Below are 57671 nucleotides of genomic sequence, written 5' to 3'. Positions count from 1 at the left end.
TTTCCCCGATTCCGCCCACTTGATATCCTGGGCCGGATTGTGCCCACGCAATGACGAAAGCGCAGGCAAACGCCGCAGCACTCGTGTACGCAAGAGCGGTACATGGTTAAAGACTGCGCTGGTGACGGCTGCATGGGCAGCAGTGCGCACGAAAAACACCTATCTGCACGCCCAGTTCTTGCGGATCAAGGCTCGGCGCGGTGCCAAAAAGGCCATCGTTGCGGTCGCTGCATCCATGCTCACCGCCGCGTGGCACATGCTTCGCAACGGTGTGGAATACACGGACCTGGGCTCTGAGTACTTCAATCGACACGACATGCAAGGGACCGTTAAGCGACTGCTCAAAAGACTGACCGACCTCGGGTACTCTGTTCAACCAGCATCTTCACCGTAAGGGCTTCTTACCAGAATGGAGCCTCCACCAATCCCGGGGTGGATCTCGAGAAATCTGGTCGTACAGGCTCTCTTTCGCGCGGTCGCGCGCCGACGGCCGTCGCCAGATTGTGCCTCTCAAAGGCAGTTCCGCTACTGCCCCCGAAAGCTACTCGGTGATTGACCAGTCCAACGCATGAAGGCTTGACGAAGGTTTGCTGATTCCCTGAAACCAACCTCTTCCGCAATTCGGTAGATTGGAAGATTCGATTGAAGAAGCATCTGCTTGGCACGGTCGAAGCGAAGCTCATCAAGAAGTTGCTGGTAGCTTGTTTTATGCTGTGCCAAATGCCTGCGGAGGCTGCGAGAAGAGCAGTTCAATTGGCGGGCTAACTCTTCCTGCCCAGGTGGCTGCCGGAGGCATGACGCAAGCAAGGCACGTACATGCTCTAGCCAAACTCTGCTTGAGGCGAGTTCACTATTTTGCCTGTGACACTGCGCAAGCATTTCCGTGTGAGTTAAGATTTCAGCGAGTGGTAAGCGCTGCGCCAGCCATGATGATTCGAAGAAAATCGCACAGCGTTCCGCGTTGAATTCGACTGGGCACCCGAAGCCCTCAGTGTACGCATCTTGCATTTCCGGGCTACCTGGATAATCAACTTGGACACACTTGAGTGGCAAGGATCGGCCCAGCAAGTCAGAGAACATCACCTTTAATGAACCGAGGCAAAGTTCGGTATTGAATGCCCGAAGGGACTCCGCTTCTTTGTATCCTGTAGCTGTAATGCAGGCAAGGTTCTGATCTTTCTGCATCCGCAGGGAAAAGTAGGTGCCAAGTAAAACTGGATACGCTAAGCCGATCTGCCAAGCGTCCTCAAAGGTCGCAGCGGAAAGCATCGCATAGCCTAGGACGCCGTAAGCAGAGATGCGTGCTCGAAATCCCATCGCGAGCCCAGGCGCTGGCGTGGCGGACAGGCGCAGGACGTTTGCGAACACGATCTGCTCCTGCTCGGGAGCAATAATCCGTCGCGGCTCGACCAAATCTTCTTCGTTGATGCCTGAACCAGCGAGCGCTTCGCCAGTCGCAATCCCGGCGTCGTTCAGAAATGCCACGGCGAGTGCTACGCCATGCAAAGAATTCAGCCATGGAGAGTTTGAGATTTCACACCTATCGCTCATCAAACTGCGACTGCCCATAATACAATTCTCTCGTTCACCTCGCTCTCCTAGACTGGCCTAGCGAAGATCAATAGCCTTCATCAATCAGAGGGCCGGTTTTCACTAGTGCGACACTACCTCTTGCGGCGCTGCATAAGATCAATTTCGCAGTAGTGCTCCTGGGTATAAGTACCCACTTCCAGTCTAGCTACCCGTTAGCAATGCGATTGCTTTGCTGCGACTTTGCACCTGAAGTTTTTGAAAAATATGTATCAAGTGCGTTTTAATCGTGGCCAACTCGACATCCAGGAAATTCGCAATAGATTTATTGGACTCGCCGGAAATCATAAGCTCCACTACAGTTTGCTCTTTAGGGGTCAGCTTGTAACGATCCGCCAGACATTCTTTCAGGGACAGATTCTTCACTGCAGGCACAAATGAGAAGGTGTACTGCAGATACTGCTGCATTTCCTTCAGTCTGTCAGGATCAATCTCAAACCTCAACGAATCTGTTTGTAGTAGGGCGGCAGACGCGACCGCCTTGCCTCCGGCCCAAAATATAAAGTCCACCTCGTCACTGAGATTGTACTTTCTGAGAAAAGGACTGTACTCTTCCATGAGATTATGATCGTAACCTCGTGTCGCATTGGAAAGTGTTTCGACAGTGGAAAAATTGCGAATCAATACCTCTGTTTGCAGGGGATCCTTGGTGGAATAGAATTCGTAGTATTCGTCGAGCATCCTTTCATCAGCGCCGATCAGAACATGAGGGGACTGAATTGAATCTCTTTCGTGCCATGTGAATAATACTGCCGAGCAGCCGATAGTATTTTTCAGAAAAGACGCGGTTCTTTTTGCGTATTCTTGGCAACCGACGCTCGATTTCACGTCATCCAACATTTCACCCTCCAAACTTCAAGCGCCGCACCCTATTTGGACGCCATGGAAATCGTCTGCCTTATCGTGGTGCATCCTCACCAGACGCCAAAGCCGCCGCGATTTGATAATGTCGAATAAGCAGAATATGTGCCAGTGGGGTTGACCCTGAACCTCAGGTCACCTCGACACCGCCAAGTCGATGATGTGTAGTGTCGCCAGGACTCATGAGGCGAAAGGTATTTCGAAGCTTTGCTTGGTAGAGTTCATCGTTCCGCTCGAGGGCATGAACTGGGGCGCCCGAACGCGGCTGGCACTACGGGCTTTTCTATAAAGCTGATGTAATCGTCCTGCACACTCTTCATATGTGAACCGGCCAGCTGTTGCCCTGCGGCTGACGTAGGGAGCATCCCGCCGGTCCGGGTCCCGTGCACGATACGAAACTGAGCGAGCGATGAGAGGCGAACGGGCGTCGCACGTCATTCGGTGGGTACATTGATTGGCCGGCGCGACACCGAAGCAGGGCTCGATGACAGTCAACATCGGTTCGCAGCTTTTCAAGCCACGGTCGATGCCCATCCAATTGCTGGTTGATCACCGCAGTTCAGGTCGAATGTCGCACACGGTGGCGAGACGTTGTTGCAACAGAACTCAACAAAGCCCTCCGCACGCCGATGGGTATTACTGCGGTAAACAGCAATGCCCATCATGTTTTCGGTGACCACGTCAGTATCTTAGGTGCGCCGGCGACGCCGCCCATCTTCCCGTGCGGCTAACATGATCGCAGGGAAGGGACGCGTTCATTTGATTCCCCGTGCACCAAGGTCGAGCGCACGATCCCGTTTTCGGAACACCTTATTCAACAGCTTTTTCAGGATCTCTGACTCAACCGCTTGCTTGCCCAGCGGACATTGCAGTCCCTTGGCTTCTTTCATCGCAGGGCGACCCGCGGGGTCCGCCGAACGCATCCCCTGTCTTGATTGCCGTGCGACTACCCGCGCGGCATTGCGCCAAGTCGTCGGCTCGTTCGGGTCGACTGCCTATCGGCGGTCGGCGAGTTTCGCCATCGCTCACTTCCTTGGGCTCCTGCGCGATAACCGACATCGCCCAGTCCGACCCTCACGGCAGGTGCTGCTGCTTTGACGTCCAGTCTCCCCCAGACCCATTGCTCCGATCTCAACCGTAAGGTGGAGGTATCGTCGAAAATGAATTGCTATATTGGTCTCCGTCGCATCGCTCTTTCCTCAATAAATTAAATTGTCACTTAACGAGTGCACCCGGAAGGTAATATGTCTCTTATTCATTTGCCATCTAACGCATCGGTAGAAGAAGTTGTCAGCTGTCTTGACGCCGAGGGCTATTGCATCATTGACAATGCAGTGCCTAACGAGATTGTCGACGCCGTTAATGGTCAAATCCAGCCGTATCTGGACCGTACACCTGAAGGTAAGAACCATGCAGTCGGCAAACTGACCAGGCGTTGCGGGGCAATTCCTGCGCGTTCTAGCGCCTCCCACGCTATGGTTCTTCACCCGACCGTGTTAGGAGCAGCACGCAAATTCTTGGGTCGGAATGCATCCACGATTCAGTTGAATCTCACTCAATTGATCTGCATCGATCCGGGGCAGAAGGCCCAGTACCTCCATCGCGATGAAGATGTATGGGATTATTTCGAGTTCTTCCCTGTCCATAGTCACATTGAAGTAAGCACCATTTGGGCAATGGATGACTTCACCGACGAAAACGGGGGCACGCGAATCATTCCGCGCAGCCACAAAGATACTATCCTCCCGCTGTCGTTCTCACATGAAGATACGTTCGCCGCAGAGATGAAAAAGGGGTCGGTGCTTGTTTACACCGGGAAAACCATTCATGGTGGCGGCGAAAATCGTTCCAAAGCGAGTCGACGTGCTCTAAATATCGACTATTGCGTCGGATGGGTGCGCCAAGAAGAAAATCAGTATCTCTCGATCCCGCCCGACGTGGCCAGAACCTTTCCAGAGGAACTGCAACGTCTGGTCGGCTATGAGATGGGTTCATCAAGTCTGGGTTACGTGCGCGAGTTCGAGCATCCCCTTGTGGCATTGAACCCGGAAATGCCGTTCGATCAGTCCTTCTTTACGGAATTGGTTGAGAAGGCCTCGAAATTTTCGAATATCGCGAGGAGCGTTCTTCAGCACATGAAAAACAGACGGTAGGTATTTTTAGCCCTTCCGACAGCTCACAACGGGTAACTTTGTGAGCTTCGGGAGGCGCGCCATCCAAGCGAGGGCGACATACGGGTAACATGCACTTTGATCGCGTCAGAAATCCTGCATCATTCTGGCAAGCAACGATTCTGTTGGTAGGCGGTTCCCTAGCGCTTTAACAGAGGGCGGTATAGAGAGAGGTTCAAATGATTCAATCTGAAGTTGACGCTAGTTCATCCGTCATTATATCGAGTCAGAGCTTAAACCAAGATCTGGTCCGACAGTTGAATGCCTTGACGGGGCAGGAGCACACTACTGCTGATTGCTGGAAGCCTGCGATGCCGATGATTGTCGAGGCTATCGCCTGGATCGTGGGTGGTGTCTTGTTATGGATTTTGACTCTCTTGTGGATTGTGTAGGAGGGCGGCCGTGAGTGATTTTAAAAGCCAAGTTGAACAAGAAGCGCTAGCTGGGAGACTTCCGGTACTGGCCGGTGAGCGCGTATATAAAACTTATGGTTCATTCCTGTGGACATGCTGCGCATTCAATGCTGCAACCTGGTCCTTCCTGATTGGTGGTTATCTACCTTGCGTAGGTGATTGGCGCATTGGTGTCATGGGCTATTTGGTTGGACTGTTAATCGGTATGGCCATAGTAACCCTTGCGTCCGGCGTTCCCAGTCACAAGTACGGGATTGACATCATCGATATCGCGAAGACCTCGTTCGGATATCGCGGCATATTGATTCCTCTGTTCGGACTATTGGCTACTTTGGTGGGATGGTCGTACGTCGTAGAGGCACTAACCGCGCGGGGGGCCGCCAACGTCTTAGCCACGATAAGTGGCACCGTCGAATCCGGTTCATCACACGAGCATTTGGTGATAGCTATCGCATTGGTCGTGTTAGTGGTGGTTTGGCAGATTACGGCCAAGGGTCCGAAGCTTTTCGAGCGCCTCAACGGTTACATCGGCCCGCTTCATATGCTTATCACATTGGTGATGTTGGGAATTCTCGTTCATCGATTTGGCTGGCAGCACCTGTGGACAACGCAGATGCCCGCTGATCAGATGTTTACTAAAGATCCTGTCAAGGGTCTTGCACTAGCCGTGGAATTTGGGGCTTCTGTGGCAATGACCTGGTGGCCTGTATTAGGGGGGCTTACGCGCTTGGTGGTCAAGCGTAAACATGTCGTCGGTCCATCCGTGATCGGGGTCGGGGTGCTGGGAGCCGCATTTTTGTCAACCGTGGCAGCGCTTGCAGCTATTAGCGCGGGTACTTACGACCCCACGATATGGATGATTAAATTGGGCGGCCCTGTGTTTGGTACCATTATCATGTCGGTCGTCTTAACGGCGAACATTGCCACGATGGTTATCATGATGTATCTGTCCGGCGTATCCGTGCAGCAAGTTAGATTTTTGGCAAAATTGAAATGGGAGTTGCTGCTTGCTCTCCTATTGCTGCCTGGTGTCTATTTCGCATTTAAAACAGAATTTTTGCTCTCCACGGCTATGAGTTGGCTGTCGTATAATGGCGTAATGTTTGTCGGTATTACAGGAATAACCTTGGTAGACTACTTCCTTTTGCGTCGCGAACGAATCGATGTCACCAGTCTTTTCGCGGCGAAAGGGGGTAAGTACGAGTTCTGGGGAGGCGTTAACTGGATTGCGGTGGCTATCTCCGTCGCGGCAACTTTTGGATACCTGTGGCTTTATGATCCCAATACACTAGCTACGGGCAACCTCTTCCGTTACTTGGGGGCATCGTTACCCGTTACATTGATTTCCGGCGTTATCTACTATATTGCAACTCGTCTGTTTGTAGCTCCATTGAAGAAAGGCGGTTACATGAAGATGGATGCGAACATTAGTCGACCTACAATGGATGCCAGCAAGGATAGCGATGCGGTACAAGTGAGTCTTTAGAGGAACTCCGATCAAATTGACAGCGCGTGTTTGTCGGCCGATTTCACAAAAGCCAGGGTTGATCTCTGGCTTTTGTGCGTTGCGGGTATCCGCTGGCAGCACTGAGCACAGCTTGCAGAGCGTCTTCTCGACATTCGAAATGGACTACGGTTCGCCGGGAGACAGTCGAATTCTGTGGTCATGTAGTACAACGTAGTTCTTCTATGCGACGCAATTGCTTCATTTTCACGCGGATCCGGCACTTTGCACCGTTGATCTGTCGACAGGCCTTATGTCGCACGCTGTGTTGATGCAGGAGGTTGTGCGTACAGCCTGCCGTCCTACAAATGCCACGTCGCCTTCTGTCTTCGCCATGGCACTCGTCCCGAACGGGCGGACGTTCCCACGCCAGCGGTCACAATCATCACCGACGATGCGCGTGTGGTCAGTGCGATATCCACGAACGTTCCAATTGTCCGATAGCTGTCGCTTCCGAGGCGACCGACGTAGCGAGTGCGCTCACGGACAAACGGACGATGACCTTCAAACAAAGTCTCTCTTGCGGTGGGCGAGAACACACCGCTCTTTGTGCTTGGCGACGCATTGCTCCTCCATGCTCCCCCGAACTCGACCACCTCGAGATTTCTAACCGCAGTTAGATCTGTACCCACGCTCGCCAATTCCACGTCCATCACTGGCAGCCAACGAGTTCGTGCGCAATCCGTCTCGCCGCATCAGCTGCTTGAAGGTTGGTCGTAGAACCAACGATCACACTACGTCCGCTGATCAATGGGGCTGCCGAACTGACGGTGGAAGAGCACATTCAGGATGTGGCTCACTTCGGCTCCTGTGTGGAGGCGAGGGCCGGGACCGGAACTCGGCTCCAAGATCGAGACAGACCGAAGCAATCCAGCAGATCACAAGTTGGCCGAATACCCCCGCTATTGGCCACTGGCCCCTCTATTCACGGTAATTCTCTAGTAACAGAATGGTCATCAACGATTACTAGATCTTGGTAAGGAGACTTAAATGCTGACCGTTTTTAGTGACGACCATCGAATGCATTTCGGCCCGTCCGTGCTATATCAGGGCAAGGTCGAACAATGGTTCGAGAAGCCAAGTCGGGCCGACACCGTATTGGATCGGGTGAAATCGCAAAACCTTGGTCCGATCGTGTCACCTCAAGATTTTGGCCTAGACATCATCCATCGCGTGCATGACGTCAACTATGTCTCTTTCCTGCGAGAGGCGTGGGATCGTTGGACTGCAGAAGGGTTCAGTGGTTACTTGACTGCTTCTACATTTCCTACCCGCCACATGTATCGCGGTGCTCCCGCCCCCAATGCGTTGACCGGTCTGATGGGCTATTACAGTTTTGACATCGAGGCGCCGATCAGTAGCGGTACCTGGAATGCTGTATATAGCTCGGCGCAAGTCGCGCTGACTGCTCAGGATCACATTCGACAAGGCGCGCGTTCTGCGTTCGCTCTCTGCCGTCCCCCGGGACACCATTCTGGCAAGGATTTCATGGGAGGATTCTGCTACATCAATAATGCGGCAGCGGCAACCCAGGCATTCCTCGATCAAGGGGCAAAACGAGTAGCAATTCTTGATGTGGATTATCACCATGGCAACGGAACTCAAGATATTTTCTATCACCGGCGAGACGTTCTTTTTGCGTCAATTCACGCGACACCGAGTTACGAATATCCTTACTTTTTCGGGCACGAAGACGAGAGAGGAGAGGGTGATGGTGAGGGTTTCAATCTGAACTATCCTCTCGCGCTTGGCAGCGGCTGGGTTGACTGGTCTGTTGCACTAGAGGATTCCTGCCAGCGGATCGCTGCTTACGCGCCTGACGCTTTAGTAGTGTCTCTCGGAGTGGACACATTTAAGGGTGATCCGGTCTCCCATTTCAAACTCGATTCTCCCGACTACCTACGTATGGGAGAGCGCATTGCTGCCCTTGGCATACCAACCCTATTCATCATGGAGGGCGGGTACGCGGTGGAGGCCATCGGGGTAAATGCAGTGAACGTCCTGCAAGGCTACGAAGGCGCGGTCTATTAATCAATGCCACTCTCGTTTTGAATGCCACATTCGATAGACCGAAGCCGCACAATCTTGGCGCGGAGATGCGGAATTGACTTGTCGTCTGTCGACCGGAAAAGAGTTGGAATTTAAGAGATATCTTTGACTTAGAACTTACTCAATCGAGGAGGTTGGAATGAAACTTCGCAAATCGACGATGACGCTTATGGCTCTTGGTCTGGCGTCATTTAATGCATGGCCCGTCACACCAACTGACGTGGCAAAACTCGGGCAGGAATTGACCGCAGTTGGTGCTGAAAAGGCCGGATCGAAGGATGGTGAGATTCCGGCATTCTCAGGTCAATCCAAACCAACGGGCGCGTGGACCTACGGAAAGCAACGTGAGGACTTTTGGCAGCACAAGGACGAAAAACCGCTGTTTGTCATCGATGCGTCAAACGTTGATAAATACAAGGATAAGCTCACGCCTGGTCAGATCCAACTTCTGAAGCAGGTAAAGGGCTACACCATGCCGGTTTATCCGTCGCACCGTGATTGTGGCGTTCCAGAGCAGGTTGCCGACAATACAAAGGCGAGCGCTATCAAATCGTCGATTGCCAAGAATGGTTGGTCACTCGAAAACGCGGTCTTGCCTGGTATTCCTTTTCCCGTTCCAGAAACCGGGGTTGAGGCGGTCTGGAACTTCCTGATGCGATATGAGGGAGTTGGTAATTCATATTCCGAATCACAGACGTATGTGTCGCCGCGCCCAGGATCGAGCCAGCCGATCGTTGTTCGTTGGAGCGAACTCAACTATTTCCCGTGGGCACAGAAAGGGCAACATAGCCCACAAGACGACGGCGGACTGCAGTGGGGTACCTACTACCTGTATTCCGACCCTGCAGCATTGGCGGGGCAAGGAACTATTCAGCGGTACTACTACAACAAGGATGTGGACACCTGGTATTACTTTACGGGTCAACGCCGAGTGCGACGTCTGCCGGCGTACGCCTATGACGCTCCTCTGATCGGATTTGAAAATCAATATCCGGCGGATATGGCTTTCATATTCTCGGGAAACCCAGATCGATTTGACTGGAAACTGGTTGGAAAGAAAGAGGTTTATATCCCGTACAACGGCTTTGCGATGCAACGAACCGGGAAAAAACTTAGTGATGCTACCGGCGAAAAATTCATAAACCCTGCCTATCGCCGATACGAGTTACATCGGGTTTGGGAGGTCGTTGGGACGGTAAAAACCGGTATGCGCCATTCTACGCCAAAGAAGGTGCTTTATCTTGATGAGGATAGCTGGATTGCGGCCGTAGGCGATGACTACGATGCCCAAGGTAATATTTGGAAGGCGAAAGAAAGTTACATCACGCCGGAATGGGATCTCGGAGCATGTTCTATGTCAGCGAATGTTTTCAATGATTTGATTAGCGGTCGGTACATTTTTGATTTTTCGAGTGTCGGCGCCCAGAAGGATATAAGGTTCTTTGTCCCTGGCGATCATGATCCTCGACTGACTGATAATTTCTTTACGGGCGAGAATCTGCAAACGATCAGTGCACAATGAAAGGTTGATCTTCTAACCCATGAGCATTAGCCATACGGGACACCTCCGACGGCGGCTCAGGGGGAATAACGACAGGGGCGAGAGTTGTGGGGGAAAAATTGAACCGAACACTGATCAACGTCGTCTGGCCAACCGTGTGCGGTGCGGTGATATCCGCACCGGCCGCCGCCTATACATTCGATACTGGCCTAGGAGATTTGACTGGTCAGTGGAATACCAATATTACCGCTGGCGTGGGGATTCGAACAAAGAATCCGAGCTGCTCGCTTATTGGTGACCCGAATGCTTTCGGTTGTGGATCTGGCGCTAATACCGCGCAGTGGGCGAATGGTGACGAAGGCAACCTTAACTACCGAAAGGGGCAGCCGTACACCGGCTACACGAGCGTCACCAGCGAATTGTTGCTGCTAATGCCGGACGAGGGACTAAAGTTCTTGGTCCGTGGTACGGGAATGTACGATTTCGCCGCTGACCACACGGACCGGACTTCGCTATCGAGTACTGCGCGGGCCCAAGCCGTGTATAACGCCGAGTTGCTGGATCTGTGGGGAGAGAAGGACTTTCATATTGCCGGTAATGCCGCGCATATTCGGCTGGGCAATCAGGTGATCAATTGGGGCGAGAGCTACTTTGCTTCGGGCGGCATCAACGCAACGAATGCCTTGGACATCCAGAAGCTGCTGATTCCCGGTACCCAGTTGAAGCAGGCTCTGTTGCCTGCGCCTATGATCAGCTTTGCGACTGGGTTGCCGGCAGGCCTTTCGACAGAGGCTTATTACCAGTTTCAGTGGAACGGCAACAAGTACCCTCCAGTCGGTACCTTTTGGTCCACCTCGAACGTATTCGGTCGGGGCGCTGAGCCACTTTCGGTTAGCACCAACAATTCGAACGTCTCCGGATTTAGCGGTGCCACGATTGCGGGACCAGGTGCATCGAATAGCACCACACTAGGTGCTGTCAACCAGAATCTTTTGAACGGCGTATATGCAGGCGCGCCGTTCAATTCGGTCGGAGCCCCGTACAATGCCGTCCTCCCGGGCAACAAGCCGCAGTACGGTGTGCGCTTTGGATACAAGCCGCCGGGCGTAGACGTCGACTTCGGTTTCTATTTCGAAAACTACACCGATAAGTCGCCGGTGCTATCGTATTTGGCCAACGGTTCCGGGCAGTGGTCATATTTGACTGATCGCAAGCTGTTTGGCGTGAGTGCAAACTTTCCGATCGGCGACTGGGCAATCGGTACTGAACTCTCGTATCGTCCGCACGATGCTGTTTCGATGTCGGGGTGCTACGGCGCCGGCGGCCCGCCCGATGCAAACACGAATGGAGCAAGCGGCACCTGCCAAGCCTGGATGGACAGGAAGAAAATTCAGTTTGACATCAATGCGCAGCTGAATCTGACGCAGACGAGCTACCCGATTCTCAAGCTGCTGAAGGCAGACGAGGCGACATTCACCGCAGAGTTGACCGTTATTGATTATCCGGGCCTCAACCCCAATGCGCGCTACTTCCGAACGTTGAATGGCCAGCCGGTCTACCAGTTGGTCGCTGCAGGATACGGGACATGGCTAGCTAACAACGCGGCTCTTGGCTACCCGATTGCCGCCGGGCAGGGAACAGCAGTGTCGATGGGGGCGACTATAGACTTTAACTGGACCTACGATGGCACAGTAATTCCTGGCTGGCAGCTCACTCCGGGCATTACTTTCTCGGATGCGATTTCGGGCTATACGCCTACGTTCTCGGCCAACTACGAATCGGGCGCGAAGTCGATCAATCTGTATGTGCTGTTCAACCAGAATCCCCAGAAGTGGCAGGCCGGAATCAACTATACGATGTATTTCGCAGGCAATCAGATGACACAGCCCTACGCAGACAGAAATTTTGTCGGTGCCTTCGTAACGCGAAATTTCTGAGCGAAAGTCCACATTCGCGAAATAAGTTCGTCGAGTGCAGCACCGGTGGTGCTAACGAAAATGTTCCTCGAATGCTTTTCGCCTTATGAAATTTATGAGCTTTAGGAGAGCTTACGTGTTTCACAACAGCATAAGTAACCTCGAGGAATTGCTCTTCTCGCGGCGCCGCCTAGTCTTAATGGCATTCGTCGTATTCACCGCAGTCATGGCGTACTTTGCCGTCCAGCTGCGGATGGATGCGGGTTTTGAAAAGCAGATACCGATCGGTCACGAGTATGTCAAGACATTCAACCGGTACCGAGCGGATCTCTTTGGAGCAAATCGCCTGACGGTAGTGGTTAGAGCTCGGCACGGAACGATCTGGACCAAGGAGGGGCTAGCGAGACTGGCCGCAGTCACACAAGCGGTGACATACCTGCCGAATGTAGACCGATTGGGCGTCCAGTCACTGTGGACGCCAAACAGCTTCGTGAATGAAATCACCGAGGAGGGGTTCAGGTCGGACCCTCTCATCCCCGGGACTGTGACACCAGATAGCCTGACGCCAGCGATCATTTCACAAATCCACAAATCGTCGGTGGATGGGAATTTCGTTGGTTCCTTGGTTTCGCGCGATGGAACCGCAGCAATGATTACGGCTGAAATTGATGAGCTATCGTCAGGCGGAGAAAGAATAGATTACATAAAATACAATCATTTGCTTGAGGAAAATCTGCGAAAGCCTTTTGAAGATAGAAATTATGATGTAGAGATCATTGGGTTTGCAAAGCAGATTGGTGATATTGCGGATGGTGCCAAGTCGGTGCTGCTGTTTTGCGCTATTGCACTTGTCCTTACTGCGTTGGCGGTGTACTGGTATTGTCATTCAGTCCGCTTTACGATCTTGCCAATCGTATGCTCTCTTACGTCGCTGGTATGGCAGTTCGGTACCTTGCGCTTGCTCGGTTTCGGTTTGGATCCGTTGGGGGTTCTCGTACCGTTTCTAGTCTTCGCGATTGGCGTATCGCATGGGGTGCAGCAAATCAACTTCATTACACGTGAACTGGCGCACGGCTGCTCTTCCCTCCAGGCAGCGCGTCGGAGCTTCACTGGGCTCTTGGTGCCGGGCACTTTGGCGCTACTTACGGCATTCGTGTCTTTCGTGACGCTTCTCTTGATCCCGATACCCATGATTCGAGAACTGGCGATCACCGCTTCACTTGGTGTCGCATACAAGATCTTGACTAACCTGGTCATGCTGCCGCTCGCTGCGTCGTGTTTCAGCTTTACCAAAGCATATGCTGACAAGGTAATGGTCAAACGTGAGCAGCGCTCGGCGTGGCTTCGTGCGCTTGCACGTGTGGCGGAACCTCGCAACGCGGCGGTGGCGTTGATTGTAGTCGTGGGAATTTTCGCGACGGCGGTCTGGCAGAGCCGGGATCGTGTTGTAGGAACCTTACAGCCCGGGGCCCCCGAGTTGCGCCCTGACTCCCGCTTCAATCGGGACGCAGTATCGATCGCCGGGAGCTTCGATATGGGGCTAGATTGGTTGTCGGTGGTCGTAGAAGCACCACACGATTCGTGTGAGAGTCCGGCCGTGGGTAAGTTCGATGACGAGTTGGTTTACGCTATGAGCACTGTCCCCGGGGTTGTTTCTATCAGTTCATATCCGCAGATGCTTCGCACCTACAACGAGGGCTATAACGAGGGAAATCCAAAAATGAACGTCGTTCCGATTGATTCTGGCAATTATGCCGGTCTCAGCGCAGAGATCGGACGCGTGCGCGGATATCTGAATAAAGATTGCAGCATGACCGCTATGCACTTGTATTTGTCGGATCACAAAGCGACGACGATCAATCGAGTTATAGAATCGGTGAAGGAGTTCCGGAACGGCCATCCTGTTCCCGGTTTAAGGATCAGGCTGGCTGCTGGAAATGCGGGGGTGATTGCGGCAATCAATGATGAAGTCGCAAAAAGTGAGTTGCCGATGATGCTTTATGTCTATGCGGCTATCATCGCTCTGGTCTTTCTCGTTTACCGTGATCTTCGAGCCGTCATTGCCTGCTGTTTTCCACTGACAGTCGGAACCTTTATCGGCTATTGGTTCATGAAAGTGTTCGAGATCGGATTGACCGTTGCTACACTGCCGGTCATGGTGCTGGCTGTAGGAATTGGCGTGGATTATGCCTTTTATATCTATAACCGACTACAAGTGCACCTTGCTGCCGGACAGCCGATTGTCAAAGCTCTCGAACACTCCATCCTCGAGGTCGGAATGGCCACGATCTTCACCGCGGTCACCCTCGCAATTGGCGTTGCGACCTGGAGCTTTTCGACGCTCAAATTCCAGGCCGATATGGGTAAGCTGTTGGCTTTTATGTTTGTCGTCAATTTGATCATGGCGATGACTGCACTTCCGGCACTGGCAGTTGTTCTTGAGCGTGTGTTCCCGCGCCGAAAGCCTGCGCGGGCACCGGGCGTATTCCTGGATCATTGATGAGGGAGATGAAAATGAAGCGCAAGAATTTTCGGCCCTCATCGCTGTGCTTGTTCGCATCACTGTGGTCGGCGATCGCCATGGCAGGAGACGGTAGTTTGCCGACATTGACGGTGAAACCGGTGCTGCAAATTCATGCGGCGGAGCGGATCGACGCCGCGTTGCATGCGCAGATTCTTGGCGTGACGCGCGTAGGACGAAGGATAGTCGCTGTCGGAGACCATGGCGTGATCTTGCTTTCCGATGACGAGGGACGAACCTTTCGGCAGGCGCGCGGTGTTCCGGTGGACAGCACACTCACTTCAGTCTCGTTTGCGGATAACAGTAATGGCTGGGCCGTGGGGCATTGGGGTGTCATTATCCGGACGGAAGATGGCGGAGAGACGTGGAAGCTCCAACGAAGTGATCTACATGTAGATCAACCGCTCTTCTCTGTTCACTTCACCGACTCCAGGAAGGGGTGGGCTGTGGGACTTTGGTCCATGATGCTGCATACCGAAAACGGGGGCGAGAGTTGGGACGTTATACAGGTTCCGCCCGCGCCTGGTGCAAAGAAGGCCGATAGAAATTTCTACTCGGTGTTTGGTGGCATGAACGGCACGCTGTATGTGGCGTGCGAACAGGGCTTGGTGATGCATTCGGGTGACGGCGGAGCAACATGGACTTACACGCAAACGGGATATGGTGGCTCACTTTGGACGGGAACCGTGCTTCCTGATGGAGTGGTCCTTGTGGGCGGTTTGCGGGGAACAATTCTTCGCAGTCCGGATGGCGGACAGACATGGAAGCGCATCTCGACAACCTATAAAAACTCGATTACAGACTTTGCACTGGATCGAAACGGGAAGATCGTGGCCACTTCTCTCGATGGGGTAGTGCTGACTAGTACAGACGACGGTATCAGCTTTGAGGGAGCGCAGCGCCCTGATAGGGAAGCACTCACGGCTGTGGTTAATACGATCGACGGGCAGCCGGTGCCCTTTTCACAAGAGGGGGCTTTGAAGAAGTAAGGAGAGTGGAGTTGTCGGGTTCGGGTTGGCGCGTGACCGATCCTTGGGTGACGTCAAGTTGAGACTCGCTAACATTAACCATCGCGATGCGAAATCGGTTGACGGTTGTAGCAGAGAGTTTGAACGGCTGCTTCCGGTGTTTCTGAATTGCTCTATGGGTTTCGGATTCTTCGTGGTACCTCTGCGATTCCGGGCTGAAGAAACGTAATCACATAAGGCTCACGACACTGAAAACTGTGTTTTTCGTCTGCATCATTCACGCTGGTGGGGCATTGCTGCAACATCGCGTTCCGTCCGCTACGGGGGCAGGAATAGGCTGTAGGCACTTCTGCTCCTGGCAGCGTCTTCCGCAACGTTCCGGCGTTTTTTGGGGGGGGGGGGAGGTACGTCGGCTCAAGGAACTGGAATCGGGAAACGAGCGGCTGCTCGCTGAGCAACTGCTGGTCATCGACGGCCTGAAGGAATGCAGCGGGAAAAATGAATGCCATCGACGTGATGGCGTGAAGCGCTGGACGCCCTGACCCGGCGGGGCCTATTGCAAACCAAGGCTTGTCGTTACTTGGGGTTGAGTTGCCGGGTGTCGACCTACACGCTCAAGCAACCGGAGAAAGACCGGAGCCTGGGCGAACGGCTGATGGCCGCCTCCCGGGGGGGCGCGCGCTTTGGGTATTACCGCGTATCGGCCTGGCTATCGTTGGGCGAATCGTGGGTGTTCCGCATGTGGCAAGCCGAAGCTGAACATCCCGAGACGGCGCCCCCGACGGCGACACCGCGGCAGCGACATCCGTCGGCCCGGCGCGATGCCGCTCAATTCAGTCTGGAGCTACGACATCGTCCATGATCCGCTGGTCGATGGCCGAGTGCTGTGCGTGATGGATGAATATTCAGGGAATACCTAGCCACTGAGGCTGGCGCCAGTCTATGCTCGTAGGACGTGATTCTGACGCTGTCGCGGCTCATGCCGTTGAATGGCAAGCCCGCGTATGGTTCCGAAATTGCTGCCGCCAAGCTGATTCGCTGGCTGCGCGATGCGCCCATCATTACCAACCTCCGAAGGCCCGTCGAGCTTGGCCTATTCGCGGAAGAGGTCGACAATCACGCCGCGTAGCCAACTCGTCGCCGGATCGCGTGAGTAGCGTTCGTGCCAGTGCTGCATGACCCGATAGTTCGGCACCCTGAACGGTAACTCCATCACTTTAATGGGGTTGCCTTTGGCGATGTTGCGCGCGAATCGCTCCGGGACAATCGGCAAGTATTCGGTGCTGGCGATGTTCGAGACGACCCCAAGAAAATTCGAGATACGGAGACCGATTTTTCGTCGAATGGCGCGACGCTCGAGCGTCTCTTCGACGACGACGTGCCCGGTACCGTGTGTAGCGACAATCAGGTGGGACTTCCGTTCGAATTCTTCGAGCGAGATGAAGTCCCCTCGTAGGCGGGGATGGTCGCTGTTTGGAGCAATTCGGGTGATACCCGGTCTTTGACTCGGTGGTCGGCTGTGATATGCTGAGTTTGTTCAAATAATGAACTAAATAGGCGCAGGTGCCTTGTTGGCATTGTCGCCGTGTGTCATAACATATCGAGGCTTGACAGAAGTGGCGGACAACAGCTGGCGTCTAACATGGGACTACGGTTCGGCGGAAGTTCAGTCGCTGGGTGCAATGCTCGGACCCGTAAATTTCCAGCTGCGGGATGGGCGACAGCTTCAGCCTTTCCAGGTCGCCCCGTGGGAAGAGGATCCCGCGGCAGCGAGTCTGCCAGGCGTTCTTCAGCGCCTCCGAGGCGAGTGGCCGTGCGTTCCTATGGGGCGCGTCGACACCCCCTGCGATCTGCCAGATGGATGGTCACCGCTTTCCTGCGCAGACGGGTTTAGTCACGGTTTCGCATCCAACTCTCATTGGAACTGCGTCGACGTTTCGACACGGTCGGTGACGCTCTCCATCGACTACCCGACGAGTGCCGGCAACATTAGACTGGAGCGGCACATCAGTGCGGTGCCCGATGCGCCGGCGATTGAGGTGAGTCTGGCGGTCTCCGTTGAAACCGAGATGTTGCTTCCGATCGGACTTCACCCAACATTTCGAGTGCCCGCCGGACAGCACCGTCTCATCGTGAATGTCCCCAAATATGATCTCGCGGTCACCTATCCGGTCACGCCTGAGCCCGGCCGCTCAATCTTGGTTGCGGATACTACATCGACGTCGATTGCAAGCATGAGTGCGGGCAATGGTCGTGTCGACATCTCCAGTCTGCCCCTTGTGGGCCCCGCGGAAGAGCTGGTGCAGCTGCGAAACGTGCTGCCTATGGATGATGACCCGCAGCTAAATCTTCACTACCTCGACGAGGACGTTCACCTCGGCCTGTGGTGGGACGCAGCGGCATTTCCAGATGTGCTCCTCTGGATAAGCAACGGGGGGCGCACAGCTTACCCTTGGAACGGCCGTCATTACGCTCTTGGCGTCGAGCCGGTCAATGGCCTGTTCGACCTCGGCCGCGTCGCCAGATGTCCTGCTGATCATGCGCTGGCTGACCGGATTGGTATGCGGCTCAGACCGAACGAACCGTGGGTCACGCGCTACCGGTTTTCCGCTTGGTAGTCACCATTCAATTGCGCGCTAGGTCGTCCCGCTAGCGGCGGCCCGCTATTTCCCACTCGAAGACTATGCCCAACTTTAAATCCCCGGCGTTCCTGATCGACCACATTCGCAGCACCATGGACTTCTACCATCCAAGATGTATTGATGGGTCAGGGGGCTTTTTCCACTTCTTTCGAGACGACGGAACGATCTACGACCGGTACACCCGCCATCTGGTGTCGAGCACGCGGTTTGTGTACACGTATGCAATGGCCTACAAGCAGTTCGGAGTTCCCGAATATCGTGACGCTGTCGGGCATGGCGTACAGTTTCTCGAGCAGGCGCACCGCAATCCTTTGACGAATGGGTACGCATGGGAGTTGGACGAAAAGGGCGTTAGGGACGGCACGAATCATTGCTACGGGCTCGCCTTCGTCCTCTTGGCGTACGCCAAAGCAGTTGAGGTCCGGGTGGATGGTGCCAGTGCAGGTGTACAGGCAACCTGGCAACTCATGGAAGACCGCTTCTGGGATTCGCACGCCGGACTGTACATGGATGAGGCCTCGGCGGACTGGAAGGTTGTTCCCTATCGGGGGCAGAATGCCAACATGCATGCGTGCGAGGCTATGCTGGCAGCGTATGAAGCTACGGGAGAGCAACGATACCTCGAGCGCGCGGAATTGCTGGCGCACAACATCACCGTCCGGCAGGCAGCCCTGACGGGCGGGATGATCTGGGAACATTACCGACAGGACTGGTCGCCGGACTGGGAGTACAACTTCGGTGACCGGACGAATATATTCCGCCCTTGGGGATTCCAGCCCGGACATCAGACGGAATGGGCAAAGCTCCTGCTGATTCTGGACCGGCACTTGCCAAAGCCATGGCACCTCGAAAGAGCGAAAGAACTCTTTGATACGGCGGTAAGCATTTCGTGGGACCAAGACCATGGTGGCTTGGTTTACGGCGTTGACCCGGAAGGGCGGTTCTACGACAGCGACAAATATTTCTGGGTGCAAGCGGAATCAATCGCCGCAGCCGCGTTGCTTGCAAGTCGCACGGGCGACCAACACTACTGGGACTGGTACGACCGGTTGTGGGCCTATAGCTGGGAGCATTTCGTTGACCATCAATATGGTGCCTGGTTCAGGATCCTGACCCAAGACAACAGGAAGCTCACTGACGAAAAGAGCCCGGCGGGCAAGGTTGACTATCACACGATGGGCGCATGCTACGACGTGTTGAAGATATTCAACTAATTAACATACCTACTTGCATCAACCTTGCGTGCTAGACGGGCCAGGGCGAGAAGCGGGGAGGCGGTTTGTTGGAAGACTGCCTCCTGTCGAGGGGTTTGGCTGACTGTGGCACGCTGAGCATCGCCTTAGCCGCATCCATCTCTCGACACAATTAGTAGCGAGGGCAATCCTCCGCGCCGCGAGCTTGTTTGGCGAGTTGCGGCCTCATCAAGGCCAGCCTGCAAGCAGGACGCTGTCGTTTCTGTTCCCGGATTCCCGTGCCGCATCACGAGAGGTGGTGATCCGGTAGTGCATGGGACGTGCGCGGGAGCGGAGGTACGCGGGAATTCATTTCTCCGCCACAGCGATCCCAATCTTCGGGTAAGCACCAACCAAAATTGCGGGTTCGTCACATTGACTCCCCAGCTCCCTGGTGCTTTAATTAGTTCACTGATCGAACTAAAGAAAGCCGACGACTTCGAAGAATACGTGCCGTCAATGACGGCGAGCTGCACGATCACGGCCGCGCCTGCGGTCCATATGGAGCGAGACAATGAACAGACAGCAATACACCCGGTGGTTCAACAGGTCCGTCGCGGCTTGCCGCAAAGCGGTGCTCGGATCCGCAGCGTTGCTAGCGCTTGCCGCGTCCGCACATGCAGATGCCACGCACCCGGTCATTGCGCTGCTGCCAGGCGTTACTGACCCGTTCTACTTCACCATGCACCGGGGTGCTGAGCGCGCAGCAAAAGAGGAGAAGGCCGAACTGCTGTTCCAGGTCCCGAGGGCGTGGAACACGACTGAGCAGGTTCCGATACTCAAGGCGCTAATTGCGAAGCATCCCGACGTGCTGCTCGTCTCGCCGGTCGACAGTCAGCAACTGATCGAGCCGCTGAAAGAGGCGGCTGACGCCGGCATCAAGGTCATCACCGTCGATACCTATATCGGCAACGGCCACTACCAGACCGGAAAGGGTCCTGCCGACTTCCCGATCTCCTACATCGCGTCCGACAACGTCGAAGGTGGCCGAGTTGCGGCGCGTGCGCTGGCCAAGGCTATCGGTGACAAGGGAACCGTCTATTGCGAAAGCAACAAGCCGGGCATTTCCAGCACTGACGACCGCAGCATGGGCTTCATGGATGAAATGAAGAAGCATCCGAACATCAAGGTCCTGCAGACACAGTACAACGGTGATGACGCGAACGTCGCCGCCTCTCACGTGGGGGCCGTCCTCGCTCGTAATCCGGACCTTGCAGGGGTCTTCGGGGCGAACGTATTCGCCGGCGCAGGTGCAGCCCAAGGCGTGCGCAACGCCGGCAAGCTCGGCGCGATCAAGGTCGTCGCGTTCGATGCGATTCCCGGTATCGACCGTGATATCAAGAGCGGGCTGATCTCCATCGCGATCGCACAAAAACCCGATGACATGGGCTACTACGGCGTGAAGTACGCCGTCGATGCGATCCGCGGGAAAAAGATCCCCGCGTATAAGAGCACGGACTTTGTCATCCTGGACAAGAGCAACATCGACCAGCCGGGCGTGGCTCAGCACATCTACTCAAACTAGATTGCGCGAGGCGGGCCGAATCCGGCCCGTCGACGAGCCTTTCATGAACAAGTGAGTACTACGATGAATACTGCAACTGTTACCGTACCGATGAGTGCCGGTGGGAACCGCCTTGCCCTGATCACGAAGTTCTGGCCGTGGCTTTTTCTGGCGGCTCTTCTGGCCTTCTTCGAGGCATACGCCCAGATATCAGACCACCGGTCATTCCTGTTCAACGCATACAACCTTCAGTCAATCGCCCTTGCGGCGAGCGCTCCGCTTCTGCTGGCGATCGGACAGACATTTGTGATTGTTACGGCGGGCATCGATCTGTCGGTCGGCTTTGTCATGGGACTGGCTGCCGTATGCGTTGCGCAGTTCACAATCTTGGGCGGAACTTCACCGGCCGCGTTGCTGATATCGGTGCCGCTCACCATCCTGGTCTGTTTCGTCCCAGGGCTGGTGAATGGTGTACTGATCGCGCGGCTGGGTGTGCCCGCATTCATCGGTACGCTCGGCATGTACGGCGTGGCGCGTGGTGCAGGCTTTCTCGCGGCAGGTAACGGGATGACCGTCTCGGTCGACAACGCGGGCCTGGCAATGATTGGCTCGGGCTGGACGCCGGTGCTGATAACGGGCGCGTTGCTGGTCGTTATGCACTTTGTTCTGTCCAGAACGAAGTTCGGTCAATATACCTATGCAATTGGTGGGAATGCGCAGTCGGCTATGCGTGCAGGCATCAACGTGCGTAAGCACCTGTTCGTCATCTATCTGATTTCCGCGGCGTTTGCGGCCGTGGGTGGGGTGATCTACACCGCGCGCTTTGCCGCCGGTGCTGCAAATGCCGGGGAGCCGATGCTCCTTGACTCGATTGCGGCGGTCGTCATTGGCGGGGCGAGTCTATTTGGCGGAACTGGGAACGTGATTGGGACGCTGATTGGCTCGCTGATCATTGCAGTAATCCAGTTCGGATTGGTTTTCATCGACGTCAACGCGTTCTGGCAGTTCATCGTGGTTGGCATCGTGATTATCCTTTCTGTCCTGATTGACCAGTACAAAGATCGCATTGGAGGTGCACGGTGAGCACGCCGCTTCTTGAAGTCAGTAACGTATCCATCCGTTTCGGGGGCGTCGAAGCACTCAAGCGGGTATCCATGCATGTTGACCCGGGTGAGGTGGTTGCGCTCGCAGGGGACAACGGGGCCGGCAAGTCGACCTTGATCAAGATCATCTCTGGTGTGTATCACGCGTCAGAAGGTGAGATGCGCTTCGACGGTAATCCGATGGTGTTGCGGGATCCGCAGGACGCTCGCTCCAATGGCATCGAGACCATCTACCAGGATCTTGCGCTGGCAGACAATCTCGACGTTGGCAGCAACATCTTTCTGGGCCGCGAGCCGCTGCGACGCCAGTTCGGCATTCCGGTGATAGACCGTGCGCACATGACCGAAGTCGCGCGCACCGTGCTTGACCGTCTTGACATCGTTATTCCGGCGCATAAGTTGACCGGTCCTGTGAAAATGCTGTCCGGGGGGCAACGCCAGGCAATTGCGATTGGTCGAGCGATCTACTGGAACGCGCGGTTGCTGATCATGGACGAGCCAACCGCTGCTCTTGGTGTGCCCGAACAGCGCAAGGTGATGGAGCTCATCGGCATGCTGAAGTCTCAGGGAGTGGCGGTTCTGCTGATCTCGCACAACTTGCACGATATCTTCTCGGTGTCGGATCGGATTGTCGTGCTGCGCAGAGGGGAGATTGCCGGTGAACGGAAAGTGTCTGAGACCAACGGCGACGAAATCGTTCATCTGATGGTCGGCGATACGTACGCTTCGACCAAGCATGCGGCGTGATTGAAACAAGAGTGTAGTGGGGCGGTCCGTCCGCGTTGACGTAAAGGTCGGACCGCAAGGGACCGTTTGTTCGTTGGCTCCCGATTGCCAGCGCTGACGGTCAGGTGTTGACGTATCTGGAATCTGATGTGACATGGCGCGAAACGCAAAGCAAAAGGGCAAGCGGCCTACCACGATAAGGCACTGCTGGAGCAAGTCGATGCTTCTGCCCATGCCAATGGAGATCGTACGTGAACTATCGTTGACGAACCATATCGCGTTTTCGACATGCATCCGAGAAGCGGGAAACCGGCATCTGCTGAACCAGCTGACAAAGGCACTTTACTTGTCACTTTTCATGCAGCTAGCTGGAACCGGGATTGCACCGCTCGAGCTTTTCACTGATGCAGAGGCCGCCCTCGACAGGAGCGTCATCCGGGCGGAGCAGGAAGGTGTGTGGAGGATTGATCCGGAAGACGCCGGGTATATCCAAGCGATGTTGACATTTCATGACCAGCAGATCATGGAGATTACCGGTAAGGACTTTGCGCTCGTCACGTCCAGACTTGATCGCCTGTTGCGGTTGGGTCACCCCGAATCGCCAATCAAGTCGTTCGTAAGCGACCTCGCGCGTTAGCCTTCTACCTGGCGGTTGGAAGCGACCGCGGCGCAATGCATCACCGTTGGTATGTCGTTCCATACAGATACAAAAAGTAGGAATCCTACTTAAATAATGTCGCCTCTCTCGTGTGCGACACGGAACTTCAGACGTCTGAAGTGGGCGCTGATGCGCCATCGATAAAAAAAGCGTGTCTTTTATGGGTTTGGAGAGGAATGATGAAGCATAAGATCGTTACGGCTGCCGCGCTGTTGGCGCTGAGCAGTGCTGCATGCGCGCAGAGCAGCGTCACATTGTATGGCCGCATCGACGCCGGCCTTGAGTATGTCAGTGGTTTGCCGAATGCGAGCAACACGGGTTCGACATCACGCTGGCGTGCGGAAAGCGGCAATTGGGGAGGGAGTTTTTGGGGAATGAAGGGCGCCGAGGATATCGGCGGTGGCAACAAGGTTCTGTTCCAGCTTGAAAGTGCGTTCAATGCGATGAACGGCCAGGCTGCAGGCAACAACATGTTCCATGATATTGCGACCGTAGGATTCTCGAATGAATCGTACGGCACGCTGCTCTTGGGCCGTGAGGCGTTTATCTCGAATGGGATGTGGGACTTTGATCCGTTCGGCCAGACTTCGTGGTCGTCAGCTTCGCTGGTTCGCGGGCGCAACTGGCCGAAGTCGAGTAACAACATTTCGTATCAGTCACCCAAGTTCGCAGGTTTCGACGTGTACGGCCAGTACTCTCTGTCGAACTCAACGAACTGGAACGGCAACAACACGACGGCCCAAGGGCGCCAGGACGGGCTGCAGATCACATATACGTCGACGCTGTTCCAGCTTCGAGGCATCTACGACGAAATCCGCAGTCCGCAAAATGGTCTGCTCGATAACCCGTTTACCCATTCGCGGGAATATTCGGCGGGGCTGAACGTGTTCCTCGGACCGGTGACCTTGCGCACGGTCTACCAGGCAATCCGTACCACGGGAGGCACCGTCGCTGGCAGCGGACCGACCTCTCTCGATCATGAGTGGGTCGGCGCGAACTGGCAGGTTTCGCCTGCCGCCTCGTTGATCGCCGCGGTTTATCACGTCAACGCAAACAAGGGGGGCGGCAACGCGACCATTTACTCCGTCGGCGGAACGTACAACCTGTCGAAACGCACTTTGCTCGATTTCCAGGTCGCTTCCGTCCGGAACAGTTCAACGGCGAACTTCGGACTTGACGCAAACAGCGCAGGCGCGGGCGGCGTCCAGGCAGACGGATCGTACAACGAGAATCCGCTGCCTGGGCACAGTCAGACGGGCGTCTTCGTCGGCATCCAGCATCTCTTCTGAGGAAAAGGGCGACCTCAATCACTGAACAGTTTCCACGTCGCCGCGAGAGGCGCGTTTTTGGTGCGGCTCATTGAGTCGCACCATTTTTCTTTCGCGTGAATGCCGATTTGCGTTCCTGCAGGCGTCATTTCGCGCTATGGCATGTCGACGATCTAGATCGATCCTCTGCCAGGGGCTCGCACGGTCAGATGGTTGGTGACGTCCTTGACACCCGGGACCCCAGCCGCGAGTTGCGCAGCGCGGTCAGCCTGCTGAGCAACTGGAGTGCTGCCTTCGAGCGTCACGTGGCCCGAGTTCGAAAGAACGGAGATCCGGGAGACGTTGACACCATTGGCGCTGGCCAGGGCGCCGCGCACCTGAGTCGCAAGTCCAAAGTCTGATGAACTCGCCTCAGGTGCGAGGCTCGTGCCGGACCCGGCGGCATACGTGCTACATGCTACGGTCAATCCAATCAGCATTGCTATGGGAGAGAGTTTCCAAGTCATTTTCTTACTCCTTCGAATCCTCGCCTGGGGGCGAGCACGCGCCCGGTACCTCGGAACCGCTGTCGGTTGTCATGATGGTCACTGACCAGCATGAATCACCATCACGGAGTTGGCTTCAGACTCCAAATTGCGAGAGGTTGCGGTGATCCCGGTTGCTGCGCATCGTGTGGGCGCAAGTCGGTGACGCCACGGGAACACTTGGCCATCATGGCACAAACTGGAAAATCGTTCAGGCGGCGCTCTCGTGCGGGTGAGACGTTCTTGCGGCGAACATATCCGGGAGTTCGCCGCAGGTCGCGCTGACGCCCGTCTCCGTGACGCTCAGGCGCCTGACAGCGAGGTGAGCCGGCGAGCATCGGCCGGCGCGGTCCGAGCGCTCAAATGTTTCGATGCGACGATTACGCTGGTGGACAGTTCAGCGCTGATTTCCTTACCAGCATTGCTGAACGACTCTGTCAGGCAGCTGTCGCTGTACGGCGGCGCCGGCGCGGCTCCGGTTCAGATGGATCGGCAGCCAGGCGAAGGCCCGCTATGTCATATTCGCGCTGATGCGCGAGCGCGGCCGCGCCGACGGCGCATTCATACTCGCCGATGCTGGAAAGTGACAAGGACGGCATCTCCATGCCAGGCACGATGTCTGCCTTGAGCTTCTCGCGCAGGATCTTGATGCTGGTTTTGAGAACGGGCAGCATTTCCCCTCCGAGGACGATGTCTCTGGGATTGAAAATATTGGTCAGATTGACAAGCCCGATCGACAGGTAGCCCAGCAGTTTGTCGGCAGCGTGCTGCGCGCGCTCGTCGCCGTCCGCAATCGCCTGTGCGACATCTGACGGCGATCCGTCCCCCTTGAGGCGAAACTGTTTCGCGTAGGTTTGCAGCGCAGTGAGATTGACATGCGGTTCAAGACAGCCCCTGCGCCCGCAACTGCAGACCGGACCGTCGTTTGCAACCCTCATATGGCCGAATTCTGCGGCCGTGCCACCCCAGCCACGCAGCAATTCGCCGTTGATGATGGCTGCGCCGCCGCATCCGTTGCCCAGCTTGAGATACAACGTCAATCCGCTGTGGCGCGGCGAGCAGTAGGTCTCGCCAAATGCGGCCGCATTTGCGTTGTTTCCGATGCTGACGGGAATCTGGATGTCCTGTGCGGCCAGGTCAAGAAAATTGACTTCTCGCCAGCCAAGGATCGGCAGGTGGACAACGAAACCGTCCGAACGGACGAGACCCGGCACCGTCACGCCAATGGCGCGAATCCGCGTTGCAAAGCGGGGGTCGCGCTTTAGGGCGGTCAGATGGCCGTTGATTGCCTTGATGACCCCGTCGGGGGAAAGCGGCTTTTTGAGAGCGATCGTTTTTGTATCGATAGCACTCAGCGCGAGGTCGAGGAGAGCGAACCGGAGCGTATGAACACCTACTTCAACGCCGAGGAAATAGGCTCCCGTGGTGGCGAGCGCGACGTTGATACCCGGTCGACCAAGATCACGCTTGCCTTCCCGAGCCGCTTCGGACTGGACTTCGACAACCAGATCCTGCTCGATGAGATCGTCGATAAGGTATGTAACCGTGGACTTCGTCAGTCCCAGCTGCCGGGCGATGTCGGCCCGCGTCAAACGTCCCTCCAGACGTAGCAGCGTGAGCACTCTGCGAGTGTTGAGATCCTTAATGTATGTCTGATTTGCCATCAAAAGCCCCCAGTTGGCGGCAAGGGTACAAGAACGTAAGCATTGATGGAAGAGTACACGAGCCCGCTTCCACGGCAAGATCGTCGTCCGTTGGCCTGCCGCGCCACGCGTTGGGGGCCGGCGACTGGCACTGGGGAAAACCCCGGTCATGTGCACGTGCGAGGGGGTTTGACGACAGGGTGCCAGCGTGCTCTAATTCGTTCAATGAACGAACATATTAAACGATGTGCGGGCCGCCGTTGGCCACGTGCTCACTTTTTCAGAGGCTACTGACATGGGTACGAAAGACGACAAACGTTTGAAAGTTGGCATCCTGGGTTGTGGGCCGATCGCGCAGGCCGCCCATTTCGAATCGTGTGTTAAGGCGCGCAACGCCGACCTGTATGCAATCTGTGATGTCGCCGAGGACTTGGTCGACATCATGGCGGCGACCTACCAGCCCGAGCGCAAATATCTGGACTATGACGCCATGCTGGCTGATCCGCAGCTCGACGCCGTGATCATTGCGACGTCGGATGCGTTTCACGTCGAGGCTTCGCGTCGAGCGCTCGCGGCCGGCAAGCACGTGCTCTGCGAAAAGCCTATCGGCATCTCGGTCGAGGAGGTTGAGCAACTGGGTGTAGCGGTCCGCGGGAGCGGTAAACTGCTCCAGGTGGGGCATATGAAGCGCTTTGACATCGGTCTGGAAGAGGCCCGCAAGTTCGTGCAGGCTGAAATGGGCGAGGTACTGGCTCTGAAGGCCTGGTACTGCGACAACACCCATCGCTATACCGTCACTGACGCGGTGCAGCCGAAGATGCTCAAGAGCTCCCAGGCACGCAAGCCCGGCGAGAATCCCAAAGCCGATCTGCGCCGGTATTACATGCTGGCCCATGGCAGCCACCTTTTTGATACCGCACGTTTCCTGTGCGGTGAGATCGTCGAGGTCAGCGCGCGCCTCAACGAAAAATTTGGCGCCTACTCGTGGTTCGTTGACGTCGCGTTTGCAAATGGCGCGATGGGCCATCTGGATCTGACGGTCGCAGTACGGATGGATTGGCACGAGGGTTTCCAGATATATGGCGAGAACGGCAGCGTGATCGCCAAGACATACAACCCGTGGTATTTCAAGTCGTCCGACGTCGAGATCTTCTCGGAGAGCGATGCCACATACCGCCGGCCCCTGGCTGCCGACGGTCATTTCTATCGGCGTCAGGTAGAAGGCTTTGCCGACACGATCCTTCACGACGCCCCGATGCGTGGAGCCGACATCAATGACGGAATTGCGTCAGTGCGCGCGATGGTGGCGACCGCCGAATCCGTGCGGACCGGCAAGCCCGTGCGGATTGACCATGCGGAAGGGAGGGTCTGATGCAACTCGGAATCTTTGCGAAGACCTTCTCGCAGACGGGCGCCCAGGACGTCCTGTCGGCCGTGCGCGACACGGGCTACGCGTGCGCCCAGTTCAATCTCGCGTGCCTCGGGCTTCCATCGATGCCTGACACGGTCGATGCGGATGTGCCTCGCGTCATTGCATCCGCCAGCGATAGCACCGGTGTCGGAATTGCCGCTATTTCCGGCACATACAACATGGCCCATCCGGACCCGGCCGTCAGGGCAAAGGGCCTGAGTCGGCTGGAGGTCCTCATCCAGTCGGCGCATGCGATGGGTACGCGTCTGGTCACGCTGTGCACCGGCAGTCGCGACCCGGATGATCAATGGCGCTTTCATCCGGACAACTCGAGTTCCGAAGCATGGCGCGATTTGCTGGTAGAGATGGAAAAGGCGGCCGTGATCGCGGAACAGCACGATGTCGACCTGGGCATCGAGCCTGAGTTGGCAAATGTCATTGCATCCGCCAATGACGCGCGCCGGCTTATCAACGAAATCAGGTCTGATCGCCTGAAAATCATCCTCGACCCGGCCAATCTGTTTGAACGCGAAACGGACGCGCGTCGGCACGACGTCATTGCGGCAGCAGTCGATATCCTGGCTGACCGGATCGTGATGGCTCATGCCAAGGATCGCAAGGCTGACGGGTCGTTCACAGCTGCGGGCACCGGTGTGATTGACTTCGATCATTTTGTGACGTCGCTGCATCGCGTCGGTTTTAAGGGGCCGCTTGTGACCCACGGCCTCGCGCAAGAGGAAGCTGCATCCGTCTCAGCCTTTTTGCACGGCGTGCTTGCAAACCAGGGGTTGATGTAATTATGGGCTGGCATTCTTTGCTGCGAACGAATGGGAAATTGGCGGGAGCCGATGTCGGCGCCGGGCCGGCCGTGGTCTTTCAGCATGGACTGGGAGGCGACGAGGCACAGGTTGCTGAGGTCTTTCCTGCGAGCGCTCCGTTTCGCCGTCTGACGCTGGAGTGCCGAGCCCACGGTCGTTCGGATGATTGCGCCACGTCACCGTATTCCCTTGAGAGTTTCTCCGACGACGTGCTGGCGTTCGCCGATGAGCGGGGTATTGACCGATTCGTCGTGGGCGGCATTTCGATGGGCGCAGCCATCGCCTTGCGTTTGGCCGTCAAGCACCCGGACCGCGTCAGTGCTCTTGTGCTCGCGCGTCCGGCGTGGCTCTGGGACAGCTCGCCGTTGAACATGCGGCCCTTTGGCGAAGTGGCAGCCCGGATTGTTGCCGCGGGCGCGACGAATGGCCTGAAGGCGTTCGAGAGGTCAGGTACGGCGTCCTTCCTTCAGGATGCGGCTCCGGATAACCTCGCCTCGCTGCGGAAGTTCTTTGCGCGACCGCGGCCGGAAGTTACGGCAAAGCTGCTCGCCTCTATTTCGTCGGATGGACCCGGCGTGACGAAGGAGCAGGTAGCAGCCATCAACGTTCCGACCCTTGTCATCGCACACGGCCGCGATTACGTTCACCCGCTGGAACATGGAAAGGTCCTTGCCGAGACGATACCGGGTGCAGAGTTTGTCGAAATCACACCCAAAGCAACCGACAAGGCGCGCTATGTCGCCGAATTCAGCGACGCGTTGCTCCAGTTTCTGACCAAAAATACCCGAACAGCTGCCGCATCCGCTGCGTCAGGAGAGATCTGATGAGTGCAAAATCCCCCGTTGAATCCGGTTGGCTGGAGCGTCTGCCCGATGACCGCCTGCTCGCAGAGGTTTCGCTGTGGTCGGCCGATCTTGGCCACCTCGCGGACGATATCGCGCGTATCGACGACTACACCGACATCTACCATATCGACGTAGCAGACGGGCACTTCTCACCCGCGTTGCTCTTTTTCCCGGATCTCGTGGCCGTTTCGCGTCGCCTGACCAGAAAGCCGCTGCATGTGCACCTGATGGCAACCGACGACATTCTTCAGGACCAGATCCGTCAGTTTGCCGATGCCGGCGCGGATCTGATCACGGTACATGCCGAAAACGAACGGGTCGACGAAGCCTTGGCTCTGATTGAAGACTTGCGCCTGAAATCCGGGCTCGTGCTCCAACTTCACACGCCCGTGAGTGCGGCGGCGCCGTATCTCGATCGCATTTCATTGCTGACGCTGCTCGGAACACGGATTGGCGTCAAGGGACAGGGCCTGGACGGCGAGGCCGAATCGCGCCTGCGCGAAGCGCGTGAGCTGATCGATACGACTGCGGCCGCGCGCAAGCATCGGGTGTTGCTGGCTGCGGACGGTGCGATTCGCGAACATACGGTCCCGGGCCTGAGAAGCGCCGGCGCGGACACGATCGTCATGGGGTCGCTGGCTTTTGGCTCCCCGAATCTGCAGGCGCGGATGGCCTGGGTCCATTCACTCTGATTGCGATGATTGAACCGGCAAACAAGTCGTTGGCAGTCGGCCTGGACCTGGGGGGCACTCAGGTTCGTGCAGCACTTGTCGACTGCAACGGCAACGTCATCGAGCGCGCGGCGCAAAACACCGACGTCCTGGGTGGTCCGATTGCCATTCTTCGGCAATTCAGGCAGTTGATCGATACCGTGCGCGGCGAGGTGGCGATTCGTGACCTTGCAGGCATAGGGATTGGCGCTCCCGGGCCCCTCGACACGGTCGAGGGCGTGGTTCTTGGCATTCCGACGTTGCCGGGTTGGGAGCAGCTGCGGTTGCATGACGTGATGTCGCAGGAGTACGGCCTTCCGGTGGTTGTCGAAAACGATGCGAAGGCAGCGGCGGTCGGAGAGTGGAAGTTTGGCGCCGGAAAGGGCTGCACCGACCTCGTATATGTGACGGTCAGCACGGGTATCGGTGGAGGGGTCATTGCCGACGGGAGACTCCTGCAGGGCCGACGGGGAATGGCTGCGCATGTTGGTCACTTCGCGATACTTCCTGGCGGCCCGCAATGCTCGTGCGGCGCGAACGGATGCTTCGAAGCGCTCGCATCTGGCACCGCGCTGGGGCGCGCCGCGCGCCAGGCAGCTCTGGATCATCCGGAGAGTGCACTAGGCGTTCTCGCCAAGAGCCGCGCCGTGACGTCGCGTGACGCAGTCGATGCGGCGAGGAAGGGCGATGCTGTCGCGGTCGAGTTGCTGGAGCAGGAAGCTCACTGGCTAGGGGTTGGCCTGACCGGGCTTATCCACATTTTCAGTCCCGAGCGCGTGGTGCTCGGCGGCGGCGTGTCCCTCGCTTTTGATCTTATCAAGGACGGTATCGACAAGGTAATCCAGAGCACGGCGATGGAGCCATTCAGGGACGTGGTGGTCGCGGCAGCAGCGTTGGGTGACAACGCAGGGCTTGTAGGGGCGGCCACACTGGCGTTCAACTCAAGTGAGAAGTTTTGACAGCGCTGTATCCAGGCAGGTAGGAGACGACATGTATCTTCAGAAATTGCGCCTTGACGACCGCGTCGCGGTTGTGACGGGCGGCGCGAGCGGTATTGGCCTCGCATGCGTGGAGGCGCTCGCCGAGGCGGGTGCGAAGGTGGTCATCGTTGACGCGAGTCCGGACAATCTCGCCCAGGCGTCCAAGCTTGTTTCCGGCACGTTAGCTGACCGGATTTCGCTGGAACAGCTCAATGTTACGCACCCGGACAAAGTCAACGAATTGGCCGATGCGATCCGGAAGAAATTCGGACGCGTCGACGTCCTTGTCAACTGCGCGGGAATCGGGCGCCAGACGTCGGCGGAGTCGATCACTGACGACGAATGGCGGCTCGTCATGGATGTCAACGTGAATGGCGTCTTCTGGTGCGCGCGCGCCTTCGGCGCAATCATGCTCGAGCAGGGTGGCGGGTCGATTGTCAATGTCGGCTCGATGGCTGGCGAAATCGTCGTCCGGCCGCAGGACAACGTCCACTACAACGCTTCGAAAGCTGCCGTCCATCATATGACCCGCTCTTTGGCGGCCGAGTGGGCGAAGCGCAAGGTGCGCGTGAATGCCGTGGCGCCGGGATTCATTGAGACGCCCATGAATGCATTTGCCTTGAAGTCCGATGTCGAAACCACTCAGATGTGGCTCTCGAACACACCAATGGGGCGCGTTGGACAGACTGATGAGATCGCATCGATCGTTCACTTCCTTGCATCGGATGCGTCGAGTCTGATGACCGGCGCGATCGTTGTTGCCGACGGCGGATACACTCTTTGGTAATCCAAAATGAATCAGCAAACGCTTGAACTTCGCCCGCTCTCTGCCGAGGTCCTGGCTGCGCTTCCGGCTTCGGTTGCCGTGCCGGAATACGATCGCTCGAAGGTTAGCGCAGGAATCGCCCATATCGGCGTCGGCAACTTCCATCGTGCACATGAGGCCCTGTACGTGGATCGCTGCCTGCATCTGCCCAGCCATGAAAGCTGGGGCATTTGTGGCATTAGCCTTGGTGCAGGCGCCGAAGCCAGAAGTAAGGCGGATGCACTTCGCAAGCAGGACGGTCTCTACACGCTGACGGAATATGCGCCTGATGGTGAAGTCCGATGCCGGGTCATCGGATCGCTTGTCGAGTACATGCTCGCGCCCGCCGATCCGGAGGCTGTTTTGGCCAAGCTCGCTGATCCGGCGATCCGAATCGTTTCGCTGACGATTACCGAAGGCGGTTACAACTTCGATGAGACTACCGGCGAGTTTTTGCTGAGCACGCCCGATGTCGCGCATGATCTGACCGCATCGACGCCGCGGACAGTGTTTGGCTACATCGTCGCCGCACTCAAGCGCAGGCGCGACGCGGGTCTGAAAGCCTTCACCGTGGTTTCCTGCGACAACCTTCGGCAGAACGGCAATACGACCAAGCGAGCCATTCTGAGTTTCGCGGCGGCGGTTGACAAGGACCTCGCGGAATGGATTGCGGCGAACGCAACGTTTCCCAACAGTATGGTCGACCGGATCGCGCCTCAGGTATCGGAGGCGGTCAAGGCCCGAGCGAACGCCGGCTCAGGCATTGAGGATGCATCGCCCGTTGTGGCGGAGACGTTTACGCAATGGGTCATCGAGGACAAGTTCGCAGATGGTCGCCCGGACTTCCCGTCGGTTGGCGTCGAAATGCGACACGACGTCGAGGCCTATGAAGCAGTGAAAGGTCGGATGCTCAACGCATCTCACATGCTCCTTTCATATCCGGCTGTCCTTCTCGGTTATCGGCTTGTCCATGAAGCGATGGTAGATGCCGACATCGTGGCGTTGCTTTCGACGTTCATGGAAAAGGATGCGATTCCCGTCATTGATGGTCCGTCGGGCCTCAGTCTGAGCGGATACCGGGATCTCACCATCGAGCGATTCAGCAATCCGGCAGTTGCTGACCAACTGCTCCGTGTCGCACACAATGGTGCCGCAAAGATCCCGGTTTTTCACACGAAGACAATCCAGGCGCTGCTGGACAAGGGTCGCGACGTCCGGCGTGAGGCACTGCTGCTGGCAGGTTTTCGCCGATATCTCGATGGAGTTGACGACTTCGGCGCAGCGTTTGATGTGGACGAAGGGAAATTGACTCCCGAGGACTGGCAGATCATCAAGGAAGGAGGGCGACTCGGGGTGCTTCATATCTCGCCATTTTCGTCGCTGCGGTTGTACGAAAACCCCCAGTTCGTCAACGCGTTCCTTGAACTGTCTTCGTTGTTCGAAGTCGGGCAGGCTCGGCAGGCAATCCAGCAGGTGATCTGATCACCCTGCATCGGCCCACATGGCGGGCAGTACTGCTCGCCATGTCCGGATTTCGTCTTGCACGATCTGAAATAGAAAAGAAGTAAAGCAGTGCCGTTCAGCTCATATGCAAGGAGCAGGACCGGTCACGTCCGTAACCCTGGAGGAAGACAATGTATATGCGTTATCGCAAAGCCGTCGTTGCGGCAATGGCACTGGCTGTCTGCGCATCGACCGCGCACGCGCGTCCGCTGAAATCGATTGGCATTGCCGTGGGCGACCTGGCCAATCCGTTCTTTATTGCCATGGAACGTGGAGCGAAAGATGCAGCCGCGAAAATCGGTGGCTCCGACATCAAGGTAACGCTCGTGTCGAGCAAGTATGACCTGAACACTCAGGTCGGACAGATCGAGAACTTCGTTGCCAACAAAGTCGACCTGATTCTCGTCAACGCTGTTGACCCGAATGGAATTGCACCAGCGCTGAAGAAGGCCCGCGATGCCGGAATCGTCGTTGTAGCAGTAGATGTCGGGGCCAAGGGCGCGGACGCAACTGTCATGACCGACAACCTGATGGCGGGCGCTACGTCTTGCGAGTATCTGGCGAAACAGCTGGGCGGCAAAGGCAACGTTGTCATCATCAACGGCCCGCCCGTAACGGCCGTTTTCGACCGTGTCAATTCCTGCAAGAAGGTCCTGGCTGGCTACAAGGACATTCGCGTGCTTTCTGATAACCAGAATGCCGGTGGCAGTCGGGACGGGGGCATGAACGTAATGGCGAATCTGCTGACGGCACAGTCCAGAATTGATGGCGTGTTCGCGATTAACGATCCGACTGCGATCGGTGCAGAGCTCGCCATCAAGCAGGCTCATCGTGACGACGTGAAGCTGATCACATCCGTTGACGGTGCGCCGGACGCTCAGGTCGCACTGAAAAACAAGCACAGCATCTTCGCAGCGACTTCCGCTCAAGACCCGTACAAGATGGCCGTTACCGCTGTAACGGTTGGCAATGAGATCCTGAACGGCAAACGCCCGCAGCAACCGGTCACGCTGCTGCCGACCCAGGCCGTCACCAAGGAAAACGTCGCCAGCTATCGCGGCTGGATGAAAAACTAACGTCGCGAATCCTGCTGGAGTGCTGCGAGAGAAGACGATGGACAGTACGACATTTTTTGAGATGAGCGGCATCGAAAAGCGCTTTGGGGCAACCAAGGCGCTGCGCGGCGTGCAGCTTAAGGTCCGTAGCCACGAGATTCATGCGGTCATGGGCGAGAATGGTGCCGGCAAGAGCACCCTGATGAAGATCCTTTCGGGCGTCTATAGGCCAGACGCTGGCGAGATCCTCCTTGATGGCAAACCCATTGTTCTCCGGTCTCCAGCAGACGCCCAGGCCATGGGGATCAACCTGATTTATCAGGAGCTGAGTGTCGCCCCCAACATGACGGTCGCGCAAAATGTCTTCATGGGTCATATCCCGAGGAGACGTTTCGGGATGGTCGACGAACGACAGATGAACTCGCGTACATCGGCGATTCTCGATACGCTCGGGGCACCTTTCGACGCGACGACATTGGTCGGAACGCTTTCGATTGCTGAGCGCCAACAGGTTGAAATTGCGCGTGCGCTTGTTCACGAGAGCCGCATTCTGATTATGGATGAGCCGACGGCGGCGCTCTCCGATCGCGAGACAGAGCGCCTGTTTGAGCTCGTCGAGAACTTGCGGGATCGTGGCATCGCCATCCTCTACATCAGTCATCGCATGGCCGAGGTTGAGCGACTCGCCAATCGTGTCACGGTCCTGCGCGACGGTGGTTATGTTGGCGAGCTTGACCATCACGAACTCGATCCGCAAAGGATCGTGCAGATGATGGTTGGTCGTCCTGCAGACGATTTTTACCAGCACGAGCGAAGAGCAACGCGAGGCGAAGTTCGCCTGTCAGTACGTGGTATTTCGGGAGGCAAAGTGGCGCCTTGCTCCCTCGACCTGCATGCAGGCGAAGTGACCGGCCTCGGGGGCCTTGTGGGCGCGGGTAGAACAGAGCTCGCGCGACTGATCTTCGGGGCGGATCGCAAACAGGCGGGGCAGATCTATCTGGATGGCGAAGAGTTGCAGATAAAGTCGCCGAGTGACGCCATACGGGCAGGTATTGCCTACTTGCCGGAGGACCGAAAGCAACTGGGACTCTTTCTGCAGTTGCCTGTTCTCGAGAACGCGATGATGAACGTCCTCGATCGCCATACACGGAGTGGAGTTGTCAAGCATCAGCTTCTGACCCGACACACCGTCGAGGCAATCGAAAAACTGAATATCAAGGTTTCCGGGCCCTCCGGCATTGTCGGTGGTCTTTCGGGCGGGAACCAGCAGAAGGTATTGCTGGCGCGCTGGCTGGAGATTGGTCCGAAGGTACTCATCCTGGATGAACCGACGCGCGGCGTCGACATCGGCGCGAAGAGCGAGATCTACAAGATCATTCACCAGCTTGCGGACGCCGGCGTCGCCATTCTGTGCATCTCGAGTGAGCTGCCGGAACTAATCGGCATATGCGACCGGATCCTTGTGATGCGTGAAGGAACGCTGGCGGGAGAACTCACCGGTGATGCCATTTCGCAGGAAGGGGTTATGTCACTGGCGACACACGCAGCAAATGCTTTTACCGGCCCAGCCTCAATGGCGGCCTGACAGGAGTGGAAATGAACGCAACAACGACGCCGAACATCGAGCGCGCGACGAAAAACGGCCGTGCAGGAAGCAAGCTCCTCAGTGGGCTCGGTATGCTGCCGGTTCTGATCGTCTTGTATCTGTGCATGTACGGGCTGACGGTCTGGTTTGGCGGAAGTTCTGGATCGAACTTCGCAACGACCGCCAATACGATGAACATTCTTCGGCAGGTATCGATCAACATCGTACTTGCGTCGGGAATGACCTTCGTGATCCTGACTGGGGGTATCGATCTCTCTGTTGGGTCGATTCTCGCAGTTTCAGCCGTGCTCGGGATGTTGACGTCTCTGTCGCCGGAATTTGCGTCGATGTCAATCCCCGTGTTTCTCTTGGTTGGCGCGGGCCTTGGCCTTGCAAACGGATTGCTGATTGCGTTTGTCGGCCTAAATCCGTTTGTGGTTACCTTGGGAACAATGACGGCTCTTCGCGGCGCAGCCTACCTGCTTGCCGACGGCACAAGCGTGCTCAACCAGGACATTCCCAGTTTTGAATGGATGGGAAATGGCGATTTTCTGTCCATTCCGTGGCTCATCTGGTTGGCGGCCGCCGTGGTGTTTCTGAGCTGGTTCATTTTGCGGAAGACCGTCATCGGCATGCAGATTTATGCCGTTGGCGGAAATACACACGCGGCACGGCTTACCGGGATCAAGGTTGGTCTGATCCTGACGTTTGTCTACACGATCAGTGGCCTCTTCTCCGGGCTTGGCGGAGCGATGTCTGCGAGCCGCCTCTACGCAGCCAACGGCAACTGGGGTACCGGATACGAACTCGATGCCGTCGCAGCCGTGGTGCTGGGGGGAACGAGTCTTCTCGGCGGGATAGGGTCGGTGCGTGGCACGGTGGTCGGCGCGTTGATCATCGGTGTGATGAACAACGGACTGACGATCCTCGGACTGTCATCCTTCTGGCAGTACGTCGCAAAAGGCGCCGTCATTTTGCTTGCCGTCATGCTCGACAAATGGCGGCAGGGTTCGGGCGCCGGAGCGGTCAACTAGTGTCAGGTGCAAGAATGGAACTGGACAAATCGGTGGTCGACGGGATCGACGCCCTGATCTTTGATTGCGACAACACACTCGCACACACGGCTCCACTGCATTTTGCCTGCCTGCGCGAAGTGCTTGCATCGCATGGTCACGTAATCGAGGAAGCCTGGTATGCCGAGCGTGTCGGCCTGTCCGGTGGCGACCTGATGGCCGCGATTGCACTCCGGGACGGCAAAGCGCCCGATTGGCCCGCCGTAGCGTCCGAATTGCCTGCTCTCTATCGGCGCCTTATCGGCGGGGTCGATGAAGTGGCGCATGTCACCGCGGTCGTTCGTTATTACCAGGGGCGGTTACCTATGGCGGTCGCTTCGGGTTCGACAGGATCGTTGGTTCGCGCGACGCTTGGGGCCATTGGGCTTTTCGACGCCTTCGACGCGGTTGTCACGCTGGATGATGTGGGCGTGGGAAAGCCGGAACCGGATCTGTTCGTGGCTGCAGCCAGTCGACTCGAGGTCGAACCGGCGCGGTGCCTGGTCTTCGAAGACAGTCAGGAGGGTTTCGAAGCCGCTCGAAGGGCGGGCATGAGAGTGCTCGACGTGGCGACGATGTCTCCCCCAGCGAGCCGATCCAAATAGTGCTCGGAACGCCTGGCACAGTCGGTTCCATGCTTTCCAACGCCCGCCTGACGAACACGCAGGAGTTGGAACGAGCGGGCCGGACGTCCAGTGCCTGGCAGCCGGCCAATGTAGGGAACACCGTTCGGGGACTGGACATGAGGAATCGAACTCGGCGAATAGTCGGTCTCGAGCCAGACTGACCGATTCCCGACCGAGGCTGGGACGTGGTGCGCCAGTCATGAGTCACAGCAACGGCGTGCGGTTTCCATACTGTGACGAAGTCTCGCGATACGGGCGTCGACTGAGTCAGGACTTTATTTTCAGCTTTCCAAACTTGAGACCCTGAACAATGAAAGTAGCCGACAGCTCCACCACCCTGATGGCCAACGCGATCCGCGCGCTCGCGATGGATGCCGTCCAGCAAGCGAACTCCGGCCACCCCGGCATGCCGATGGGCATGGCCGAAATCGGCGTCGCGCTCTGGTCGCGCCACCTCAAGCACAATCCGGCGAACCCGCACTGGGCGGACCGCGACCGCTTCGTGCTGTCGAACGGCCATGGCTCGATGCTGCTGTACGCGCTGCTGCACCTGACCGGCTACGACCTGCCGATGGAAGAGCTGAAGCACTTCCGCCAGATGCACTCGAAGACGCCGGGCCACCCGGAATACGGGATCACGCCGGGCGTCGAGACGACCACCGGCCCGCTCGGCCAGGGCCTCGCGAACGCGGTCGGCATGGCGCTCGGCGAAGCGCTGATGGCCGACGAGTTCAACCGTGACGGCGCGAAGATCGTCGATCACCACACGTACGTGTTCCTCGGCGACGGCTGCCTGATGGAAGGCATCTCGCACGAGGCCTGCTCGCTGGCCGGCACGCTGAAGCTGAACAAGCTGATCGCGCTGTACGACGACAACGGCATCTCGATCGACGGCGATGTCGTCAACTGGTTCCACGACGACACGCCGAAGCGTTTCGAGGCGTACGGCTGGAACGTGATCCCGAACGTGAACGGTCATGACGTCGACGCAGTCGATGCGGCGATCGCGAAGGCGAAGCTTTCGGACAAGCCGACGATCATCTGCTGCAAGACGGTGATCGGCCAGGGCGCGGCGACGAAGGCGGGCGGCCACGACGTGCACGGCGCGGCGCTCGGCGCGGAAGAAATCGCGAAGACGCGTGAGGCGCTGGGCTGGAAGTGGGCGCCGTTCGTGATTCCGCAGGAAGTCTACGCGGCGTGGGACGCGAAGGAAGCCGGCACGCGCAGCGAGTCCGACTGGAACGCCGCGTTCGCGCAGTATCGCGCGAAGTATCCGACGGAAGCGGCCGAGTTCGAGCGCCGGATGGCCGGCAAGCTGCCTGCCGACTGGGCGCAGAAGGCCGCGGCGATCGTTGCCGGCGCGAACGAGCGCGCTGAAACGGTCGCGACCCGCAAGGCGTCGCAGCAGGCGATCGAAGGGCTGGCCGCGGCGCTGCCCGAGCTGCTCGGCGGCTCGGCCGACCTGACCGGCTCGAACCTGACCAACTGGAAGGCGTCGAAGGCCGTCCGTGCGAATCCGGAAGGCCCGGGCGTTCAGTGGGGCAACCACATCAACTACGGCGTGCGCGAATTCGGCATGAGCGCCGCGATCAACGGCCTCGCGCTGCACGGCGGCCACAAGCCGTTCGGCGGCACGTTCCTGACGTTCTCCGACTACAGCCGCAACGCGCTGCGCGTCGCCGCGCTGATGAAGGTGCCGTCGATCTTCGTGTTCACGCACGATTCGATCGGCCTCGGCGAGGACGGCCCGACGCACCAGTCGATCGAGCACGTGTCGAGCCTGCGCCTGATCCCGAACCACGACGTGTGGCGTCCGGCCGACACGGTCGAGACGGCCGTTGCATGGACCCACGCGGTCGCCGCGGATCGTCCGTCGAGCCTGATCTTCAGCCGCCAGAACCTCGCGTTCAACCCGCGCACCGATGCGCAGATCGCGAACATCGAGAAGGGCGGCTACGTGCTGAAGGACTGGGACGAGGAAATCGTCGCGCGCAAGATCATCCTGATCGCGACGGGCTCGGAAGTCGAACTCGCGATGAAGGCCGTCGAGCCGCTCGCGCAGCAGGGCGTCGCAGCGCGCGTCGTGTCGATGCCGGCGACGACGGTGTTCGACCGCCAGGACGCCGAGTACCGCGAGCGCGTGCTGCCGCACGGCGTGCGCCGCGTCGCGATCGAAGCGGGCGTGACGAGCTTCTGGCACAAGTACGTCGGCCTCGAGGGCGGCGTGGTCGGGATCGACACGTTCGGCGAATCGGCGCCGGCCGGCGTGCTGTTCAAGCACTTCGGCCTCACAGTCGAGCATGTGGTCGGGGCGGCGGAAGCGGCCACATTCACGGGAGAATGACGTCGACTTCCCGAGCTACCGGACGGGGAGCTTATGCCCGATGATAGCTGTCCGGCGGATCGCCGACCATACCATCCGCGAAAACGAGGCGGAGGTGAGTCTCGGTCGACATGATGAGCAGTCTTACTAGCGGCGCCGAAGCGCCAGTTAACTGAAATGACCAATACTCTCGATCAGCTGAAGCAATATACGACCGTTGTAGCCGACACCGGCGATTTCCAGCAACTTGCGCAGTACAAGCCGCGGGACGCCACCACGAATCCGTCGCTCATCCTGAAGGCGGTACAAAAGGATGCCTACCGACCGCTGCTTGAGAAATGCGTGCGCGACAGCAAGGATAAGACCACCGGGGCGATTATTGACAACCTGCTCATCACGTTTGGCTGCGAAATCCTGAAGATCATTCCCGGCCGGGTATCGACCGAAGTCGATGCGCGCCTCTCGTTTGACACGAAGGGCTCGATCGAAAAAGGACACGAACTCATCACGCTTTACGAAGCAGCTGGGATTGACCGCGAACGTGTACTGATCAAACTCGCGTCCACTTGGGAAGGCATTCGGGCCGCCGAAGCACTGCAGAAGGAAGGCGTAAATTGCAACATGACGCTGCTGTTCTCAACAGTGCAGGCGGCCGCCTGTGCTGAAGCCGGCGCCAAACTGATCTCACCGTTCGTTGGCCGCATCTACGACTGGTACAAACGGCAGGCTGGTAGTGATTGGGATGAAGTGAAAAGCGGTGGCGAGAATGATCCCGGTGTGCAGTCGGTGCGTCGCATTTACGCGTACTACAAGAAGTTTGGCTATCAGACTGAAGTGATGGGAGCGAGCTTCCGCACGGTCAGCCAGATTCTCGAACTCGCTGGGTGCGACCTGCTGACAATCAGCCCGGACCTACTGCAAAAGCTCCGCGACAGTACTGACACCGTTGAGCGGAAACTCACGCCCGACATGGCGTCGCATGAAATTCTCGAGCGCGTCGCAGTCGATGAGCCAGCATTCCGCTATCAACTCAACGACGACGCAATGGCGACTGAGAAGCTTGCCGAGGGCATTCGCGCATTCGCGGCTGATGCTATCAAGCTCGAAAAACTCGTCGACGAATTGCGTTGAATCACGCAACCGGCGTCCAATCGTTACTGTCGAAAGGGAAGCTGGTTGGATGCTACCTCTCATCTCCTGGGGTGAATGCGCTGCGAGAGGCGTAGTTTTGCGATGCCCGAGAGGGCATCGTTTTTTTTTGTGGAGAGCGGTCTGATTGGCGAGAGACGCATATAACCGGAACAAGAAGTTTCGGCGGATCTATTGACCATCCCGAGAATGTCGAGCAGTTGTGGCTTTGCTTCGCTTTTCATCGGATGCCAGCGGCCGGTTGTCTTCACATCTAACGCACAAACCTTCGTGTGACTATTTGAATGTTCACTGAAATGCAATCTGGCTTCACTTTTGTTCTTTTCGGCGGAACTGGCGATCTGGCGATGCGCAAGATCCTGCCAGCACTGTATGAAGCGCACCGTGCAGGAATGCTGGCACCCAGGGGCAAGATCGTCGCCGCTGCGCGACGCGAGGAAGATAGGAATCGCTATCTCCTGTGGGTCAATGAGCATGTGAAGTCACACATTGCGAAGAGCGGCATCGACGAAAGTGCATGGTCGAGTTTTCTCGAGCGCATCGAGTACGTGAAGCTCGATCTCGGCAAGCCCGAAGACTTCGTGATGCTGCGCGATGCGATGCGAGATCTGCCGGGCACGCGAGTATTCTATTTGGCGACTGGCCCGTCGCTGTTTGTACCGATTTGCCGCGCGCTTGCGTCCGTGGGACTGAACGAGAACGCGCGCATTGTGCTCGAAAAGCCACTAGGCTACGACCTACGTTCGTCGAACGCGATTAACGATGAAGTAGGCAAAATTTTCGCCGAAGAACAGATCTACCGTATCGACCACTACCTCGGCAAAGAGCCCGTGCAGAACCTGCTGGCGTTGCGCTTCGGCAATGCGCTCTTTGAGCCACTGTGGCGCCGGGAGTGGGTCGAGAGCATCCAGATAACGATTGCCGAAGAACTCGGCGTGGAAGCCCGCGGCGGCTTCTACGACAATACGGGTGCGCTGCGCGACATGGTTCAGAACCATCTTCTGCAGTTGCTTTCGATTGTCGCGATGGAACCACCGCATTCGATGGATTCCGATTCTGTTCGCGATGAAAAGCTTCGGGTGCTGCGTGCGCTGAAGCCGATCGAACGGCACGACATCAGGAAGGTCGCCGTACGTGGTCAATATCATGCGGGCGTCATTCGCGGGGCGTCGGTGCCTGCGTATGCGACTGAGCTTGGCGTGAACCCGGACAGCGCAACGGAAACCTTCGTCGCGCTGAAGGTCGAGATCGAGAACTGGCGTTGGGCGGGTGTGCCGTTCTTCTTGCGCACGGGCAAGCGGCTGGCTGATCGCGTTGCGGAAATCGTCGTGAACTTTCGTCCGGTGCCCCATTCGGCGCTAGGTGCGTCGGCCTTGCGTCCGGGGGCGAACCGTCTCGTGATTCGGCTGCAGCCGAACGAAACGATCCGTCTGTATTGCCTCGCGAAGAAACCGGGGGAAGGAATGAATTTGTCGGGCGTGCATCTCGATCTCGCATTCGACCAATTCTTCAAGGATGGTCAGATGGAGGCGTACCAGCGCCTGCTGCTCGACGTGATCAACGGACGCCTCGCGCTGTTTGTGCGCCGCGATGAGCAGGAAGCGGCATGGCGCTGGGTTGAGCCGATCCTCAATGAATGGGCCGCTTCGGGCAAGCCGAAGCCTTATGCGGCAGGGACGTGGGGGCCCGCAGCAGCGAGTGCGATGCTGGCGCAGCACGGCACTTTCTGGCTGGAGGAAGAAAACTGACGAAGGTCGAAGGTATTGCAATCTCGACGTGCCATCGGTCCGTGAAGTCTTCGGACCGTCGGCCGTCCATATGTGCATCACCGTTCGCTCTGCAGCATGAGGCCAGTTCGAATAGATGAGCTGCCTAACCTTTGGATCGTCGACATTCAATTTGGGCATCGCGACAAACCAAGTCGCGTTTGCCGGCGGACCGGTCGCCGCGCACAAGTGTAGACACGCCTTTCACATCACAATCCCACAGCTGGCAACGACTACGCCGCGGAGTTGAGGGCGTCGCTTCCCTTGCTCTCTTCGCAGCTTGCGGCGCTGACGCCTGGCACCAGCGTGTCCTTCGTGTAGAGGCCCCAGAAACGGCCTGCAAATTCCAATGCAAGGCACCAGCACACACTTGTGCGTTCCGATAATCGAAACTTCGTACCAATTTTAGTCGCGGTGACGTCTGAATGTCAATCGGTAGAAAAGTGCTACTCACGAAAAATTGATGATGCTAGGATCTATATATCCGAAACAATATTCTGATTTACGGAATGGCGCGGGGTATGAAGTATTTGCGAACTACATCACTGATCCCGGCGCTGCGTGAGCACGCGAACCTCTTCTTGCCCAGGCGTAACGCATGCGCGCCCGTGTGCGCGAACCCCAGTGCACCCAGCAGCGCCAGCTGCAGTGGGACGGCACGCCAGGGCGATGGGGCGCGGCATCTGACACCTCGTAATCGGGGTGCGCAGGCCACGGATTTATGAGGACACCAGATGAATGGCGACCTGACCACGGCACGTATGGGAAAACCTTCCTCAGCAGCTAACCTCAACGAAGGTCGGGTTTCACCGGAACCAAATATTCCTGAGACGGAATTTATAGTTCGTCTGAAGAATATCGACGTCCGATACCCGGGGCATCACGCGATCAAGAACGTCACACTCGATATTGCAAAGGGCGAAGTCGTTGCAATCGTTGGACCAAGTGGAGCAGGCAAGAGTACGTTGTTGCGCACCATCAATATGCTCGAGCAGCCTTCCTCGGGCACGCTCCGAGTCGGTGCTTTCAATTTTTCGCTTGATCATGCGCTCACTTCCGACCAGCTTCTACAGCTTCGTCGCGCAACGGGCATGGTTTTTCAATCATTCAATCTTTTCCCGCACATGACGGTGCGGAGAAATATTTCCCTTCCGCAAATGCGAGTGCTCGGTCGTTCGCGAATTCAGGCGGAGCAGCGTACCGAGGCGCTTCTTGAGCGAGTCCATCTCGCAAACAAAGCAGATTCCTATCCCGCAATGCTGTCCGGGGGTCAACAACAACGTATCGCGATTGCCCGCGCTTTGGCACTGGATCCAAGTGTGATGCTGTTTGATGAACCGACCTCGGCACTTGATCCGGAACTCGGATTGGAGGTATTGCAAGTGATGCGTGAACTGGCGGAAGACGGGATGACCATGATCGTCGTAACCCACGAGATCCATTTCGCCGCTGAGGTCGCGGATCGCATTGTCGTGATGGCGGACGGTGAAATTATCGAACAAGGCCCGCCTCAAGAGGTCTTGCGGAATCCATCTTCGCCACGTACCAAAAAGTTCTTCAGGGCAATCTTGGAGCGCAGCTCGTGATCGACATCCTCCTTCAGTTGCTCAAAGGGGTTCCGACCACCATTGGAATCACTTTAGGCTCCTTCAGCATCGGGGCTATCGGAGCGATTCCATTGGTGTTGATGCGTCGATCAAAATTGACGACTCCTCGTCTGCTGGCTCGAATGTATATCGATGTCGCGCGAGGGATTCCACCCCTTGTGTGGCTCTTCGTCATATTTTTTGGCGTCGGCACCGGTTTTGTCACGTTGAACTCGCTCGAAGCGTCCCTGATTGGATTGGGGATGGTTTCGGCCGCCTACCTGGCCGAGATTTATCGTGGTGGTTTTCTTGCGCTACCGCGAGGTCAACTTGGGGCAGGGACGGCGTTGGGGATGACTCAGTTCGATATCCTGCGCTTTGTCACGGCCCCGCAAGTTCTTCGCGTTTCGATCCCCCCGATGGCGACGTTTCTCGTGGGTCTTCTCAAGGATAGTGCAGTCGTATCGACCATCGGCGTGCGAGACACGATGATGTTTGCATCACAGCAAGCTCAAGCCACTGCCGGTGGATTTGCGCCGTTCATCATCGCCGCAGGTCTCTACATATTGATGTCCATTCCCGTAGCTTTCGTATCGCGGAAAATGGACGCAAAGCTGCGCGGGAGAATTTCACAATGATGCAAATGCTTTCTAGTTGGATCGAGTGGGCGCCAGGTCTGACAAAAGGTCTAATCATAAGCCTGAAGATGACAGGAATTGTCGCTCTGCTAGGGTTTCCTTTGGGACTCGTACTTGCGCTCCTTGCGTCCGCGAAAACTCGCGCTCTGCGATACATCTCTGTCGTACTTGTTGAGATTGGACGCGGGGCGCCTGCACTCGTGGTACTCCAAATGGTGTACTACGGGCTGCCGTCAGTCGGCTTGAATGTTGCCGCGTTCACGTCTGGTGCTATCGCGCTGTCATTGACGACTGGTGCATATACAAGTGAGATTCTTAGGGCGGGACTTAATGCTGTTCCAAAAGGAGAAATCGAGGCAGGACGTGCACTCGGGATGACCTATCCGGACGTCATGCGCTTTGTCGTTGTCCCACAAGGTCTCCTGGTTGCAGTTCCAGCCATGATGGGCTTCGCAATCCTGGTTTTCCAGATGACTGCGCTCACTTTTACGGTCTCGGTTACGGAGTTGCTTGCGCATGCGTACGAAATCGGCGCTGCATCATTTCGCTACTTCGACGTGTTGCTTCTCGCGGGGATTTTATACCTAGTGATTGTTATTCCTTTCGGGTGGATCGTCGAAAGAACGGAACGTCGTTTAAACAAGCATTTTGGTCAATAGGGTGTACTGCATGTTTGTCTGGAGTTTGTGATGGCGCAATCAAGAATTCCGCGAATCGAGCTGCTCCGATCCTTCAAGGCGGTTGTTGAGAGCAGGAATTTTTCGGCCGCGGCGGTCAATCTCAACGTCACTCAATCGGCAGTCAGTCACCGTATCAAACGCCTAGAAGACGAGCTTGGGATGGATCTCTTTCGTCGGTCGTCGCATGACGTAGTACTGACGGAAGCTGGTCGACTTCTCTTTCGCGATATTGATACTGCTCTTTCAGTTCTTGAAGCGGTATTTCGCGAGACTGGGCGCTACAAAGAAGCCGAAAGTTTGGAGATCGAGGTAGATCCGGCTTTCGCCACACGATGGCTGTCGGCCCGACTGAGGAAATTTACCGAAAGCCATCCTGCCACGAGGTTGCATATTCACCTCTCGGATAAGCGTGTGGAGTTCGCGGAAAAGACTGAACTAGCTGTTAAGTGGGGGCGAGGTCTCTGGAATGGCTATCGCTGTGAGCAGCTATTGAGTTTGACCTTCACTCCCATGTGTTCGGCAGATTACCTGCGAAGCCACAAACTGCATGATGTTGCCGACTTGCTGGACTGCACGTTGTTGCATGATCGAAATCATGACACGTGGAAATACTGGGCGAGAAGGGCGGGACTAGAGGAAGCGCGTGTCAGTTCTGGTCACGTTATCGCGGACACTGTTCTTCTAGAGCAAACGGCCATCGAAGGTCATGGAATCGCGTTGCACGCCTTGGAGCTTGCTGAAGTTGCAATAGCTCGGGGTGATCTCGTGCGGCCGTTTCCGGAGATTGCGATTCGAAGCCAGGAGTCGTACTACGTAGTCACGCGTTCAGATGCACGTTTAGGTCCAATGGCAAAGTCTTTCGTGTCGTGGCTCCATTCAGAAGCGGGAAGCAGCCTGGGTGATATGACGGTGACTAAAGCCCTGGGAAATTAAGAAACCTATATTGCGAAGATTTTTGCCGCGACATTCTGGCCATTTGGCGGAGTGATTTTTTGTTGTGGCGATCCGTAATGAACTTTTTATTGGAGAGTGAGATGAATGTCAAGAGTGGAGTACTCGCGCTTTCGGTGTTTTCGCTGGTCAATTTTGGTGTCGGTGCTCACGCCGCGGAAACCTGTAAGCCGCAACAGAATTTCTCTGTTATTAAATCGGGTGTTCTAACGGTTGCTCTTACGAATACGCCGCCATATTCGATGGAGAAGAGTGGGGTTTCGGGTATCGACGGTGATATCTTGCAGAAGTTCGCGAAGGATAATTGCCTTTCGATTGAGTATCAAATCTATAGTTATCCGGCAGCCATTTCTGCCGTTCAAACGAATCGCGCAGATGTTGCTCTTGGCGGCTTCTATCGCACTGTCGCGCGGGGGCAAGTTGTTTCTCTCAGCAATGCGGTCTACCTGGATCAAGTGGCTATCGAATCCAAGAAGGGGTATGACACAGTCGACTCGATGAAGGGCAAGCCGGTCGGGACGGTCCAAGGCTACTCCTGGGTCCCCGAACTGAACAATCTCTATGATGGCGCGCGTACCTACCCGAATTCACTAAATCTGGCTCAGGATGTTCAGGCGGGGCGTATCGAAGCAGGTGTCGAGGGTTTTGCTGCCGCAGTATTTTTGAATAAGGGCAACGACATTAAGGTAAAACTGCTTCATCCAGATCCTCGAGTCAAGTCATCTGTGATCGCGACCCAAGTAAGCTTCTTGATGCCGAAAGCTAATCCGTCCCTCACGACGGCAATGAATGCCGCACTTGATTCTTACCGGAAGGATGGGGTCTTGACATCTATTCTCGGACAGTACGGGATTCCTAAATCTGCCGCCGATGTTGGTGAAAACCGGCAGTACTGACGCTGTTCTGATTCATTGGCGCTGGGGGAGGAGAAAGTTGTATGCCGCGGCATCCAGTTCAAATGACTCTCTGGCGCACGCTCCTTGTGCGTTTGCTTCATAGTCCTGAGGGTTGCGTCTTCTTGATTGTTCAGATGGGCACGGGTATCGCATGAACCGAGATGGCGTTGATGTCCCGCAACGACGCCATCAGACTCGTGCCGGAGATGATCGAAGTCGTGCGGCAACGTAAGACGGAATTGCCTCTCTCGAGGTAGAAGCCGCGTACGGTCGCGACGGCCGAACGAGTGAGCCCGATACCGTGAACGGTATCGGGACGGCTCTATCATGACCGCTTGTCATAGTCAGCATGTTGAACTTTTGCTTCCACCGATAGGTAGCGTCGGCAATACTTTCCACGGACGCTTCTAGCGACGACAACCAAACTCAGGGGATTTCACATGACTGCACTTTGCACAGCCACTGCTTCGCACAACGTCAAAGACGAGGTGCAATTGCGCCAAGAACTCGCGGCAGCTTTCCGTCTCGCAGTACGTAACGACTGGCACGAAAGCGTCGCGAACCATTTCAGCCTTGCTGTCTCGCCGGATGGAAAGCGATTCTTGATGAACCCGCGCTGGAAGCATTTCTCGCGAATCAAGGCGTCCGATCTCCTTCTGCTGGATGCAGAAGATCCGACCACCATGGAACGTGAAGATGCACCTGACCCCTCCGCATGGGCAATTCACGGACGCATCCATGCGGCCTGCCCTGAAGCTCGCTGTATCCTGCATGCACACTCTACCTATGGCACGGTGCTTGCCAGTTTGGCCGATCCGGAGATCAAACCGATTGATCAGAACACGGCCCGTTTTTTCAATCGCACGGCAATCGACCTCGAGTTTGGTGGCGTAGCCGATGATGAGGATGAAGCCAACCGGCTCGTGCGAGCCCTCGGCAACAAGAAATCCATGATCATGGGGAACCACGGCGTAATCGTCACGGCAGCAACCGTAGCGGAAGCTTATGACGAGCTGTACTTTCTCGAGAAGTCGTGCAGAACACTCGTACTGGCATACTCGACGAACAAGCCACTGAATGTCATGTCCGACGCGCTTGCGGAAAAGGTGGCCACGGAATGGGGGGACTACCGCGAGATGGCCTTCGCGCACTTTGCAGAAATGCGAGTGATTCTCGATGAGGAAGAGCCGTCCTACGCAGATTAATTAAACCGTCTTCAGCGTGACTCGGTGTGTGACACCGAATATCAGTTTTGTGGGATCGAGGAGGCACTGTGGTGCGAGCACTAATTCTGGAAGATGATTGCAAGATTTATAAGGACATCCTCTCGGAGGCCATTCCGAATCTAAGCATCATCGCGTCACCATCCGCTGCAGACTTGGAAGACGCTGCCCGTTCGTGCGACATCTGGCTCGGGCAGCCAAATCTCTTGGTACCTCTCCTCAGGACGGTACCGCCGCCGCGATGGATACAGTCGACCTGGGCAGGCGTCGAGCCCTTTTTGGCGCCAGACATGCCACGCAATTACATCCTGACAAGGGCTGTAGGCGTGTTTGGACAGTCGATGGCAGAGTATGTCCTCTCGTACATGCTTGCCCACGAACGCCAGCATCTGGAGAGAATGGACTCACAGGTGCGCAAGGTTTGGGACGCGCGCAGACCGGGAGCCCTTGTCGGGAAATCGGTTCTGATTGTTGGGTCCGGCGATATCGGAACTGGCGTCGCCCGCTTTCTCAAGCCCTTTGGAGTGTATCTCCGCGGCATTTCGCGTGTGCTGGAACCTATCGAGCCGTTCGACTCAGTTCATGATATCTCTGAGTTCGCGTTGCTAGTAAGCAAGTCCGATTACGTGATCAACCTTCTGCCGGATAGTACCGAAACGAGAGGCATATACAATCGAGAACTCTTTCAGAAGTTCAAGCCGGGCAGTGTGTTTATCAACTCGGGAAGAGGAAGTGCTGTCGTTGAAGAGGATTTGGTGGAAGCCCTGAACGAGGGGTTAGTCGCACAAGCAGTAATTGATGTATGTCAGTGCGAACCCCTCGATCAGGATTCACCCCTGTGGTCGACGCCGAGGCTAATTTTGACTGGACATACGGCAGCACCGAGCGCTCCGGCGGGGGTAGCCCGTTTGTTCGAGAACAATCTGGAGCGACTCCTCGATGGCGAGAAATTGCTTGGCGAGGTCGAGCTAGGCTGATTTTAGCGGTCGATCTGTTGCAAAGTAGGCGTGCACACAACCGTTGATTAGGTGTGTACGTCTGCCTTCCCGGGGGGCAACACTTCATAGTGTTTTTTTTGCGGGGCATCCGCCGTGTTTGCATAGCGCGATCGATATCCACGCGCGTTGGGCAGATCGCTGGTCTCGGGGAAACCAAAGCGCTGGCAATCCAAAAGAATCGTCCACCATCGTGTCGAACCGACGCTGAACGGTCTCGAATGTTCGCCGGCGGGACCATTGCGTTGGCAGACGATGATCCGATGTGCGCACGGCAGCTCGAGGAATCTCGGCTATTCTTATCAGGGGCATTGGGCAGAGGCTCAGAATTGGCAGGGGCCGCGAAAACCTGCGTCAATGCGGGCCCGTTCGAGAACCTACTTATGTTCCAGTCTTGCTGACAAGGCTACCGAAATTCGCTGAGCCGCGATCTTCAAGATCTGCTCGTGCTCATCGCGTTTGTCACCCAACAATGAGGCGACGCCGCCCGTGACGGCGACACTGAAAATCACGCCAACATCAGGTAAATGAATCGGATAGGCCAGTCCGCCGAAGCCCTGATAATCCTCCCCGTCGCAGACCGAGACTCCTCCTTGTCGGATCGCTGCGAGTTCAGCGAACAGCGTATCAAGGTCCACAATTGTTTTGTCAGTCAGCCGTGGCAGCGGGTACGGCAAGATCCTTCGTACGAGAGCCGGATCCTGGAACGCAAGGATAGCCTTCGCTGAGGAGGCAGCATGCAGAGCCAATAGCCTGCCAGGCACGACGTATCCGCTGGCCGGATTGTCGGGAGTGACCATTGCGACCGAGCGGACTTTCAGATCCTCGAACTTTGCAACGAAACACGTTTGACCAGTCCGCTCAGCCACTTCCGCGAGCACGGCACGGGTCACGTTTTCAATCCAGTCTGCGTCGGCGCTCGTGTACAGCAGTCTTCTTACCCTGGATCCGGTGACGTACAGCAGCGGGCCTGCCGGGCTTGGCTCCAGAACCCTACTGTCGAGCAGGCCGCGCAAGAGGCGATGCACGGTCGGCTTCGGAAGTCCGGCGATTTCGGAAATCTGAGCGAGACCAATACCTGACGGGAACGCTGATACCACCTCAAGGATACGGAAGTATCGATCCAGCGGTTTGTCCTCGACTTTCTCAGTCTGCGTCGTAGTATCTGACATGGGTGATTTTGGACCGTATTTCGGAACAACTTGGCAATTATGCCAAGACTGCATCGGCCGTGCACGGCTTAGCCTACGGTCAGCGCGTCCACATGCTATATCTTTGTCCAGGCAGCGTTAGCCGCCGATCCAGAAGTGAGTGCCAGGTTCGCTGCCCTGAAGACTGGTAGCGCTTTCGCGCGCGGCAAGAATATTCAGAACCGGGACGTCGTGTTTGGCGAAAAGTGACTCTGGGACGTACGGAGCTTCGTTATGCGCCGGTGCTAGGTCAATCGCGCTCGAACTTGTGGAAACTCGAGCCCGACGCGATGTCGAACGCGAAATCTTACAGATTGCGGAGGGTTAGCGCGCCAATCTGGACAGGTATGGCAAGCCGCAAACGGACATCCGCGCGATGGGATAGTCGGTGGCCACACCACAAGGCGCGACATGTTCGGCTCAATCAATCGACGGATTGATAGCGTACGCGAGCAGTGCGGTGGAAAGTTCGGGGGCACGTCACTGTGGGAGCGCCATCGTGACGTGCCGCGACATCTCACACTTGCAGGTACTTCGGCGTGTTACGCAAGGATTGTGTGGGATTGTTCGCGCATGAATTGCGGCAGGTAGTTCGGACCAAGGCCGCCCTTCGACGTCACGCCGGATCCCTTCCACCCGCAGAAGCTCTGTACGCCAGGCCATGCGCCGGTAGTCGCGCCGCTCGGGCGATTGGCATAGAGCGCACCGGCCTGTGCCGTGTTCAGGAATTGCTCAAGTTCGGCCTGATCCTCCGTGAAGATGCCTGCAGACAAGCCGTACTTGACATCGTTTCCTTCTGCAATCGCCTCGTCGAGTACACGGAAAGTGCGCAACGCGAGAAACGGCATGAACTGCTCATCCTTTGTCAGGAAGTGGCCTTTTTCGACCTGCACGAGCGTGGGTTCAAAATAATGGCCACCAGCGAGTTCTGCCGAAACGTCGGCCCGCTTGCCGCCGAACACCAGGCTGTTTTCAGCGGCGGTGACTTCGAACGCACGTTCCATACGTTGGGCGGCGGCGGCGTTATAGACAGGGCCAAGGAACGTGCTGCGACTCTCGGGATTGCCGATCACGAGCTTTTCGGTGTATGCCTGGAGACGTTTGACGAACTCATCCTTGATCGACTCGTCGACGTAGACGACCGAGCATGCGCTGCATTTCTGTCCCTGAAGTCCGAACGCGGAACGTGCGACGCCTTGTGCTGCCTTGTCGAGGTCAGCATTCTTCGTCACATAGGCCGGATTTTTGCCGCCCATTTCAGCAATGACCGGCTTCGCGTACCGGCCCGCATTGACGGACCGAAAAATATGCATCCCCGTGTCGTAGGAGCCAGTGAACGCGACACCAGCAATTCCTGGATGCTCGATCAGCGACTTGCCCGTCTCGTTGCCGCCGGCCAACAAATTGGCAACGCCCGGCGGCAATCCGGCTTCGGTCAGCGAATCCATGATGATCCGGGCTGTCAGCGAACACCCTTCGGAAGGCTTCATGACCACGGTGTTGCCTGTGACAAGTGCACCGGTCGTCATGCCAATCAGAAGCGCCGAAGGATAATTGAATGGCGAGATTACTGCGAACACACCGAGAGGACGCAGAATGCTGACAGTGCTTTCGTTCGGAAACACGCGGTTGAGCGGAGTCGTGTACCCGTCATGACGCTCGATCTCGGCGCAATAATACGACACCATGTCAATCACTTCGTCTGCTTCGCCGAGCGCCTCGGTTCGCGACTTGCCGACTTCCAGCAGTGCCGCGATCGCGAGATCGTACTTTTTGGCCTCGAGTACCTTTGCCCAGCGCCGAAGGATTTCGACGCGCTTCTTCCAGCCCATCTCGTTCCAGGCGGGGAAGGCGTGTTGCGCGACGCGTACGGCCTCGTCGACGGCGGCCGCGGATGCCGCGACAAAGTTTCCGAGATCGGTTTTTCCGTCGATGGGACTTTGCACGGTAAAGAAAGCGCCATCCGAATTCTCATGTCCGCCGATAACGTTCGCGTGCGTGCGTCCAAGAATGGCTTGCTTGAATTCCGGGATCCTCAGGTCCAGAAAGTCGTGGAGAGCGGTCAGATCTACGCCAGTGTTTGCATAGGTGACACGGGGAAAGTTTTCGGTATTGACCATGAATCCTCCAAGAGTGATGTCTAGTTAGGACGCTATAGCGCCGGAAGGGGTGCGTGAGTCGAGTGTTTGCCAGTAGCGCGTGACCATGGGCACGAACCAGGGGCGCCCGCTATAGAACGGGAGCGAATGGAACGATTTGTCCGCGAAGATGCTCGCGGCTTCTCGTTGTCCGAGTACAGCTTGTCCAAGCTTGGTGCCGAGATAGGTACCCATCGGAACGCCGACAAAGCAGTAGCCGGCGGCGAAGTAGATGCCGTTATGGCAGCCCATGTGCGGGAATAGATCGAATGTCGCGGCACATTTACCGGTCCATACGCTGTCGAGTTCGGCCTGAGCGAGTGACGGCACCAGTGTCCCCAGCATTTTTTGCAGTCTCTCGCCCTTGACTTGCAGATCCTCCGGCGCCGACCCAGTCAGGCCTCCAAACAGGACACGCGTGCCGTCTGGTGAGGGGCGGATGAAGAGTGCGTTGTGATTCGAATCGATCGCAACTTTGCCGCCTGGGATCGCGCGAGACATTCCTTCCGGCGACAGAGCCTTAGTCGCGACCATGAAGGCATCGAACGGGATCAATCGTCTGTCGAGCCATGGGAGTAGGCCCCGTGTATAGCCATTCGTCCCAAGCACCACGTCCTGGCACTGGATCTCACCTCTGTTCGTCGAAACTTTGAAGGCACCTTGTTGCCCGCGCACGGAGATGACTTTCGTGAAGCCAATCAGTGTCGCACCCGCGGACTCCGCAGCTCGGATCAATCCTGTGTGATAGAGACCGGGATGCAATCCGCCAAGGCCGTGGATGATTGCGCCACCTGCGTATTTGTCGGTCGCGAGTTCGTTCGGAACCTCCGATCGAGAGACCGGCGTGAATTCGAACCCCATGTGTTGGCGCTGGATTTCGAGATCCCGGAGCATTGACGACAGGTGGGCGTCTGTTGCACATGGCATGAAGCGGCCATTGGTCCGCATCAGGCATTCGATGCCTTCTTCCTCGATTCGGGCCTCGACTGAGCGGGCTGCAGCGTCAAGTTCTCCGTAAAGACGCTTTGCAAATCCTAGCCCGTTCTTCCTCTCGATTGTCTCGAAGCTGTGCTTGAACGCCCGGCTCACGAAGCCGGCGTTGCGCGTGCTCGCCCCATGTCCCAGTGCCTCGGCATCCAGAACCACGACCGATCGGCCGCCGCGGGCGATCGTAATTGCGGTGTTCAGGCCGGTAATCCCCGACCCGATCACGACTGCGTCGGCGGTGAGTGGTACGTCACGCATGCATTCGGCAGCAGTGGGGCGAGGTGCCGCCTGCCACCAGTAAGGTGAATCGTGTTGCGAATCCGGGTACGGACGATCTGTCCCCTGCAATAGTGAAAATCCTAGCATTGTGTCCTCATGCGTTCCGATAATCGGAATAGCGTGTCGATTTTATGCAGTGTAGGGTGGTGGGAATCCGCTTGTCAATCAGCAAAAAGACGCTTTTGAACAAAAAACGGTAGGTGCTATGATCTCCACATCCGAAACGTTATTCCGATTATCGGAACAGGAGATGACATGAAGTATCCCTCGCCTTCGTCGGTTTCGCAGGCCCTCCACGAACGCGCCAAGCAGTTACTGCCGGGTGGCAACACTCGCACGACGGTGTACATGAAGCCGTATCCGATCTATGCGTACCGTGGCGCCGGTTGTAGGGTGTGGGACGTGGACGGCGATGAGCGCATCGATTGCATCAACAACTTCACGTCGCAGATCCATGGCTATGCACACCCGGTCGTGAACGAAGTCGTGCGCAAGCAACTGGAACACGGAACTTGCTTTGGTCTGCCGACGGAATCGGAAATCGAACTGGCCGAGATCCTCGTCGAGCGTGTCGAATCGGTCGAGACTGTCCGATTCACAAACTCGGGAACTGAGGCCGTGATGATGGCAATGAAGGCCGCACGGGCTTTCACTGGCCGTCCGAAGATTGCGAAAGTGGAGGGGGCATACCATGGCTCTTATGACTATGCCGAGGTAAGCCTCGATTCAGGGCCGAATAACTGGGGCGCTGCTGACCCAACTTCGATTCCTTATGCACAAGGAACGCCGGCGGGAGTGACGAACGACGTGGTGGTGCTGCCGTTCAACGATCCTGCTGCGGCTACGCGAATCATTCGAGAGCACAAGGACGAGTTGGCAGCGGTGCTCGTTGATCCGATGCCGAATCGCGCCGGCCTCGTGCCGGCGACTGAGGAATACATTCGTGCACTGCGCACTGCATCGACAGAGGTCGGTGCACTTCTGATTTTTGATGAAGTCATCTCTTTCCGCCTGTCGTATGCCGGCGCGCAGCCACTCTGGAAAGTCCAGGCTGACCTGACGACCTTCGGAAAGGTCATCGGCGGCGGCTTTCCTGTGGGGGCTATCGGTGGACGTCGCGATGTGATGTCGGTCTTCGATCCTTCCAACGGCAAGCCGGCGTTGCCACATGGCGGCACGTTCTCTGCCAATCCGATTTCCATGCTCGCGGGGGCTGCAGCGCTGAAACTGCTCGACGACGCAAGCTTTGCGCGACTTGATGCGATTGGAGACCGAGTACGGGCGGGCATCAACCAGGCATTCGCGAAGCATGGTGTGCAAGGGAAAGCCGTTGGTGGCGGATCGTTATTGAAGGTGCATTTCACGTCGCGTCCAGTGGTCGACTACCGCAGTGCCTTCCCGCTCCCCGCCGAGGCGACCGCACTCAATACCTTCAACCTTGGTCTGTTGAATCGCGGCGTCTTGTCGGCCAGTTATGGACTCATGGCGCTCTCAACGCCTATGACGGATGCCGACATCGATCACATCATCAATGCAGCAACCGACGCGATCGGCGATGTCGCGCAGCTGAGCTAGTTTGGCCGGTGTTCGCCAGTACTGCGTCATGACAATGGATCGGTACTGACTGTAATTGAAACACTCGTGCCGCATCGGCAAGTCGGGAATTTGTTCACTAGGACGGCTGGCCGAATTGAGCTTCGCCCTAATGCACGTACAGGAAAGAGAGATGCGAAACGCAGATATAACCCTCCAGGTCGACGAGGTCCATAAAAGCTACGGTAACCATGAGGTTCTCCGTGGAATTTCGATGAAGGCAAAGAAAGGTGATGTCGTTTCTTTAATCGGCTCATCCGGATCCGGGAAAAGTACTTTTTTGCGTTGCATCAATTTCTTGGAGACCCCAGATTCAGGGCGCTTTGTCATTAACAATGAAGAGATCCATGTAACTCGGGGGCACGATGGAAAGCCCCACGGGCTGAACATGCGGAAGATCGAACACATCCGCCGGCGACTGGGAATGGTCTTTCAAAGCTTCAATTTGTGGCCTCATATGACGGTTTTGCAAAACGTGATCGAGGCGCCAGTTCACGTCCTGAAAATGGATCGAAAGGAAGCGATCGCTCGGGGTGAGGCTCTCCTTCAAAAGGTTGGTCTCTACGACAAGCGGAACCAGTATCCGATTTTTCTTTCGGGCGGCCAACAGCAGCGAGTATCCATTGCGCGCGCTCTCTGTATGGACCCGAATGTGATGCTCTTCGATGAGCCGACTTCGGCGCTGGATCCCGAACTTGTCGGAGAGGTTCTGAAGGTAATTCGCCAGCTTGTCGACGAAGGTCGCACCATGGTTTTGGTGACCCATGAAATGAGGTTTGCTCGTGAAGTATCTAACCATGTCATGTTTCTTCACCACGGTCAGGTGGTGGAAGAGGGGCCGCCTGCACGCGTATTCGGTGATCCGACGAATTCCCGATGTAAGGAATTCGTGAGTTCGGTGCATCATTAATTATCGATCTATGTATTTGTCGATATGTGAATTTATGGATTGATTCGAATGCGAGGGGGAAATTGTATTTTGCGTCTCGTTGCGGTGGGTTGGTGTGGCTTGTGATGAAGGAAAATTCGCAAAGATCTTTTGATTGTAAAATTTAACAATCGGTTGGGTGATAAATAAATCTGCGGTTTGAAA

General features: G+C 56.6%; 47 protein-coding genes and 1 pseudogene (1 of these 48 cut by a window edge). 39 read left to right on the top strand and 9 right to left on the bottom strand.

The genetic code is table 11. From position 1 onward, the window contains the following. On the top strand, nucleotides 1–394 hold the 3' end of the coding sequence (locus ACV229_RS16220) for an IS110 family transposase (protein WP_448084118.1). 830 nt of this gene lie to the left of the window's left edge; 394 of the gene's 1224 nt are visible here — the last part of the coding sequence; its start codon lies beyond the left edge, outside the window; its stop codon occupies nucleotides 392–394. Nucleotides 395–525: 131 nt separating this feature from the next. Here ACV229_RS16220 and ACV229_RS16215 read toward each other — a convergent pair whose 3' ends face one another. From ACV229_RS16215 to ACV229_RS16205, 3 genes are all read right to left on the bottom strand, one after another. Beyond that, a complete protein-coding gene (locus ACV229_RS16215; RefSeq protein WP_448084117.1) occupies nucleotides 526–1485 on the bottom strand; it encodes an AraC family transcriptional regulator in 960 nt (319 codons plus the stop codon). A gap of 249 nt (nucleotides 1486–1734) precedes the next feature. Beyond that, a complete protein-coding gene (locus tag ACV229_RS16210) occupies nucleotides 1735–2430 on the bottom strand; it encodes a helix-turn-helix transcriptional regulator (protein WP_448084116.1) in 696 nt (231 codons plus the stop codon). 776 nt (nucleotides 2431–3206) lie between these two features. Next, entirely contained in the window at nucleotides 3207–3341 is a 135-nt protein-coding gene (locus tag ACV229_RS16205; protein ID WP_448084115.1) for a hypothetical protein, read from the bottom strand. Nucleotides 3342–3695: 354 nt separating this feature from the next. On the opposite strand from ACV229_RS16205, the gene ACV229_RS16200 reads away from it, so the two are divergent. From ACV229_RS16200 to ACV229_RS16165, 8 genes and pseudogenes are all read left to right on the top strand, one after another. Beyond that, complete coding sequence (locus ACV229_RS16200) at nucleotides 3696–4604, top strand: phytanoyl-CoA dioxygenase family protein (protein ID WP_448084114.1); 909 nt, start codon at nucleotides 3696–3698, stop codon at nucleotides 4602–4604. 420 nt (nucleotides 4605–5024) lie between these two features. Next, entirely contained in the window at nucleotides 5025–6521 is a 1497-nt protein-coding gene (locus ACV229_RS16195; RefSeq protein ID WP_448084113.1) for a cytosine permease, read from the top strand. A 1008-nt stretch (nucleotides 6522–7529) separates the two neighbouring features. After that, nucleotides 7530–8570 (top strand): histone deacetylase family protein, encoded by a 1041-nt coding sequence (locus tag ACV229_RS16190; RefSeq protein ID WP_448084112.1) that lies wholly within the window; start codon nucleotides 7530–7532, stop codon nucleotides 8568–8570. 157 nt (nucleotides 8571–8727) lie between these two features. Further along, nucleotides 8728–10110 (top strand): DUF1329 domain-containing protein, encoded by a 1383-nt coding sequence (locus tag ACV229_RS16185; RefSeq protein ID WP_448084111.1) that lies wholly within the window; start codon nucleotides 8728–8730, stop codon nucleotides 10108–10110. Between the two features lie 98 nt (nucleotides 10111–10208). Continuing rightward, a complete protein-coding gene (locus tag ACV229_RS16180) occupies nucleotides 10209–12026 on the top strand; it encodes a DUF1302 family protein (protein WP_448084110.1) in 1818 nt (605 codons plus the stop codon). Nucleotides 12027–12141: 115 nt separating this feature from the next. Further along, entirely contained in the window at nucleotides 12142–14505 is a 2364-nt protein-coding gene (locus tag ACV229_RS16175; RefSeq protein ID WP_448084109.1) for an efflux RND transporter permease subunit, read from the top strand. Between the two features lie 14 nt (nucleotides 14506–14519). Continuing rightward, nucleotides 14520–15515 carry a WD40/YVTN/BNR-like repeat-containing protein gene (locus ACV229_RS16170; protein ID WP_448084108.1) on the top strand — a complete coding sequence of 332 codons (996 nt, stop codon included), beginning with the start codon at nucleotides 14520–14522 and terminating at the stop codon, nucleotides 15513–15515. A gap of 380 nt (nucleotides 15516–15895) precedes the next feature. After that, nucleotides 15896–16554 (top strand): annotated as a pseudogene (locus ACV229_RS16165) (IS3-like element ISBcen23 family transposase); the annotation flags it as partial. 33 nt (nucleotides 16555–16587) lie between these two features. Here ACV229_RS16165 and ACV229_RS16160 read toward each other — a convergent pair. Beyond that, nucleotides 16588–16935 carry a hypothetical protein gene (locus tag ACV229_RS16160; RefSeq protein WP_448084184.1) on the bottom strand — a complete coding sequence of 116 codons (348 nt, stop codon included), beginning with the start codon at nucleotides 16933–16935 and terminating at the stop codon, nucleotides 16588–16590. A gap of 508 nt (nucleotides 16936–17443) precedes the next feature. Between ACV229_RS16160 and ACV229_RS16155 the strand changes: the two genes are divergently transcribed. From ACV229_RS16155 to ACV229_RS16125, 7 genes are all read left to right on the top strand, one after another. Beyond that, entirely contained in the window at nucleotides 17444–18112 is a 669-nt protein-coding gene (locus ACV229_RS16155) for a hypothetical protein (protein WP_448084107.1), read from the top strand. 65 nt (nucleotides 18113–18177) lie between these two features. Next, nucleotides 18178–19350, top strand: coding sequence for an AGE family epimerase/isomerase (locus ACV229_RS16150; protein WP_448084106.1), 1173 nt, complete (start codon nucleotides 18178–18180; stop codon nucleotides 19348–19350). Nucleotides 19351–19882: 532 nt separating this feature from the next. Continuing rightward, nucleotides 19883–20893 carry an ABC transporter substrate-binding protein gene (locus ACV229_RS16145; protein ID WP_448084105.1) on the top strand — a complete coding sequence of 337 codons (1011 nt, stop codon included), beginning with the start codon at nucleotides 19883–19885 and terminating at the stop codon, nucleotides 20891–20893. Between the two features lie 63 nt (nucleotides 20894–20956). Further along, nucleotides 20957–21955, top strand: coding sequence for an ABC transporter permease subunit (locus ACV229_RS16140; RefSeq protein ID WP_448084104.1), 999 nt, complete (start codon nucleotides 20957–20959; stop codon nucleotides 21953–21955). Then, complete coding sequence (locus ACV229_RS16135) at nucleotides 21952–22722, top strand: ATP-binding cassette domain-containing protein (RefSeq protein WP_448084103.1); 771 nt, start codon at nucleotides 21952–21954, stop codon at nucleotides 22720–22722. The genes ACV229_RS16140 and ACV229_RS16135 overlap by 4 nt, the downstream gene beginning before the upstream one ends. A 199-nt stretch (nucleotides 22723–22921) precedes the next feature. Beyond that, entirely contained in the window at nucleotides 22922–23338 is a 417-nt protein-coding gene (locus tag ACV229_RS16130) for a hypothetical protein (RefSeq protein ID WP_448084102.1), read from the top strand. 200 nt (nucleotides 23339–23538) lie between these two features. After that, nucleotides 23539–24648, top strand: a complete 1110-nt coding sequence (locus ACV229_RS16125) for a porin (protein WP_448084101.1) — start codon at nucleotides 23539–23541, stop codon at nucleotides 24646–24648. Nucleotides 24649–24800: 152 nt separating this feature from the next. Here the strand turns inward: ACV229_RS16125 and ACV229_RS16120 are convergent, their stop codons facing one another. Both ACV229_RS16120 and ACV229_RS16115 read right to left on the bottom strand, forming a co-directional pair. Then, complete coding sequence (locus tag ACV229_RS16120) at nucleotides 24801–25106, bottom strand: BON domain-containing protein (protein WP_448084183.1); 306 nt, start codon at nucleotides 25104–25106, stop codon at nucleotides 24801–24803. Between the two features lie 482 nt (nucleotides 25107–25588). Continuing rightward, nucleotides 25589–26815: an ROK family protein gene (locus ACV229_RS16115; RefSeq protein WP_448084100.1), complete on the bottom strand. Its 1227-nt coding sequence runs from the start codon at nucleotides 26813–26815 to the stop codon at nucleotides 25589–25591. Nucleotides 26816–27089: 274 nt separating this feature from the next. Between ACV229_RS16115 and ACV229_RS16110 the strand changes: the two genes are divergently transcribed. The 21 genes from ACV229_RS16110 to ACV229_RS16010 all read left to right on the top strand — a co-directional run bounded on the left by ACV229_RS16110 (nucleotide 27090) and on the right by ACV229_RS16010 (nucleotide 50373). Continuing rightward, complete coding sequence (locus tag ACV229_RS16110) at nucleotides 27090–28166, top strand: Gfo/Idh/MocA family protein (RefSeq protein WP_448084099.1); 1077 nt, start codon at nucleotides 27090–27092, stop codon at nucleotides 28164–28166. After that, nucleotides 28166–29002, top strand: coding sequence for a sugar phosphate isomerase/epimerase family protein (locus tag ACV229_RS16105; RefSeq protein ID WP_448084098.1), 837 nt, complete (start codon nucleotides 28166–28168; stop codon nucleotides 29000–29002). Before ACV229_RS16110 ends, ACV229_RS16105 begins: the two co-directional genes overlap by 1 nt. A gap of 38 nt (nucleotides 29003–29040) precedes the next feature. Beyond that, nucleotides 29041–29847, top strand: a complete 807-nt coding sequence (locus ACV229_RS16100; RefSeq protein WP_448084097.1) for an alpha/beta fold hydrolase — start codon at nucleotides 29041–29043, stop codon at nucleotides 29845–29847. Next, nucleotides 29847–30560, top strand: a complete 714-nt coding sequence (locus ACV229_RS16095) for a ribulose-phosphate 3-epimerase (protein ID WP_448084096.1) — start codon at nucleotides 29847–29849, stop codon at nucleotides 30558–30560. The genes ACV229_RS16100 and ACV229_RS16095 overlap by 1 nt, the downstream gene beginning before the upstream one ends. Before the next feature lie 5 nt (nucleotides 30561–30565). After that, entirely contained in the window at nucleotides 30566–31537 is a 972-nt protein-coding gene (locus ACV229_RS16090; protein ID WP_448084095.1) for an ROK family protein, read from the top strand. A gap of 31 nt (nucleotides 31538–31568) precedes the next feature. After that, nucleotides 31569–32345 (top strand): SDR family NAD(P)-dependent oxidoreductase, encoded by a 777-nt coding sequence (locus ACV229_RS16085; RefSeq protein WP_448084094.1) that lies wholly within the window; start codon nucleotides 31569–31571, stop codon nucleotides 32343–32345. Nucleotides 32346–32351: 6 nt separating this feature from the next. Further along, complete coding sequence (locus ACV229_RS16080) at nucleotides 32352–33845, top strand: mannitol dehydrogenase family protein (RefSeq protein WP_448084093.1); 1494 nt, start codon at nucleotides 32352–32354, stop codon at nucleotides 33843–33845. A gap of 158 nt (nucleotides 33846–34003) precedes the next feature. After that, complete coding sequence (locus ACV229_RS16075) at nucleotides 34004–34942, top strand: ABC transporter substrate-binding protein (RefSeq protein WP_448084182.1); 939 nt, start codon at nucleotides 34004–34006, stop codon at nucleotides 34940–34942. Between the two features lie 37 nt (nucleotides 34943–34979). Then, nucleotides 34980–36506 (top strand): sugar ABC transporter ATP-binding protein, encoded by a 1527-nt coding sequence (locus ACV229_RS16070; RefSeq protein ID WP_448084092.1) that lies wholly within the window; start codon nucleotides 34980–34982, stop codon nucleotides 36504–36506. An 11-nt stretch (nucleotides 36507–36517) separates the two neighbouring features. Then, entirely contained in the window at nucleotides 36518–37540 is a 1023-nt protein-coding gene (locus tag ACV229_RS16065) for an ABC transporter permease subunit (protein ID WP_448084091.1), read from the top strand. Nucleotides 37541–37554: 14 nt separating this feature from the next. Next, nucleotides 37555–38163 carry an HAD family hydrolase gene (locus ACV229_RS16060; RefSeq protein ID WP_448084090.1) on the top strand — a complete coding sequence of 203 codons (609 nt, stop codon included), beginning with the start codon at nucleotides 37555–37557 and terminating at the stop codon, nucleotides 38161–38163. A gap of 331 nt (nucleotides 38164–38494) precedes the next feature. Further along, the gene (gene tkt, locus ACV229_RS16055; RefSeq protein WP_448084089.1) at nucleotides 38495–40528 is read left to right on the top strand and encodes a transketolase; all 2034 of its coding nucleotides are present in this window, start codon (nucleotides 38495–38497) and stop codon (nucleotides 40526–40528) included. 156 nt (nucleotides 40529–40684) lie between these two features. Beyond that, nucleotides 40685–41638, top strand: a complete 954-nt coding sequence (gene tal, locus ACV229_RS16050; RefSeq protein ID WP_448084088.1) for a transaldolase — start codon at nucleotides 40685–40687, stop codon at nucleotides 41636–41638. Nucleotides 41639–41940: 302 nt separating this feature from the next. Further along, the gene (zwf, locus tag ACV229_RS16045) at nucleotides 41941–43404 is read left to right on the top strand and encodes a glucose-6-phosphate dehydrogenase (RefSeq protein WP_448084087.1); all 1464 of its coding nucleotides are present in this window, start codon (nucleotides 41941–41943) and stop codon (nucleotides 43402–43404) included. A 752-nt stretch (nucleotides 43405–44156) separates the two neighbouring features. Continuing rightward, nucleotides 44157–45008, top strand: a complete 852-nt coding sequence (locus ACV229_RS16040; RefSeq protein WP_448084086.1) for an amino acid ABC transporter ATP-binding protein — start codon at nucleotides 44157–44159, stop codon at nucleotides 45006–45008. Next, on the top strand, nucleotides 45005–45646 hold the full coding sequence (locus ACV229_RS16035; RefSeq protein WP_448084085.1) for an amino acid ABC transporter permease: 642 nt from the start codon (nucleotides 45005–45007) through the stop codon (nucleotides 45644–45646). The genes ACV229_RS16040 and ACV229_RS16035 overlap by 4 nt, the downstream gene beginning before the upstream one ends. Beyond that, complete coding sequence (locus tag ACV229_RS16030; RefSeq protein WP_448084084.1) at nucleotides 45643–46305, top strand: amino acid ABC transporter permease; 663 nt, start codon at nucleotides 45643–45645, stop codon at nucleotides 46303–46305. The genes ACV229_RS16035 and ACV229_RS16030 overlap by 4 nt, the downstream gene beginning before the upstream one ends. Before the next feature lie 30 nt (nucleotides 46306–46335). Then, entirely contained in the window at nucleotides 46336–47259 is a 924-nt protein-coding gene (locus ACV229_RS16025; RefSeq protein WP_448084083.1) for a LysR substrate-binding domain-containing protein, read from the top strand. A 101-nt stretch (nucleotides 47260–47360) separates the two neighbouring features. Further along, nucleotides 47361–48173: a substrate-binding periplasmic protein gene (locus ACV229_RS16020; protein WP_448084082.1), complete on the top strand. Its 813-nt coding sequence runs from the start codon at nucleotides 47361–47363 to the stop codon at nucleotides 48171–48173. Between the two features lie 440 nt (nucleotides 48174–48613). Further along, nucleotides 48614–49378 carry a class II aldolase and adducin N-terminal domain-containing protein gene (locus ACV229_RS16015; RefSeq protein ID WP_448084081.1) on the top strand — a complete coding sequence of 255 codons (765 nt, stop codon included), beginning with the start codon at nucleotides 48614–48616 and terminating at the stop codon, nucleotides 49376–49378. Nucleotides 49379–49686: 308 nt separating this feature from the next. Next, nucleotides 49687–50373 carry a D-2-hydroxyacid dehydrogenase gene (locus ACV229_RS16010; protein WP_448084080.1) on the top strand — a complete coding sequence of 229 codons (687 nt, stop codon included), beginning with the start codon at nucleotides 49687–49689 and terminating at the stop codon, nucleotides 50371–50373. A gap of 395 nt (nucleotides 50374–50768) precedes the next feature. Here the strand turns inward: ACV229_RS16010 and ACV229_RS16005 are convergent, their stop codons facing one another. From ACV229_RS16005 to ACV229_RS15995, 3 genes are all read right to left on the bottom strand, one after another. Beyond that, the gene (locus ACV229_RS16005) at nucleotides 50769–51563 is read right to left on the bottom strand and encodes an IclR family transcriptional regulator (protein WP_448084079.1); all 795 of its coding nucleotides are present in this window, start codon (nucleotides 51561–51563) and stop codon (nucleotides 50769–50771) included. Nucleotides 51564–52123: 560 nt separating this feature from the next. Beyond that, nucleotides 52124–53701: an aldehyde dehydrogenase family protein gene (locus tag ACV229_RS16000; protein WP_448084078.1), complete on the bottom strand. Its 1578-nt coding sequence runs from the start codon at nucleotides 53699–53701 to the stop codon at nucleotides 52124–52126. Between the two features lie 24 nt (nucleotides 53702–53725). Further along, nucleotides 53726–54964: an NAD(P)/FAD-dependent oxidoreductase gene (locus tag ACV229_RS15995; protein WP_448084077.1), complete on the bottom strand. Its 1239-nt coding sequence runs from the start codon at nucleotides 54962–54964 to the stop codon at nucleotides 53726–53728. A gap of 276 nt (nucleotides 54965–55240) precedes the next feature. On the opposite strand from ACV229_RS15995, the gene ACV229_RS15990 reads away from it, so the two are divergent. Beyond that, on the top strand, nucleotides 55241–56560 hold the full coding sequence (locus tag ACV229_RS15990; protein WP_448084076.1) for an aspartate aminotransferase family protein: 1320 nt from the start codon (nucleotides 55241–55243) through the stop codon (nucleotides 56558–56560). A 151-nt stretch (nucleotides 56561–56711) separates the two neighbouring features. Next, complete coding sequence (locus ACV229_RS15985; RefSeq protein ID WP_448084075.1) at nucleotides 56712–57488, top strand: ABC transporter ATP-binding protein; 777 nt, start codon at nucleotides 56712–56714, stop codon at nucleotides 57486–57488. The last annotated feature ends 183 nt before the right edge of the window (nucleotides 57489–57671 follow it).

It is taken from the genome of Burkholderia sp. MR1-5-21, assembly GCF_053427715.1.
Note: the sequence above shows the minus strand (reverse complement) of the source record. Positions and strands in the feature narration are given on the sequence as shown.

Excerpts from the sequence above, each read along its gene's own strand:
- ACV229_RS15995 (WP_448084077.1), bottom strand. The coding sequence starts at position 54,964 with ATGCGTGACGTACCACTCACCGCCGACGCAGTCGTGATCGGGTCGGGG.
- ACV229_RS16085 (WP_448084094.1), top strand. The coding sequence starts at position 31,569 with ATGTATCTTCAGAAATTGCGCCTTGACGACCGCGTCGCGGTTGTGACG.
- ACV229_RS16025 (WP_448084083.1), top strand. The coding sequence starts at position 46,336 with ATGGCGCAATCAAGAATTCCGCGAATCGAGCTGCTCCGATCCTTCAAG.
- ACV229_RS15990 (WP_448084076.1), top strand. The coding sequence starts at position 55,241 with ATGAAGTATCCCTCGCCTTCGTCGGTTTCGCAGGCCCTCCACGAACGC.
- ACV229_RS16030 (WP_448084084.1), top strand. The coding sequence starts at position 45,643 with ATGATGCAAATGCTTTCTAGTTGGATCGAGTGGGCGCCAGGTCTGACA.
- ACV229_RS16205 (WP_448084115.1), bottom strand. The coding sequence starts at position 3,341 with ATGAAAGAAGCCAAGGGACTGCAATGTCCGCTGGGCAAGCAAGCGGTT.
- ACV229_RS16060 (WP_448084090.1), top strand. The coding sequence starts at position 37,555 with ATGGAACTGGACAAATCGGTGGTCGACGGGATCGACGCCCTGATCTTT.
- ACV229_RS16020 (WP_448084082.1), top strand. The coding sequence starts at position 47,361 with ATGAATGTCAAGAGTGGAGTACTCGCGCTTTCGGTGTTTTCGCTGGTC.
- ACV229_RS16065 (WP_448084091.1), top strand. The coding sequence starts at position 36,518 with ATGAACGCAACAACGACGCCGAACATCGAGCGCGCGACGAAAAACGGC.
- ACV229_RS16130 (WP_448084102.1), top strand. The coding sequence starts at position 22,922 with ATGCTTCTGCCCATGCCAATGGAGATCGTACGTGAACTATCGTTGACG.
- ACV229_RS16005 (WP_448084079.1), bottom strand. The coding sequence starts at position 51,563 with ATGTCAGATACTACGACGCAGACTGAGAAAGTCGAGGACAAACCGCTG.
- ACV229_RS16190 (WP_448084112.1), top strand. The coding sequence starts at position 7,530 with ATGCTGACCGTTTTTAGTGACGACCATCGAATGCATTTCGGCCCGTCC.
- ACV229_RS16120 (WP_448084183.1), bottom strand. The coding sequence starts at position 25,106 with ATGCTGATTGGATTGACCGTAGCATGTAGCACGTATGCCGCCGGGTCC.
- ACV229_RS16105 (WP_448084098.1), top strand. The coding sequence starts at position 28,166 with ATGCAACTCGGAATCTTTGCGAAGACCTTCTCGCAGACGGGCGCCCAG.
- tkt (WP_448084089.1), top strand. The coding sequence starts at position 38,495 with ATGAAAGTAGCCGACAGCTCCACCACCCTGATGGCCAACGCGATCCGC.
- ACV229_RS16150 (WP_448084106.1), top strand. The coding sequence starts at position 18,178 with ATGCCCAACTTTAAATCCCCGGCGTTCCTGATCGACCACATTCGCAGC.
- ACV229_RS16125 (WP_448084101.1), top strand. The coding sequence starts at position 23,539 with ATGAAGCATAAGATCGTTACGGCTGCCGCGCTGTTGGCGCTGAGCAGT.
- ACV229_RS16040 (WP_448084086.1), top strand. The coding sequence starts at position 44,157 with ATGAATGGCGACCTGACCACGGCACGTATGGGAAAACCTTCCTCAGCA.
- zwf (WP_448084087.1), top strand. The coding sequence starts at position 41,941 with ATGTTCACTGAAATGCAATCTGGCTTCACTTTTGTTCTTTTCGGCGGA.
- ACV229_RS16200 (WP_448084114.1), top strand. The coding sequence starts at position 3,696 with ATGTCTCTTATTCATTTGCCATCTAACGCATCGGTAGAAGAAGTTGTC.
- ACV229_RS16090 (WP_448084095.1), top strand. The coding sequence starts at position 30,566 with ATGATTGAACCGGCAAACAAGTCGTTGGCAGTCGGCCTGGACCTGGGG.
- tal (WP_448084088.1), top strand. The coding sequence starts at position 40,685 with ATGACCAATACTCTCGATCAGCTGAAGCAATATACGACCGTTGTAGCC.
- ACV229_RS16075 (WP_448084182.1), top strand. The coding sequence starts at position 34,004 with ATGCGTTATCGCAAAGCCGTCGTTGCGGCAATGGCACTGGCTGTCTGC.
- ACV229_RS16115 (WP_448084100.1), bottom strand. The coding sequence starts at position 26,815 with ATGGCAAATCAGACATACATTAAGGATCTCAACACTCGCAGAGTGCTC.
- ACV229_RS15985 (WP_448084075.1), top strand. The coding sequence starts at position 56,712 with ATGCGAAACGCAGATATAACCCTCCAGGTCGACGAGGTCCATAAAAGC.
- ACV229_RS16095 (WP_448084096.1), top strand. The coding sequence starts at position 29,847 with ATGAGTGCAAAATCCCCCGTTGAATCCGGTTGGCTGGAGCGTCTGCCC.
- ACV229_RS16140 (WP_448084104.1), top strand. The coding sequence starts at position 20,957 with ATGAATACTGCAACTGTTACCGTACCGATGAGTGCCGGTGGGAACCGC.
- ACV229_RS16015 (WP_448084081.1), top strand. The coding sequence starts at position 48,614 with ATGACTGCACTTTGCACAGCCACTGCTTCGCACAACGTCAAAGACGAG.
- ACV229_RS16070 (WP_448084092.1), top strand. The coding sequence starts at position 34,980 with ATGGACAGTACGACATTTTTTGAGATGAGCGGCATCGAAAAGCGCTTT.
- ACV229_RS16010 (WP_448084080.1), top strand. The coding sequence starts at position 49,687 with ATGCCACGCAATTACATCCTGACAAGGGCTGTAGGCGTGTTTGGACAG.
- ACV229_RS16210 (WP_448084116.1), bottom strand. The coding sequence starts at position 2,430 with ATGTTGGATGACGTGAAATCGAGCGTCGGTTGCCAAGAATACGCAAAA.
- ACV229_RS16080 (WP_448084093.1), top strand. The coding sequence starts at position 32,352 with ATGAATCAGCAAACGCTTGAACTTCGCCCGCTCTCTGCCGAGGTCCTG.
- ACV229_RS16000 (WP_448084078.1), bottom strand. The coding sequence starts at position 53,701 with ATGGTCAATACCGAAAACTTTCCCCGTGTCACCTATGCAAACACTGGC.
- ACV229_RS16185 (WP_448084111.1), top strand. The coding sequence starts at position 8,728 with ATGAAACTTCGCAAATCGACGATGACGCTTATGGCTCTTGGTCTGGCG.
- ACV229_RS16145 (WP_448084105.1), top strand. The coding sequence starts at position 19,883 with ATGAACAGACAGCAATACACCCGGTGGTTCAACAGGTCCGTCGCGGCT.
- ACV229_RS16110 (WP_448084099.1), top strand. The coding sequence starts at position 27,090 with ATGGGTACGAAAGACGACAAACGTTTGAAAGTTGGCATCCTGGGTTGT.
- ACV229_RS16170 (WP_448084108.1), top strand. The coding sequence starts at position 14,520 with ATGAAGCGCAAGAATTTTCGGCCCTCATCGCTGTGCTTGTTCGCATCA.